The organism is Streptomyces sp. VTCC 41912 (assembly GCF_045799175.1).
Classification (GTDB): domain Bacteria; phylum Actinomycetota; class Actinomycetes; order Streptomycetales; family Streptomycetaceae; genus Streptomyces; species Streptomyces albulus_C.
The window spans coordinates 336,910-394,580 of sequence record NZ_JBJMAB010000002.1 but is presented as its reverse complement, the minus strand read 5'-3'; the positions used below and the strand labels follow the sequence as shown (position 1 = coordinate 394,580).

Below are 57,671 nucleotides of genomic sequence, written 5' to 3'. Positions count from 1 at the left end.
CGTGGTGAGGCCGGCGTGCAGCAGGTCCTGCAACCGCTGCTCCAACTCCGCGGCGCCGGCCCCGATCCGCTGCGAGCGGCGCTCCGCGCGCCGCCGGGCCGCCGCCGGATCGGCCGGTGCGCGGGAGGGCGCACCGGTCGCCGGTCCACCGGCCCCCGCCTCCTCCGTCCGGCCGCCGCCGGGCCGCTCCCGACGCTCCGCCAGCCACTCGGCCGCCCACGACGGCGGCGGGCCCGCCGGCTGATCCCCGTGCGCGGCCCCCTCGGTGACGGGGGCGGCGGGAGCGGCGGGGGCGGCCCACCGCAGCAGCAGCCCGAGCGCGTGCTTGCAGGGGGACTTCCGGCTCGGGCAACTGCACTCGAACGCCGGGCCGTTGAGGTCGACGACGGTCTGGTACTGCTGTGCTTCGTGCGCGGTGGCGCCGCTGGCCCCGCACGCCCCCCACACGGCGCCCCCGGCCGCGCCGACGGCCGACCAGCGGCCGGTGCGGGCGAGCCGTGCGGCCGCCGCGTGCGACGCCGCGTCGGGCGCCAGGGCGCGCACCCGGTCCGTCGTCCAGCGTTCCCCTCGCGGATTCATCCGACCCCCCTGCGGATCCCCGTCGAACCCCTGCGGATTCGTCGCCTTCGACGCTACGGCGCACCACTGACAATCGCCCCGAACCTCGGCAACTCCGCAGGTGAGAGGCGGTTTTCGGGGCATTGTCAGTGGTCTGGTGCAGGCTGGGAACCGCAAGCGGCCGGCGGGTTTTCCGCGGGGTGCCGGCCGCGCATCGTGCGACGAGGGGGAAGCATGTCCGAGAACGCCATCACGACGGCGGGCGAGGCCCGCGGCGCGGCCGGGGAAGCACTGCGGCCGCACGTCGAAGTCGCCTTCGCACAGGAGCTGTCGGCGCTCGCCGCGGCCGACGACCGGCCCCGTCCCGAGCGCTGGCGGCTCTCCCCGTGGGCGGTCGCCACGTACCTGCTCGGCGGCACGCTCGGCGACGGCACGGACATCACGCCGAAGTACGTCGGCCCACGGCGCATCGTCGAGGTCGCCGTGACGACCCTCGCCACCGATCGCGCGCTGCTGCTGCTCGGCGTGCCCGGCACCGCCAAGACCTGGGTGTCGGAGCATCTCGCGGCGGCGGTCAGCGGCGACTCCACCCTGCTGGTGCAGGGCACGGCCGGCACGCCGGAGGAAGCACTCCGCTACGGCTGGAACTACGCCCAGCTGCTCGCCAACGGGCCCAGTCGGGACGCCTTGGTGCCCAGCCCCGTGATGCGGGCCATGGCGCAGGGCATGACCGCGCGGATCGAGGAACTGACCCGGATGCCGGCCGACGTCCAGGACGCCCTCATCACCATCCTGTCCGAGAAGACCCTGCCCGTACCGGAGCTGGGGCAGGAGGTGCAGGCCGTCCGCGGCTTCAACCTGATCGCCACCGCCAACGACCGCGACCGCGGGGTGAACGACCTCTCCAGCGCCCTGCGCCGCCGCTTCAACACCGTCGTCCTGCCGCTGCCCGCCACTCCCGAGGACGAGGTGGACATCGTCGCGCGGCGCGTCGCGCAGATCGGCCGACCGCTGCAACTCCCGCCCGTGCCCGAGGGGACGGACGAGATCCGTCGGGTGGTGACGGTCTTCCGTGAGCTGCGTGCCGGTGTCACCGCCGACGGCCGCACCAAGCTGAAGTCACCGACCGGGACGCTCTCGACGGCCGAGGCCATCTCGGTGGTGACCAACGGCCTCGCCCTGGCAACCCACTTCGGCGACGGTGTGCTGCGCGCCGGTGACCTGGCCGCCGGCGTCCTCGGCGCGGTGATCCGCGATCCGGCGACCGACCGCGTGGTGTGGCAGGAGTACCTGGAGACCGTGGTGCGCGAGCGCGAGGGCTGGCAGGACTTCTACCGCGCCTGCCGGGAGGTGGGCGCATGACCGGCGGGAGCGGGAGCGGGGGCGGGCCGGTGCTGCTGGGGGTGCGGCACCACGGCCCGGGGTCGGCGCGGGCGGTGCGGGCCGCGCTGGAGCAGTGCGCGCCCCGCGCGGTGCTGATCGAGGGGCCGCCCGAGGCCGACGACCTGGTGGCGCTGGCCGCCCACCCGGAGATGCGGCCCCCGGTCGCCCTGCTCGCCCACGCGGTGGACGACCCCGGGCGCGCGGCGTTCTGGCCGCTGGCCGCCTTCTCCCCGGAGTGGGTGGCGTTGCGTTGGGCGCTCACGCGCGGTGTTCCGGTGCGCTTCGTCGACCTGCCGGCGGCGCACGCCCTGGCCCTGCCGGACGAGGAGCCGGACGAGGAGCCGGACGAGGAGTCGGGTGAGGACCCGGACGAGGACCCGGGCGCGGGGGCGGGCGGGTCGGACGGGGAGCCGGCGGGGGCGGCCGCGGCGGACGCCGTGCGGCTGGACCCGCTCCGGGCGCTCGCCGAGGCCGCCGGCCACGACGACCCCGAACGGTGGTGGGAGGACGTCGTCGAGCACCGTCGGGCGGCCCACGGCGGGACGGACGCGCTGGCCCCGTTCGCGGCGCTCGCGGAGGCCATGGCGGAGCTGCGCACCGCGTACGGCGCCGGCGGCCACCCCCGCGACCTGCTGCGGGAGGCCCATATGCGACTCCGACTGCGGGCGGCGCGAAAGGAGTTCGGGGACCCGGTCGCCGTCGTCTGCGGGGCCTGGCACGTCCCCGCGCTGGACCTCCCGCGCACCCGCTCCCGTACGGGCACGCACCCCACCGCGGCCGCCGACCGACGGCTCCTCACGGGCCTTCCGAAGGTGAAGACCGCGCTGACCTGGGTGCCGTGGACCCACCGGCGGCTGGCCCGGCACAGCGGCTACGGCGCCGGCATCGCCTCGCCCGGTTGGTACGGCCACCTCTTCGAGGCCCCCGACCGCCCCGTCGAGCGCTGGCTGACCAAGGCCGCCCGGCTGCTCCGCGAGGCGGACTACCCGGTCTCGTCCGCGCACGTCATCGAGGCGGTGCGGCTCGCCGAAGGGCTCGCCGCGGTCCGCGGTCGCCCGCTGGCCGGCCTCGCCGAACTCGACGACGCGGTGCGGGCCGTGATGGCCGAAGGCTCCGACGTGCCGGCCGCCCTGATCCGCGACCGGTTGGTGGTCGGCGAGGTGCTGGGCCGGGTGCCCGAGGACGCCCCGGCCGTCCCGCTCCAACGCGACCTCGCCCGCTGCCAGCGGGCGTTGCGGCTCAAGCCCGAGCCGGCGGAGCGGGACGTGGAGCTGGACCTGCGCAAGGAGACCGACGCCGGTCGCAGCCGGCTGCTGCACCGGCTGCGGCTGCTCGGCGTCCCCTGGGGCGAGCCCGTCCGCTCCCGGGGCGGCACCGGCACCTTCCGGGAGACCTGGCGGCTGCGGTGGGAACCCGAGCTGTCGGTGCGGGTCGCGGAGGCCGGCGTCTGGGGCACCACGGTGCTCGCCGCGGCCACCGCCAAGGCCCGCGCGGACGCCGCGGAGGCCACCGTGCTCGCCGAGGTCACCGCGCTCGCCGAGCGCTGCCTGCTCGCCGCGCTGCCCGAGGCCCTCCCGGTGGTGCTGCGGGCGCTCGCGGACCGCGCCGCCCTTGACGCGGACGTCGGCCACCTTGCCCGGGCCCTGCCCGCCCTCGTCCGGTCGGTGCGCTACGGGGACGTCCGCGGCACCGACGCCGGGGCGCTGCACGACGTGGCGCTGGGCCTGGCCGGGCGGATCTTCGTCGGGTTGCCGCCGGCCTGCACGGGCCTGGGCGCGGACGGCGCGGCCGAGATGCGCGGCCACCTCGACGCCACCCACCGGGCCGTCGGCCTCCTCGGGCAAATACCGGCCGGAACCGGCACGCCGGCCGGAACCGGCACGCCGGCCGGAACCGGCACGCCGGCCGGAACCGGCACGCCGGCCGGTGGGGCCGCTAGGGCCGGTGGGCCTGATGGGTCCGGTGGGGCCGCGACGGTGTCCCTGCGGGTGCGCTGGTCGGCGGTCCTGCGGACCCTCACCGAACGGGACGCCGTCCCCGGGGTGCTCCGCGGCCGGGCCGCCCGGCTGCTGCTGGACGACGGGCGGCTGCCCGACGACGGGGCGGAGCGGCTGATGGCGCTCGCCCTCTCGCCCGGTACCCCGCCCGCCGACGCCGCCGGCTGGATCGAGGGCTTCGTCGGCGGCCGGGACGGCGGCCTGCTGCTGCTCCACGACGCACGGCTGTGGGCGCTGGTGGACGGCTGGTTGACGCGGGTGCCGGACGCCGCGTTCACCGACGTCCTGCCGCTGCTGCGGCGCACCTTCGCCGGATACGACACCGGGGTCCGCCGCACCCTCGGCGAACTCGTCCGCCGCGGCCCCGCCGACGGCCCGGGCCGTGCGTCCTTCGGCGCGGGCGACGCGGCGGCGCCCGGCTTCGGCCCCGGCCTGGACCGCGACCGCGCCGCCGCCGTCCTGCCCACCCTCCGGCTCCTGCTCGGCGCACCCCGGCACGGCACCGCGGACGACGGGGACGGCCCCGCGGACGACGGGGACGGCGCCGGCGACGGGGGCGCGGACGGCGCCGGTGAAGGCGCCGGTCGGGGTGAGCGGGGTGAGCGGGGTGCGGGGCGCGCGGGCGGGGCCGGAGCGGCCTGGCGGCGGGCCAACGAGCTGACGGGGGCGGGCAGATGACGACGGTGAACGATCCGGCCGCGGAGCGGTTGCGTCGCTGGCGGCTGGTCCTGGGCGGCGGTGACGCGGACGGCACCGGCCACGCGCTGCACGGCCAGGACGCCGCGATGGACGGGGCGTTGGAGTCGCTCTACGGACAGCGGCAGCACCCGCGGCAGCACCAGCGATCCGGCCACGGGGGGCGCGACGGCGGCGGCCCGCGGGCGGCCGGGCTCGGCGCCTCGGCACCTCAGGTGGCCCGCTGGTTGGGCGATGTCCGGCGGTACTTCCCGTCCTCCGTGGTGCAGGTGATGCAGCGCGACGCCATCGACCGACTGGGCCTGTCGGCGCTGCTGCTGGAGCCCGAGATGCTGGCGGCCGTCGAGCCCGACGTCCACCTGGTCGGCACGCTGCTGTCGTTGAACAAGGTGCTGCCCGAGACGACCAAGGAGACCGCCCGCCGGGTCGTCCGCGCGGTCGTCGAGGAGTTGGAGGAGCGGCTGGCCACCCGCACCCGGGCCGCGTTGACCGGCGCGCTGGACCGCGCCGCCCGCACCAGCCGCCCGCGGCACCGCGCCATCGACTGGAACCGCACCCTCCGCGCCAACCTCCAGCACTACCTCCCGGAGCACGGCACCGTCGTCCCCGAGCGGCTGATCGGGTACGGCCGGGCGGCGCGGGCGGCCACGAAGGACGTGGTGCTCTGCGTCGACCAGTCCGGTTCGATGGCCGCGTCCGTGGTGTACGCCTCGGTGTTCGGGGCGGTGCTCGCCTCGATGCGGGCCCTCGACACCCGGCTGGTCGTCTTCGACACCGCCGTGGTGGACCTGACGGACCACCTGGACGACCCGGTGGAGCTGCTGTTCGGCACCCAGCTCGGCGGCGGCACGGACATCAACCGCGCCCTGGCCTACTGCCAGTCGCGGATCCGGCGGCCCGCCGACACCGTGGTCGTCCTCATCAGCGACCTCTACGAGGGCGGCATCCGCGACGAGATGCTCCGGCGGGTCGCCGCGATGAAGGCGTCCGGCGTGCAGTTCGTGACCCTCCTCGCGCTCTCCGACGAGGGGGCGCCCGCCTACGACCGGGCGCACGCGGCGGCCCTGGCGGCCCTGGGCGCCCCCGCGTTCGCCTGCACGCCCGAGCTGTTCCCGGAGGTGATGGCCGCCGCACTGGAGAAAAGACCGCTGCCCATACCGGACATGGCGGAGCAACGGTGACAGGAATCCCGGGGGGACTTGCGTGCCACCTGGCGTGTCGTGCAAGGATCAGGGCATCGCTCGATCACCCGTGACGGGTGCGACACCGAGGCGCTGCGCCCGGCTGTCCCCGTCCGTTTGGGAAGGTCCCCTCCTTGTCTGCTGTGTTCGTCACGCCTGCCGCCGTGCGCCTGCCGCGCACGGTGGCCGTGCGGCGCGCACTGCTGGCGGGGCTCTTCCTGATCGGGTTCGTCCTCCTCGGCGTCGCCTACGGTTCCGGCGCACACGCCGCCGACCGCACGCCCGCCGACGGCTCTTTGGCCGCGGCGGCCCTGTCCGGGGCCCCGGCCCCGGACCACGTCACCGCCTCCCGGCGCACCGGCCGACTGCCCGATTCCGGGCCGGCGTTGGCGCACCAGGGCACGGCGGACGGCACCGCGCTCGCCCGCCGTACGGACACCGCGACGGCCGCGGTCGAGGGCGCGGTGCGCCCCGCCGAGCAGGCCGCCGCACCGGTCGCCGACCGGCTCGACGGCCCGGTGACGGGCGCGGTCGAGGGGATCGGCGGGATCGGGGAGCGGGTCGGCGGTGCGCTGCCCGTCCACCTGCCCGTCGGCACTGGTCCGGGACGGTCCGGCGACGGCGGTGGCCCCGCGCACGGCGGGGCGCCCGGTGGCGCCGCGACCGGTCAGGGTGCCGCGCACGCCGGCCACGGCCCGTCCGCGCCGCACCTGTTCCGCCCGGCGCACTGCGCCTACGCGGCGCCCCACCCGGCCGCCGACCGGTCCCGTTCCGCCGCCCCTGAGCAGCGGGACGCCGGCCACCACGGCCTGCCGGGCCAGGGCCAGCAGGGCCCGGCCGCACCGCCCGCACACAGCGCGGGTGACGGCCACGGTCCTCGTGGTGGGGACCAGCACGCCGCCGTTCCGGCGGACTCCCCGCGCTTCCGGCTGCTGCCGGGTGGCGTCCGTACGGCCGACGGCGCCCCGACGCGCCGACGGGCCGAAGACATCCTCGAATTCCCCGGCTAGGGCAGACCCGCTCCGCGTCTGAAAAGACCTGCCGCGCGGGGGCGGCACAGGTCTGCCCGTTGAACCCCCTGAATTCGAAGGACATCACCACCATGCGCTCCAACATCCGCCGTTCCATCGCCGTCGCCGCCACCGCCACCGGCCTGTGGGCCCTGGGCACCGTCGCCGCCAACGCCGCCGAACTGCCCGCCACCGGAGACCTGCCGGCCGTCGGTTCGGTCACCGGTGCCGCGGGGCAGCTGCCCACCGGCGCCGTCACCGGCACCGTCCAGAAGGCCGCCGGCACCGCCACCAAGACCGTGCGCGGCGCGGCCGACAAGGCGACCGGGGTCCTCGGCGGCGGCGTGTCCGCCAACGAGCTGCCCACCGGTCGGCTGCCGCAGACCGGCGGCGTGGTGGACGGCGTCCGTCGGCTCGTCGGCGGTGGGCTGCCCGCGCTGAACACCGGTGGCGTCCAGAAGGCCGTCGACGTCCAGCGGGTCGCCAAGGTCGCCGACGCCGGCAAGCAGCTCGGCAAGGTCACCGACGGCGTCAAGGCCGCCGACCTGGGCAAGGCCGGTTCGCTGGTGAACGGCAAGCTGCCGGCCGTTCCGGGCGTGCCCGCCGCCGAGCTGCCGGGCGGCCTGCCCAAGGGCCTGCCCGGCGTGCCGGCGCTGCCCACGACCCCTGCCCTGCCCAAGGCCCCCGCGCTGCCCAAGGCGCCGGGCTCGGCCGACAACCTGCTGGCCGGTCTCGCGGGCGCCGGGCTGCGTCCCGAGCAGCTGACCAAGCAGGCCCAGGGCGCCCTGGCCACCGCGCGTCCGGTCGTGGACCGCACCTCCGCCGACGTGCTGCCGCCGGTCGCCGGCCGGGCGGTCGCCAAGGTCCTCCCGGTCGCCCAGGGCGCGGTCGGCAACGTCGGTGCGCTCGCCGGTGACGCCGCGGGCCAGGCCACCCCGTTCGCGACCGCCGTCGGCGGCCGCGCGCAGGTCTTCGCGCAGCACGTGCAGGGCGCGGCGGTGCCGTTCGCGCAGGGCGTCGGCGGCGAGGCCACCGTGCTGGCCCAGGGCGTCGGCAGCGACGCCGTGCCGTTCGCCCGGGGCCTGGTGACCGTCGTGGTGACGGACGCCAAGGGCACCGCGACCACCACCGTCGCCGGCGCCAAGGGCCTGACCCCGGCCGTGCCCGCCAACCTGGCCGACCTGACCAACGCCGCCAACGTGCCGGCGCTGCCCGCACTCCCCGTGCAGGGCCTCTGACCGTCCGGCGGACCGCGAGGGGTGCACCGGTGGACCGGCCGCGGCGGCGGTCGGGAAGCCGGGGCCCCGGAGCGCCGGATGAGGCGGACGGGGTGATGGCGACATCACCCCGCCCCGCCGTGTGAAAGACGCCGGGTGGCCCTCTGTGGGGGAGGGCCACTCGGCCTTTTTCATGCCGTGAGCTGGGTATGCGTCCGCGACATGGTGACTCAATCAGGTTTGTCCGCAGGGCAGTTGGGGCCCTCGGGGCGGCTGTTGCGGTTCGCCGCCGCACCGTATTAGTCGTCCGTTAGCGGAACGCCAACTCGCTCTTCGAAGCTGGTTGTCGTCCGGGAGCGAGACGACAGAACCACAGCAACGGGAGTACCGATGAACACCGCCACCGTCACCAACCGACTCCGCGGCCGCGCCGGCCGCCGCGTCGCCGCCGCCCTCGTCGCCGCCGCGGCACTGGGCCTCGGGGCCACGGCCTGCGGGCCGGAGGACGGGTCGACGGGTGCCGCCGGCCCCTCCGCCTCCTCGCCCGCCGCCGACGGCCAGGGCGCCTCGGGCCAGTCCCCGGCCGGCAACTCCGATGCGCAGGGCCAGAACGGCGGCGCGTCCGCGGGGCACTCCACCGGCGGCGGCGCGGGCACCGGCACGCACTCCGCGACCGGCGGTTCCGGCTCGACCGGCGGTTCCGGCTCCACCGGCGCTTCCGAGGGCACCGGGGGCGGCTCCGCCCACGCGGGCAACGAGGAACTGATCGTCGGCAAGATGACGTACGTCGCGCCCGGCAAGCTGATGGTCAAGCCCGAGGGCGGCGGCAAGGGTCAGCAGTTCCTGGTCGCCAACGCCACGAGGATCCTCGGCGCGGCCGCGATCTGCGGCGACGCCTCGGGCCACGTCACGATCGGCAAGGACGGCTACGGCACCAAGAAGTGCTCCGTGGACCAGCTGGAGCAGGCCGCGAAGACCGGCGCCGTGACCGTCCGCGTCTCCATGGACCGCGTGTCCCAGGGCGCCGACACCGTCGAGGAGAAGTACCACCCGTAAGTCACCGCATCCCGGCGCGCGCCCGGTGGGCTTCCTGCCCCCGGGCGCGCCGGCGTTCTCGGCCGCGGGCCGGCTACGCGTCGCCCGCCGCCCGGGTGTTGGGGACGTGGAGGCGGTCCCAGGTCACGCGGCCCGGGACGCCGTCGGCGTCCTTGCCGTGGAAGCCGAGCTTGCGCTGCCAGGAGGCGTAGGACTTGCGGTGGGCCTCGTTCCATTCCGGGGCGGGGCCGTGGCGGTAGTGGTCGCAGCCCTCGGCGACGAGGCGTTGCGCCATCGCCGCGAGCACCGGGCTGCGGGCGCCGGAGCGGAAGAACTGGGCGCCGGGGAAGGGCTCGTAGGGCGGGTGCTGCGGCATGGGCGGGGCGGGTGGGGTCCGGGCGTCGTCGCCACCGGCACCGCCACCGGCACCGCCACCGGCACCGGCACCGGCATCGCCACCGGCACTGTCGCCCGGCGGGCCGGTCCCGTCTCCGGTGCCGTCGGGCCGCCCCTGGGCGTCCGGGGACGCCGGGCCCTCCGGGGGGGCGGGACAGCCGGGCCGCGATGCGGGCGCGCAATGCGTCCATCGTGAAGCCGCGCGGGTCGATCTTCCCCGGCTGCCACTCCAGGTGCCCGATCACCGACCGCTCGCCCCAGCCGTGTGCCCGGCAGATCGCCGCCGAGGCCCGCTCCACCGCCAGCAGCTGCGGCTCGGGCCAGGGGTCTTGGCCGTCGCCGAGGTTGATGCACTCGAAGCCGTAGAAGTGGCGGTTGCCGTCGGTGTCGGCGAGCTCGTCCTTCGGGAGCTCCTCCTCGTCGATGACCGCCTGGAGGACGTTGCGGTCGCCGAGCCCGGCGTGGTTGGCGCGGCCGTTGCCGACCAGGTGCACCTCGCCGGCCTTGTCGATCACGCCGTGGCAGAGCGGCCCCGGCAGGTCCGGGCGCCCGTCGTAGCAGACGTCCACCGAGGCGTCGGTGCCCTCGGTGGCGGTGTGGTGCACGACCACGCCGTGCATCGGGCCCCAGGGGCCCTTGGTGTTGCGGTTGTGCCGGCGCCAGTCGCGGATCTCGTGGACGACCAGCCCCTCCGCGCGCAGCGCCGCCAGCAGCTGGCTTCCGGTCAGGGGGGTCGCCATCAGCCCGCCTCCCCGGCCTCGTCCACCTGCGCCTCGGCCTCCGCGGTGGTCTGCGACCGGGACCGCGCCGGGCCGGCGCCGCCGTCGCTCGTGGTCGACAGCGTCCCGGGAGCGTCCGCGCCGGCGGTGTCCGCGGCGCCCGCCGCGTTCGGGGCCGCGTCGCCCGCCGCCGGGATGTCGGCCGCCAGCGGGCGGAACGCCAACCGCAGGTCGGGAACCGCCTGTTCGCCGTGCACCCAGGCCAGCGGCGCGTAGTGCACGACGACGCCCAACGGGTGCTGGAGCAGCGGACGGCGTGCCGGGTCGGTGGGCCACTCGACGCCGCCGGTGGCGGTGCGGGCCGGGACCAGCCAGAAGTCGCCGGTGCGGTAGGTGCCGCCGGCCTCGAAGTACACCTCGACGCCGTCCTCCAGCGGCAGCCAGCCGCCCTCCTCGACCGGCACCGCGCCGTGCCGCAGCCGCCCCGGGCGGTCGCCGCGCCGCACCGTCTTCCGCCCGCCCTCCTGGTGGTCCCAGCGGCGCAGGAACGGATGGAGCTCGGGCCGCCGGCCCACGCCGGGCGCCGGTTCGTCGGAGAGCCGCACCCGGCGGCCGGGCAGGTCGACCTCCTCCACCCGCAGCAGCGGGGCCGCCTCGCCCCGGCTGGCGTAGCCGGTGTCCACGCACTCGACCAGGTCGCCGACCTGGAGCGACAGCGCGTCGTCGCCGCCCAGGGAGGCCAACTCCGCCCAGGTGCCGTCGAGGTCGTCGATCGCGAAGGTGACCGAGCCGTTCTCCCGGGACCACTTGAACGTGGCGTCCTTCGCGGCGCCGCCGTCGTGCACCTCGACGCGGTACAGCTGGTTCTCGGGGCCGCGGTAGCGGGCGTCGGGGGCGACCAGGCAGGGGTCGTCGTCGGCGTGGTCGGGGCGCTCGCTGCGCGCCGCCAGCCGGCAGGCCGGGGCGGCGGCCTGCTGCGCCCACCGGCCGAACGCGGTGCGGATCTCGTCGGCCGGCGGGTTGTCGCCGTCCAGGCCCAGCGCGGACGCCGGCAGCGGCAGCACCTGCCACACCACCTTCGTGCGGGCCGCGGTGTCCGGCAGCGCGGCGCCCAGCGCCACCTCGCGCAGCGCCGGGTCCTCGGCGGCGGTGACCAGCCGCTCCCACACCTTCAGGTAGACCAGGTAGGGGAACTGGGAGGGCAGCCGGTCGCCGGGGCGTTCCGGGTCGCGGAAGGCGTCCGGCTGGTCCCAGTACGTCCACGTCCCGGCGGCGGGCCCGGCCGGGGCGTCCGCGGCGTCCGGGTCGGCCGGCTCCGCGCCCTCCTTGTGGCCGGCGGCCGGTACCGGTGTGCCGGGTTGCGGGCGGGTGGCGTCGCACCCGATCCCGTCGACGTAGTAGCGGCCGCCGCCGATGACCAGGTCGTCCAACTCGTGCGGACCGCCGCGCAGTTCGATCTTGAATCCGGTGGCGCCGTGCGGTCCGCCGTGCGGCCCGATCAGGTCGGCGGCCAGGGTGCGGGCCTGGAACAGCTGGATCGCGGCCTGCTCGTTGGCGTCGGCGTCCAGCTGGACCCGGCCCTGCTGCGCCACCACGGCGGAGTAGTGGCGCTCCGGCCGGTAGGTGATGCGGGAGAGGTCAGCGTGCATGGAAGGGGTCCCCCTCGTACGGAAGCTCGGGCGGTCGGTGGTGGGCGGTGGTGGTGCGCGACGGGCGCGCCCCGGGCGGGCGGCCGGACGGCGGGCTGGCTGGTCGGCGGCTCACGTCACGCACACGATCCCCGCGTCGGTGCCCGCCGGGGTGTACTCCGCGAGCCGGGCCCGCAGGCTGTCGGTGCGCTGCGGCAGGTAGCGGTCGTGGTACGCGCCCAGTTCCGCGCCGTCCTCCGCGCCGCGGACCAGCTCCGCGGCGCAGCCCGCCGCCAACTGCCCGTACCACGGCGTCCCGTAGCGCTCGCCGCGCAGCAGGGGCCGCACCCGGGCGGCGTCGGCGGGGCCCACCAGGTCCGGTTGGCAGCGGTACCGGCGCGGGGTCCGCGACCCGGGCGGCAGGTAGCTGAACCGCACGCAGCCCACCCCGCGCCGGGCCACCCGCACCCGCCCGGTGAAGAGGCTGTTCTCGGCGAGCCGCACCGCGTGCACGTGCACCTCGCCGAGGACGGTGGTGCGGTGCACGGACAGCTCCGCGTGCGCGTGGCGGCAGTCGGGCGCCGACAGGGCGGCGCGGTCGGGGCCGGTGGCGTCCAGGATGCTGTCGCGCAGGTGGATCGCCAGCGGGTCGGTGCCGACCTCGTCGCCGATCACCTCGATGGTGCCGAGGATCGTCCGGTCGATCTCCACGCAGGCCGTGGTGCGGTCCAGGACCAGGCTGGGTTCCTCGGGGGAGGCCGGATGGCACTCCGGCTCCAGCGACCAGCCCGGTACGAGGGTGCAGTGCCGCAGCACCAGGGAGCCGAGCGGGCCGCTGACGTTGAGGCCGCGGCCGGCGACCAGCAGCCCGTCCAGCACCATGCGCGGCCGCTCGCCCGGTGCGCACTCCGCCTCCACGGCCCGGACGTTGAGGGCGTCCGGCCGGTTGCTGTACCAGTCCAGCAGCCGGATGACCGGACGGGTGCCCTCGGCGGCGCGCAGTTGGAGCCGGTCGCCCGGCTCCAGGTCGAAGTCCAACTGCTCCTGGTAGGCGCCGCTGTGGACGATCTCGATGACGCCGTCGGGCCCGCACCGGCCGGCCCGCCGGTCGTGCCGCCAGGCCGTGTAGGCGTCCATGATCCGCCGGTACGGGCCGTCGGGGCCGACCCGGTAGACGGCGGCGTCCGGTGGGGTGTCCCGCGCCCCGCCGTCGGCCGGGGGGCGGCCCGGTTCGCTGCGTTCGCGGACGTACTCGCCGCCGCCCAGGTCGTCCCCGAAGCCGTAGTGGTAGTCCACCCACACGCCCTGCCGCGGCGCGGACCGGGCGCCGAACGCGATCCGTCCCCGCTCCGGGTCGACGGCGACCTGCCCGCGCCTGGGCCGGTAGCGCCACTCGCCCAGGTCGGCGACGACGACGTCGGCGAGCGGGACCGGACGGTCCGCGCCGTCCGTGCGGATCACGAAGCTCTTGCCCGGCCCGTAGTAGTCCGCGAGGCGGTCGTGCAGCTGCCGGCGGGTGATCAGCGCGGGGACGTTGTCGACCGTGGCGAGGTGGGTCGCCGACGGCTCCGGCTCCGGGCGGGTCAGCAGCGGGGTGTCGTTGCCCAGGATGGAGAAGGTGTAGAGGTTGCGGGCCCGGTCGACGCAGTACGCCGGCGCCCGGGTCACGGAGTACGGCTTGAGTCGCCAGACGAACAGGCCCACCCCGGCCGGCGCGCAGCCGCCCTGCGCGCGGCGGGAGGCGGCCCGGCGCACGTCGACCGAGCGGGCGAGGGTGCCGAACGGCCCGCCGGCCAGGTCCAGCGCCGCGCCGTCCCGGACGTCCACCAGCCGGCCGCGCCCGCGCCGCACCGCGTCGGCGGCCTCGGTGGCCGCCCCGTAGAGCCGCACCGGCTGGTGGTGCGCGACCAGCCGGGAGAGCTCCACCGCCCGCGCCGGCCAGCCCGCCACGCCCTCGGACAGCTCCTCCAGCAGCGCCAGGGTGCCCTTGCGCCGCCGGTTGGCGACGGTGGCGGCCACGTCGCGGCGCGGCGCCAGCGCCTCGGCCAGCCGCCGCCGCGAGGAGTCCGGCAGTCCGCCGTCGCGCAGGCCGGTGGCGAGCACCCGCTCGTACCCCGGCAGCGGCCGGTAGCCCACCAGGTCGCCCAGGTAGGGCAGGACCCATGCGTCGGCGGTCTCCACGAACCAGTCGTCGTACTGCTGGGCGACGCCGTCCCGGACCCGGTCCACCTGCTCGGCGATCACCGCCAGCAGTGCCCGCAGGGGCTCGCCGCGCGCGGGGTCCTCGGCGTCCCGCAGCCGGTGCCAGTGCGGGAGCAGCTCCGCGAGCCCGTCCGGCTCCCTGTTGGTGGTCATCGGATCTCCTCGGTCAGGATCAGCGTGTCCGCGACCCGCGGCGAGAACAGCGCGAGCTGGGCCGGCCGGATGCCGCGGAAGACGCAGACCGCGCGGCCCTCGGGCAGCGGCCGGGTGTCGGTGAGGTCGGGGTTGAGGCGCAGGAGTTCGGCCAGCGGGATGCCGTACCGGGCGGCGACGGCGGTCAGGGTCTCGCCGCCGTGCGTGGTGACCTCGTGGATCCGCTCGTCGAAACGGGCGAGCCGGGCCGGCACCGACGTGCGCGGGTAGTCGGTCAACTCCTTTGTGAGATCGGCGAGTTCGGTGGTGGTGACGGAGGCCGGGACGCCGGTGAAGGCGTCCACGTCCACGTAGTCCACGCCGGGCACCGCCTGCGCGGCGGCCAGCACCTCCGACAACCGGGCCGGCTGGCCCAGTTCCCGCCCGTCGTAGCCGAGGCGGGCCAGCAGCGCCTGCCGGACCCGCGGCTCCACCAGCGACCAGGCGTGGTCCGGGGCGACCTTCACCTTCGCCGCGCACAGCAGCAGCACCGGCTCCCGGACGTCCACCCGCACCGGCAGCCGGCCGTCCCCGTACTCCGCCAGCGACGCCCGCAGCGCCCGCAGCACCTCCGCGTCCGGTGCGAGGGGGATGTCGTCGACGCCGGCGACCGTCACGTGCAGCACCTGCCGCCGCCCGTCGAACACCTCGCGGGCCGCGGCCCGGCCGATGCCCGCCCGGGAGCGCGCGAAGTCCTCGTAGTCGGCCAGGGACACCAGCCGGTCCAGCGCGGAGACCGCCAGCGGGACGGTGCGCCGGGTCAGTGCCGGGCCGTCCGCGTCGGCGCCGCCGGTGGCCGGCTGCGGGTTGGTGACGCCGGTGACGCCGAGCGGGCGGGTGACGGCCTGGGTGATCCGGTCCGCCGCGACGTTGGCGGCCCGGCCGGTCCCGAAGCGGTAGCGGGCCCGCACGTTGTCGTGACCGGTCGGCAGCCGGGCGCCGTGCACCCCGTCGCCGAAGGTCACCGTCGTGCGGCCGCCGCCGGCGCCGCTCGAACCGGTGACGTAGACCCGCTCGTCGGGGCCGCGGCCGGCCAGGCTGTCCACCGGGTGCCAGCGCAGCCCGTCCACCCGGACCTCCAACTGCGCCACGGCCCCCAGGGGGTTGTCGGACGGCAGCCAGGTCAGCGGCGACTGCCAGAGCGCGAACGTCTGGTTGGCGCGCGCCGCGTCGCCGCTGCCGATCGCCTCGTCGCGGCTCTCGCCGTGCGACGCCGGGACGACGTTGCCCTGCACCCGCACCGCGTCCCGCCGGTAGCGGTGCGTCAGTGCGCGGGTCAGGGTCAGTGTGGTGTGCACCCGGTCGCCGGGCAGCGCCGGGTCCAACGTCTGCTCCACGCCCGCGATGACGGCCAGTTCGGTGCCCCGCACCCCCTCCACCCCGGGGATGTCGGTGCGTTCGCCGGAGACGACCAGGTAGCGGCCCGGCCGCAACCCGTCGTACAGCGCGGCGAGTTCCAGCCGGTCGCCGTGCACGTCCTCGCCGACCGGGTCGTCCGCCTGCACCAGGTCCTGGCCGGCGGCGTGCACGGTGGTGTCCCGGATCGCGTCCAGGGTGACGTCGTGCTCGTCCAGCCACGGGTCGGCGAGGGTGAGGACGGTGCCCCGGCCGGTGATGCCGTACTGGGTGTGCACCGCGGTGCGGACCGCGGTGACCCGGGTGGTGACGAACGCCAGCTTCTTGTCGCCGGGGATGCCGTCCGGGCCGTCCGCGCCCTTGCGGGGCCGCTCGACGGCGACCCAACTGCCCACCGTGATCCCGTCGTACACCGCGTCCAGCGCCAGCACCCGCCGGTCGGCCGGCTTCGGGACCGTCGCGATCCCGATCTCCACGCCCGGCGGTTCGCCGCCGGCCGCCACCCGCACCCGCACCTCGTAGCCGTCCTGCGTGACCTGCCGGTGCTCGCCGGGCGCCAACTGCCAGGACTGCGCGGTGCCGTCGTCGACCGAGACGTGGACCCGGCCGTCCTCCGCCGGACGCGAGACGAACACCGTCCGCTCCGGCAGTCCGGCCAGGAGCCGGGCGGTGACCCCCGGCTCCTGCGAGTCCACCGGGCGGCGACCCAGCCAGCTCAGGTCGTGGTCCTGGCCGGTGCGGGTGTGCAGTTCGACCCGGCCGGGGCCGAGCGCGAAGGCGGTGTCGGCGGGCAGGTTCTCCGCCCGCTGGTCCGTGCTGCCGGTCTCGGCGTGCTGGAACTCCGCCCGCACCGGGGCCTTCCCCGCGGTGTCGAACACCACCCGCACCGTGGTCAGCGCGGCCCCCGTCAGCGGCCAGTCCGCGGTCCGGATGACCCGCCCCCGGTCGTCCTGCACCGACTTCAGCGGCGCCGTCGCACCGAACGGGGTGGCGGTGACCCGCATGGTGAGGACGGCGCGCAGCACCGGCTGGGCGGGAACGGCGGAGCCGTCGCCGCCGGCCGGGGCGGCCGCCCGCCGCCACGCCGGGTAGAGGCCGTCGCCGACCCGCGGGTCCAGGGCGGCCAGCAGCCGCGCGCCCAGGTCCGCACCGGCACCGAACGCCCGCTGCGGGTCGCCGGCCGCGTCCCGGTCGGCGGTCGGCGGGCGGACCACCCGGGTGCGCAGCGCCGGCAGCACGGCGGCGAGGGCCGAGAGGGCGGTGGGCACCGCGGTGCCCTGGCCGGTGGCCGCCGGGTCCTCGGCGGCGGCCGGCGGCGCGGCGGGCGCCGGCTCTCCCGGTGCCGGTTCTTCGGGCGGCTCCCCGCCCAGCTGGTCGGCCCGTCGCGCCAGTTCACCGACGACCGCCTGGAGCTCCTCGAACCACGCGACGACCTCCGGATAGCCGGCCGCCACCGCCTGCGCCTCCGCCAGCCGCTCGTGCGGGCCGGCCAGCCGCGCGGTGAACGCGGCCGGGTCGGCGATGCCGTCCAGGTCCTTGCGCAGCGGCGCCAGCACCTGCGCGTCGAAGTCGGCGACGAACCGGCTGACCGGGCGGGGGTTGGGAGCCTGCGGGGTGGCCGGCGGCGGGTAGTCCGGATCGTCCGGGTCCACCGACGCGGGGGGTTCGGTGATCCACGCCCGCAGTTCGGTGACCAGCTCCGGCAGCGACGCCGGTGCCGCCTTGGGCAGCCCCAGCGCGGTGACGTCCCGGGTGCGGTCCGGCCGCACCGACGCCACCGGCAGCAGCACCCGCTGCGCACCGAAGTCGAACAGCAGCCGGTCGCCGACGGCCACCCCGGTGGACGTGCCCGCGACCAGCAGTTCCGGGCGGGTCCGCAGGGCGTCCGCGGTCAGCAGCGCCGGCCGGCGGTGCCGCACCGCGAGTTCGTTCCACGCCGACCGCGCGGTCAGGTCCTCGTCGGTCTCGAAGGTCTGCGACTCCTCGTCCGAGCCGGCCGGCACGCTGTGGCTGCGCGCCCCGCGCGGGATGACCACCGGCAGGTCGCCGGCGCGCGGGTCGCGGTCCAGGGTGTAGGCGAGGTGGGTGTCGGCGGCGACCCCCGGCCGCGGCTGGTGCCCCACCAGCCGGCCCAGCAGCGCCAGCGAACGGTGCTCGTTGGCGGTTCGCAGGTACCCCTCGTCGGCGATCCGCTCGCCGTGGAACGTCAGCAGGTCGCCGAGGACCGCCCAGGCGTCCAGCAGCCCGACGGACGGGTCGTCGGGGGTGCGGACGGTCAGCCCGCGCAGCGCCGGGTAGGCCGGTGAGGCCAGCCGGTCCAGCATCGCCGCCAGGAACGAACCGTGGTCGCCGACCCGGTAGTCGAGGGCGCGGCGGCCCGGCGGGTTGTAGGGCGCGGGGTCGGCGCGGCGCTCGTCGTGCCCGCCGCCCGCCGCCTCCGTCCCCGTGCAGCCGCAGCCGCAGCCCGTCGTCTGGTGCTCCGTCATCGCCCACCCCCGAGCTCGATGACCAGCCGGCCGTTCTCGGGCCGGTCCGGGTCGTTGTCGCAGCGGGCGATCTCCAGCGGCCCCAGCCGCAGCACCCCCGCCTGTCGTTCCCCCCGGTCCGCGTGGAACATCCGCTGCAACCGGGTCACCGCCACACTGCGGACGCCCGGCACCGCCGCGGCCAGGGCCACCAGCCGGCTCAGCCGGACCGGCTCCCCGAACGTCAGCGCGTCCGGGTGGAAGAAGCCCAGCCGGCCGCCGGACAGCGCCCGGTCGCCCAGCACCCGGTACAACTCGGCCAGGATCTGCCCGTGTTGGTGACCGGGCTCGGCGCAGACCTCCAGCGCCACGTCCAGCGGCACCCGGCGCGCCGGCCGCACCACCAGGTCGTGCCCGATCCGGCGGTAGACCTCCAGCGCGTGGCCGACCGCGTCCAGCAGGGCCGGCGACGGATCCTCGGTGCCGTACGCGTCGACGGCGACGTGCGCCTCCTGGACGCTGCCGGTCCAACGGATCTCCGCCGCCGCCCGCTGCACGCCCGGCAGCCCGCCGGCCAGCGCCGCGTAGTCCTCCGCGGTGACCGCCCGCAGCCGACTCCGCCGCAGGTCCAACGGCGCCAACTGCCGTACCTGCTCCAGCGGTTCGGGCTCCACCCCGCCCACCGCTGGCAGCGGGTTGCGGACCCCGGCCACCGGCAGCGGCGCCCCGGCCTCCGACTCCTGCGGGTCGCGTCGCAGCACCAGGTGGCCGATCGCCTCGGCACCGACGTTCCCGGCCGTGCCGCCGCCGATCCGGTAGTGGACGGCGAGCCGGCTGCCCGGCGTCGGCCGGGCCCCGTGGTGCCCGTCGCCGAACCGCAGCGCCAGCCGCCCGTCGTCCTCCAGCTCCCCCACGACGTGCCGGTCGCGGGCGCCGCTGCCCAACAGGTCACGGCGCGGGCGCCAAAGGGCGCCGGACTCCGCGCCGGCGCCGTCGGGGCCGCCGTCGGCGCCGGTGAGCTCCCGGAGGCGGAGCGCCGGCAGGGCCTCGCGGGGGTCCTGGAGGACGGCGGCGGCCGGGCCGTGCAGCACCGGCTCGTCCGGGTGCAGCCCGGTCGCGTACGCCGGCCCCCAGGTCTGCGCGACCTCCCACGCCGTCCGCCCGTCCAGCACCGTCCCGGCCCGGGCACGCGCCGTGAGCACCGCCAGCCGGCGCAGCTTGCCGTCCAGCAGGCGCGGGCTGCGGTGCAGCAGCTCCCGCAGCGCCCGCACCGGATGCCGGGCCAGCTCCAGCCGTTCCAGCACGTCGAGTCCGAACAGCACGGTCAGTTCGGCGGTCTCCGCCTCACTCAGCCCGTCCCGGTCCCGGGCGCTGCGCCACAGCTCCACCAGTCGCTCCCGCGCCCGCCCCGGGATCGCCGCGAGCCGCTCCGCCTGCCCGGCCGCGACGTGCCGCGGCTGCGGGAACGGCACCGCCTGGACGACCGGCGCGCGGCCCACCACCGGCCGGAAGCGCGGCACGATCCCCGGGTACACCGACTGCGCGAGCAGCGTCCGCAACGCCGCGGCCTGCGCGTACGCGGTCCCCGGCAGCACCCTTTCGGCGCGCAGCCCGGCGGACTCCAGCCCGATGCCGGCCCGCTCGGCGGCCTCCGCGCCGACCGCGGTGCACAGCCGCCGGACGTCGTCGGGGGACAGCTCCCGGCCGCCCTGGGCCCGATCGATCAGGTCGTCGAGGAGCTGCGCGACCTCGTTGCCGCCGTGTCCGCCGTCCCAGCAGCCGAACGCCGGCGGGTCGCAGGACGCCAGCACGGCGGGCACGGGCGGCACGGTGACGGTCTCCGGCACGTGCCCGTCACCCCCCGCCCCGTCCCCGTCCCCGTCGCCGTTGCCGCCCCCGTCCCCGTCGCCGTCGCCGTCGCCGTCCCCGTCCAGGGTCTGCCCGTGGTCCACCAGCACCACGTTGCCGCGCGCCACGCTCACGTCCGCCACGGGTGCGCAGTGGCGCCCGCCCCGCGTCGTCAGCCGCAACGGGAACGCCAGCGCGTCCTCGTCGGCCCAGGTGACCTCCAGGACCGGTTGCCCGACGAGCTCGTCGACGGCCGGGGTGACGGACGCCAGCCGCACCACCTGCCGGTGCGTGGGGTCCTGATCGCCGGGCGTCCCGGTCCGCGGCCCCTTGACCTCTTCGAGGAGCAGCAGGTCACCGGGGGCCAGCGCCAACTCCCGCCGTCCGCACTCCTCGTCGGCCCAGGCGTCGGTGAGGGTGGCGGCGGTGGCCCCCGCCGGCAGCCCGCAGACCTCCCCGCCCCACGTCCACAGCCGGATCGCGTGGTGCTGGGGGAGCAGTTCCAGCGGCGCCCGGCGCACCACCGGCTCGAACACCTCCAGCGACCCGCGCTCGGCCAGCACCGCCAGCTCCCGGTCGTCGATCACCGACCCGAGCTCCGGCCGTTCCCGCGGACCGTACGAGCGGTAGTCGACGGCGGCGAACCGGAAGGTCCCCGGCAGCAGCGTCAGCGGCGCCACCACCTGGACCGTCACGAACGCCCGGGCCGTGCAGCCGTCGTGCATCGGGTAGTCGATCAGCCGCACGTGGCGCCGGACCGACACCCGGCGCCGCGCGGTGTCCAGGTACGCCTCGGTGGCCACCGCGTCCTGCTGGTAGCTGATCTGGTCGGCGGTGTGGGCGAGCAACTCGACCAGCGTCGTGCCGAGGTCCGCCGGATTGCGCTCCACCCACTGGGGCGTCGTCAGCCGCAGCCGGTCCAGGACGACCTGCCGCAGGGTGTCGTAGTCCCGGGCCGTGTAGTCGATGACGGGCGCGGCGGCGCGGAAGGCGTCCGGCAGCCGCCCCCCGTCGCCCGCTCCGGCACCGTCGTCGTCCACGCAGTCGAACGGCGTCGGGCAGTTCGGCCGGAACGAGAACTCCGCCGAGAAGTACCGCTGGTCGAACCCGGGGAACGGCTCGGTGCCCGGCCGCCCGTAGGGGTCGGTCTCCACCACCGACAACCGGTAGGACGAGAAGTCACCGGCCCGGTCCAGCAGCACCACCAGCCGGTCGTCCAGCTCGGGGTCCTCCTCCCGCTCGACCGTGGTCTCCAGCGCCTCGATGCCGGTGATCCGCCGCCCGCCGTCGATCCGGACGTTCTCCGGACGCAGCCCGTGCGGCGCCTTCCCCAGGAAGGTGACGGTCAGCGTCCGCCCGTCCTCGCCGACCTCCACCGCGTCCACGCCGTTGCGCCGCGCCTGCCGGATCCGCTCCCGCCGTCCGGTCCCGAACGTGCCGCCGACCGTCATTCCGCCCCCCGCCCCTCGAACACCTCGTCGCGGCGGCTGGCGGTGGCGCGCACCACGTACTGCAGCGACACCCGCACCACGTTCTCCTCGCTCGTCACGTCCAGCGACTCCACCTCGATCAACTCGCCCAGCCAGCGCTGCAACGCCGCCTGCACGGAGAGCTCGATGGCGGAGGCCAACTCCGGGCTGTTCGGCGTGAAGACCAGGTCCAGCAGCCCGCAGCCGAAGTCGGGCCGCATCACCCGCTCGCCGGGACTGGTGAACAGCAACTGCTCGACCAGGTCCCGCACGTGCGCGTCGTACCGGGCGTGCGCGGTCCGCCCGCGCCGGTCCACGCGGTACGGAAAGGCGAGGTCCGTGCGCGACACGTGCCCGGTCCGCCCCGGTTGCGCCCTCATCGGCTCGTCACCCCCTCGGAGCCGCCCGGCCGACCCCCGCCGGCGGACGTCACCACCGGCGGCCCCTGCGGCACCACCGCGGCGCTGAAGCACAGCGCCGCGGTGGTGTCCAGCAGCACCGGCACCCCGTCGACGCACACGCCGCCGCCCCCGCCGTCCGGCGTCCACCGCACACTGGTGCACGGCTGCGGGCGGCCCGCCACGACGTGCGCGCACCCGCTCACCACGAACAGGTCCGCGGCCGTCGCCACCGGCGCGCCGTCGATCAGCACGCCCGCCCCACCGCCGGCCGCGGCCGGCACCACCCGCCCGCCGTGCGGACAGCCGATGGTCATGCCACCGTGCACGAGATTCCCGCTCGCCATCTGCCCTGCCTCCCCCGCTCTCGTCAGCGCTTCTTCTGCACGGTCAACCGACCGTCGTTCAGGTCGACTTGCTCCCCGGTGAGGGAGACGGACGCCCCGAGCCCGTTGTTGAGGTGGACCCCCGTGGCGTCGATCCGCACGTACGCCCCGCCCGGGGCCTGGAGGAGGATGCCCTCGGTCGGCACGTCGGACAGCACGATCTTGTGCTTGCCCGGCGTCTGGATCACCACCGGATGCGCGATCGCCGGATCCCGCTGGGCGTCCTCCGGCAGCTCCTCCCGCCGCCCGTACCAACACCCCACCCACACCGGGAAGCTGGGGTCCCCCTGCTCGAACTCCACCCACACGCCGGCCCCGACCGACGGCACCACCACCTGCCCCGCCTGCTCGCCGCTGAACGGGAAGCACGGCAGGGCCCAGGTCGACACCTCGTCGCCCAGCACGTCCGGGACCTGGACGCGCAACCGGCCCACTCCCATCGGATCGTCGTTCGCCGCCACCCGGCCCCGGAACTTGCCGAGGAAGCGGTTGTTCGGTGCAGCAGCCATGTGCGGCTTCTCTCCTTACGGTCCCCACGTACGGGCATCGGGTGATGGTGCTGGTGCGGGTGATCGGGTGCCGGTGCGGCTAGGGCCGCACGGTGCCGCTGCGGGCGATCAGCCCCTCCCGCGACAGCGTGAAGTTCTGCAGGTACGAGCCGATCCGCAGGTTGTGCGTCACGGACTTCACGTAGTAGTCGCCGTCATAGGTGACCCCGGCACCGCGCACGCCCACCAACTCACGGGGACGCAGCAGGTATCCGTGCCGGGTGACGTCCAACGACCCCGACCCCGAGATCGCGTCGGCACTGGTCGCGGCCCGCCCCAACGCCTCCGCCTTGGCCAGGCCCTCGTCCATCTTCGCCGTCCCGCTCAACGTCTTCCGCTTGAGCGCCGGCGACCCCCGCAGCCCCAACGGCGGCCGCAACGGGCTGATGTCCGGCTGCGCCAACAACGGCGCCCGCCGCGTCACGGGATCCTGGACCCGGGCCTGCGGCTCCTCCCGCGCGGTCCCGTCGTACGCGAACGTCAACTGGTCCACGGTCGAATTGGCGTCCATGTTCACGTTCAGGGCGTGCTGCCGCTGCCCGAGGCGCTGCTCCGGACCCCAGAACGCCGTCGACCGCCCCGGCACCGGCCCCGGCTCCAGGTAGAACGTGTACCCGTTTGCCCGCGCCAGGTCGTTGACGTAGCTCAGGTCCGTGCCCGTCTGGTAGTCGACCCGCACCTGCTCCCGCGGCGGCTGCGGAATCTGCTCCCGGATGATCCGCGCGTCGATCCCGTAATCGGCGTACTGGGACAGGATCCGCTCGACGCGCTGCGAGGGCGCCAGATTCGGATAGCGGTCGGTCCGCTCCTCCAGATCCATCAACAGCGTCAGGTCCTCGCCCGTCACCGTCAGAGTGCTCTGGCCGGGGTGGTTGCTGCTCCCCACCTCCTGCCGCACGATCACCCCGTCCAGCAGCACCACCGGCGTCCCCTTGACCGTCACGGTGACGATCACCCGCGTCTTCGGATCGAAGAACCCCTCCGGCAGCAACCGCTGGACGATCGCGCCCTTCTTCGTCAGGTCGAACGCCAACTGGAAGCCGCTGCGCTCGCCCGCCGTACTGGTGATCTGCGCGGAGAGCAGTGCTTCCACCACCTCCTGAGGGACCAGCCGCGCCAACTTCGGCCCCATGTACAGCGACACGTGCAGGGGACCCCGCCCGATCGGCTCGTCCCCGTCAGCCATGCCGCACCCCCGGCCCACCCAGCCCACCACTGAACCCACCGGGCAACGGCACGGCGATCTCCACCCCCGCCTCCGCAGTCAACTCCCGCGGCTCCAGCACCGGATTGGCATCCGCGATCCGCCACCACTGCCCCGGATCCCCGAAATACCGCTGCCCGAGCTGATCGACCCGCTCCCCACTGCCCACCACATGCGGCACGGCATCGTCGGCCGCCTCCGCGAGCGACGGCAACAACCGCCGCTTCGCATACCGCACTTCGCTCCCGTCGGCCCGCACGTGCACGCCGATCTCGACCCCCGCGTACCGACTGCTCCGCGGATACGGATGCGCCCCCGGCACATCGTCCAACGCACTCTCATACGGCTCGATGCCCACGCCTCAGATCCCCCTCCCCAACCCCAACTGCGCGAACGTCCCGCCCCGCGCCCGCCGTGCCAACTGCTCCTTCTGCGCCAGATGCGCGAGGTACAACGCCGCCCCGGGGTGCCCGGCCGGCAGATCGCTCACCGTCAACACCTTCAACCCGATGCTCAGCGACGCCCGAATCGGATTGAGATTCACATCGAACGCCGACTCGTTGACCGACAACTCCGTCAACCGCACCGGCATCACGCGCTTGCTGCCCCACGTGAACAACGTCAACGGCGTCTCGATGGGACTGATCTCGATCGTCCCCTTCTTGGTCAACTTCGACGCCGCCAACAACTGCGCGGTCGTCGGCTGCACCAACATCTCCAACACCGCCAACTCCGGATGAATCCCCTCCGGCGCCGCCACGTCCAACTGATCCGTGGCATCGATCTCCGCAGTGAACTTCCACGTCTCCTGCGCGGGGCCCTTGAGCCTGAGGGCTTCGTTACGGTCCCCTCCACTCCCGCCTCCGCCGCCCCCGCTGTCGGCCTCACCGCCCGCAGCCTGCGGCGCCACCTGCCGCTCCAACGTGTCCGGATTGAACTGCAACACAATGATCCGCTGCGGAATCCCAAGCTCAGGATCGACCACGACAATTCCGGAACGGATGGGTTTGGGGATGTCGGCGTAGCGGGTCATGTTTCCCCTCCGGTTAGACGACTAGGAACTGCTACGGATTGACACATTTCGAGAATCGAAATCTTCATCCATCGTGTGCGCCCCATGAAATTTCTTGCGGCGGGATGCCGCTTGAAAGGTCTAGGAGAATCTTGTCGATCGCATCACGAATTGTGTACTGATTTGCATCTTCGATGGTGAATGCGACATTGTCCCAGTTACCGTGGAGGACGGACAATCGGTAAACTCCGGTGCGCCCGGGTGGTGCGTACCAGCCGAGATCCAGAACGATAGATTCGGGTGTTGTTCCCCAGTGGTTTTCGAGGAACTCGACGGAGCGCATCGCGAGAATATCTTCCGAGAGGTACGCATCCTTATCCTCGGCTGACAAGTCATCCATCTCTGGAAGTTCCATGAACTTGTTGAATACTGTGCACCATCCGGGTGGGATGCGGAGTGGCATTAGCTGCATCATTTCAGTCCATTTCTAGTCGCGGATGCGAGTGGATCGACGGTTTAACTGCCGTGGTCATTTCTGCCCGGAGCGTGAACGCGGGCTTTCCATTCGCCCACCCTATCTGGCGATCGAAGCGTTTCCAGCCGTAAGTGACTCCCGCTTTCGTGACCCGCTTTCCGGTCAGTAAGGCGTCGCGCTCAAGCCTCTTCACCTCTGCCTCCGTCATGGACGCCATGAACTGGCCAGGTCCGCCGTTCATGCTCGCATTCTTGCGTTCCGATTCGGTCTTTCCCTTCCAGTGCTTCGAATCATACTCACGTGGCGGGATATGCGTGGCATTATCGAGCCTCTTGCGGAATTCCTCTTCGTTTGTTTTGTTTTTCCGGTCCTCGTTCTCTTCTCGTTCCCTCTTCGGGTCGAGCTCGGACCTCTTGTGGCCGGATCCTTCGTACGCATCAAGGAGTCCGTCTAGGGCTTTCCTCTCCTCTTCCCGCAGCTCGGCTAGTTCGGCGTCCTTGTCGGCGTGCGCGGTTTCTCTCGCCTGGCGGGCTATTTGTTCGAGTAGGGATTTCTTTGCCGGATCGTGAACCCCCTCTCGTTCCAGGCGCTCAAGGGCTTGGGTTGCTCTCCTGTGCACCTCTTCTGGGTCGGTCCTGTCAGGGGCCTTCTTGGGGGCGCTCGGACTGTAGGCGTTGCCGTCTGAATTTTCGCCCTTCGGGCCTTTTGCCTTCGGGTTTAGTGTTCCGACTACTTCGAATTTCGGCGAGCCCTCAGATGCCAGACTAGATAGTCGGTACCACATCTTCATGGCGCCAAGGGCCGCCCGGAAGGCGAATTGTGGTATGCCTTTCTTGAGTGGTGCTTCGAGCGCCTTCGTTACGCGCGACATGGCATTATTCACGCGCTTCTGCTTTGATTCCTTGGGTTCTTCTTTCTTTTTTCGGGTATCGCGCTGACTCTTCTTCTGTTCGATTCTTCGTGTCTTGCTTTTATGCAGCTGCTCCCGCTTCTTCCTGAAGAAGTCGCGGGCCTTCTTGGCGCTGTTCTTCAGGGCCTTGCCCAGCTTGGACTTGCGGAGTTTCTTGCCCAGGGACTTGCCGGCGTTGCGGACCTTCTTGAGGGCGGACTTGACCTTGCCCTTGATCTTTTTGAGGGCGCGGCCCAGCGGGGAAGTGGGTTTGCGGGGCCTGGTGCGCTTGGGGGCCTCGGTTTCCTTTTTCTTCTTGGGGGTTTCGGGCTTCTTGTCGGGCTTGGGTTCGGGCTTGTGCTCCGGGGGCTTCTCCTCGTGGTCCTTCTTGGGGGTCTTGGCGCCCGGTTCCTCCTGGGTGGGCTTCTTCGGGGTGGGGGTGTGCTCGTTCTCCGGCTTCTTGGGGTCCGGGTGCTTCTTCGGGTCCTCGGCGTCGCGTTCGCGTTTGGCGGCGTCTTCTTCGCGGCGGCGGTCGCGTTCCTTGTCGGGGGTGCGGCTGGTGGGGCGGTCGTGGGAGGTGGCGGGGCCCTTGGAGCCGGGGTGGGTGGTGGGGTGGTGTTCGGTGGAGGCGCCGGGGCGGGTGGGGACCTTGGGGCCCTTCGGCTTGGTGGGGCCGGTGGGTTTGCGGAGGGCCTGGGTGGCCTTGCGGACGGCGCCGCGGGCGCGGTTGACGGCGTTGCCGGCGGCCTTGCGGGCGCCCTTGCCGGTCTTCTTCAGGCCCTTCATGATCTTTTGGGCGATGCCCTTGAGGCGGTTGCCGACGCCCTTCGCGGCCCGGCCGAGGCGGGCCAGGAGGAGGTTGATGATGAGTTCGAGGAGGGCGACGACGCCGGCGGCGACGGCTTCGGCGAAGAGGCAGGCGGCCGGGCCGGACTTCACGGCCTTGAGGAAGGCGAAGAACTTGCCGAAGGCGGAGAGGATCGCGCTGATCGACTGCCACGCGGCCATCAGGCCCTGAACGATGGTGAGGATCGCGCCGGCCGCCGGGATGATCATCGAGACGACCTTCTCGATGACGAGTTGGGCGATCATCATCGGGAGGGCGGCGATCACCGCGTCCCAGGCCATCTTGCCGATCTGCTTCAAGGACATGCAGCCCTTGATCAGGACGTTGATGACGGCCTTGCCGAGGCCGAGGATGCCTTCGACCTTGGTGTCGAACCACTGCGCTACCGCGGTCTTGATGGCGCCCCAGAGGTGTTCCTGGATGCCGGTCTTGGCGGCGCTGCCGGCCTTGGAGAGCCAGCCGCCGGGGTCCGGGGCGATGTCCGCGACGAGGGCGGCGAACTGGCCGAGGGCCTGGATCGCGGCCTCGGCGAACTTGAGGGCGCCGACGATGGCGTCGCGGAAGATCTTGATGGCCGCTTTGAGGCCCGCCTCCAGGACGTTGAGGAGCGCGTTGAGGCCGGCGGCGAGTGCGTCGAGGAGGTCGTTGACGGCCTTCTTGAGGCCGTCGGCGAGCTTGTTGACGGTGGCGATCGCCTTGTCACGCAGGTCGTTGATGGCCTTGCGGAACCTGTCGCGGAGTTCCGGGAACGCGGCCAGCAGCACGTCGCCGATGGCGATGAGCGCGTCCGCGACCGCGTTGATGGCCTTGACGGCGAAGTCGCGGACCGCGTCGATCGCCTTGTTCGCCCACTCCTTGAAGGTGTCGATGACACTGTTGATCGCCTTGCGGGCCTCGTCGAAGATCTTGGTGACGGCGTCCAGGAGGTCCTTGAAGAAGTCGGCGACGGCATCGACGATCTTGCCGAAGAGGCTGTCGGAATCCTTCTTCTTCTCGTCCTTCTTCTTCTTGGCGTCCTTGTCCGCCTCATCGGCCTTGGTGTTGATGTCCTTGTTGTCGCTGTTCTTTCGGTCGTCCACCTCCTTGTCCTTGGTGTCGCGTTCCTTGGTGATCTTGTCGTTGCCGTCCTTGTGCTCCTTCTCGGTGTCCTTGTCGGCGTCCTCGATCTTCTTGTCCTGCTCGTCGCGCCAGTTCTGACGCTCCGTCTTGGACTGATCGGCCACCCGGCCGCGCTCCGCCGTCTGCTGCTCGGTGTTGCGCGCGACCTCGTTGTCGATCTGCTGCTGCTTCTCCTGCTTGGCCTTCTGCTCGCCCTGTTGCTGTTCCTTCTCCTTGGTGGCCACCTGAGTGCCGGCCTGGCCGGTGGCGCTCTTGATCTCGCCGCCACGCTCCTGCTTGGCCACCGCCCCGGCGCCGGGCTTCGGTGCACCACCGGCCGCCGCGCCCGCGCCGCCCCCCGCACCGGCCCGACCGCCCTGGGCCTTCCCCTGGAGTTCCTCCTGGGGCGCATCGGGGTAGATCTTGTCCTCACCCAGCGACTTGGACGCGTCCGACCGCCCGGTGTCCTGGATCTTGCCCTGCTTCTCCTTGAGCTTCTCCGCCTGCTTGTCCGTGCGCTGCGGGTCGCTGTCCCCCTCCAGCTTGATCTTGGGGGCCGGACCGACGGTCTTGTTGTGCAGCTCGGGGTCGCTGGTCGGAACCTGGTCCGCGGCCGCCGCCACGCTCTTGGCGTCGTCCGACGTGAGCTTGCCGTCCTTCGAGGGCGGCACGTGCGGCGTCGGGATGTTGTCGGTCGGCTTGGCACCCTCGGCCTTCTCGCTGCCCTTGGCCCGTTGCTTCTCGCCCTGCTCCTCCGGGCCGAGCCGCTCCAACTGGCCGGTGACCGGGGTCTCCGGGGCCTGTTCCTCCGGCTTCCCGTGCAGGGTCTGCGGTGCCCCCGAAGGCCGTTCCCGCTTCGGCGGATTGGCGTCGAGCCGCTGCTGCTCGTCGTTGACCTTCTTGTCCGCCGCGCCGTCCAGCCCGGGCAGTGCCTCCTGCGCCTGGTCCGGAGCGAGCTGACCGACGGTGTTCAGCGCCGCCTTGGGGTCCTGCGCCGAGACGTCCGGAGCCTTCTCCTTCTTCTCCTCGGCGGCCTTCGCACCCCCGCCGCCCCCGCCGCAACCCCCGCCGCCGTCCTCCTTCTCGGCGGCCGGTGCCGGCGGCGCGCAGCCCCCGCCGTCCTTCTCCAGCGAGGCGTCCGGTTGGGCCTTCGCCCCCTCGGGCGCGGGCGCGCCCATCTTGCCGGGACTGTCGGCCTGTTGGGACGCCGGACCGACCGCGGCCTGGGCGACGGAGGGTGCGCCGCCGGGGCCGGCGGCGGCTGACGGCGCCGGGGCCGGCTCGGTGCCGCCCACCGCGCCGCCGGGCGCCGCACCGGGCCCCGACTCCTTCGGTACCGCGCTCTTGGCGCCCGGCGCGTCCCGTTCGGCCCGCACGGGCTCGGCACCCCGGCGCGCAGCGGGGGACGGACGCCGGTCCTCGGCCGGCGTCCGGTCGGTGTGCGCACCGGCGGGTGGGGCCGAAGCGGAGGCCGATGACGCGGACGAGTCCCCGCCCGCGCTCGCCGAGCCGTCCGACGGGACCCCGGCCGGCTTCCCGGCCGCCGCGCCCTCCGGTTGCTCCTGCGCCTGACGCTTCTCCTCCTGGGCGTCCTGCTCCTTCTTCTCCGTCTGCTCGTCCTGGGCCTCCTTGGCGTCCGGCGCCTCCTCGCCGGTGCCGCCCTCCGCGTCGCGGTCCGCGTCCTTGTCGTCGGCGTCCTGCTTGGCCTGGCGGGCGCCGTCCTCGTCCTGGTCCTGGGTCTGGTCCGGATCCCGTTTCTCCTCGGCCTCCGGCTCCTGGGCCTGCCGGTCCTCGGCCTCCGGGTCCGGCCCGACCTCCTGCTCGACCGGCATCGAGGGCTGGAGGTCCTTCTCGGTGCGGTCCCCGGCCTCCGCGGCCGGCCCGTGCTCCGGCTGCGGCGCCTCGCCCTCGACCGGGCCCAGCTCCGCACCCGGCGGCTTGGTCTCGGCCTCCGGCTCGTCCTCGTGCTCCTCGTCGTCCGCCGCGTTCTCGCGCTCCTGCTGGACCTGCTCGGCCTTGGTGGGCGGGGGAGTGGGGAACGTCGGCAGCGCGGCGTCGGGATGCTCGGCGGTCGGTACGGACGAGACGTCCAGGTCGGCGTCGGGGAGGAAGTCCTCCGGTTTCAGCGCGGCCTCGCCCGGGCCCGCGCCGCCCTTGGCCGCTGCGCCGGCGTCCCCGCTCGCGCTGATGTCCTTGTCGGCGCCCGCCTCCAGCCCGATCGGCTGTTCCTCCTCGCGGGGCGGGCCGTCCTCCTCGTCCTGTTCGTTCAGCCCGTGCTCGGACAGCGCGCTGTCCCGTTGGTCGGCTCGCTCGTCGACCTTCTCCGGACGGACCGGCCCGGGCTGTTCCCGCTTCTTCTTCTCCAGCTCCTCCTGCTTCGAGCCGTCCGCGGGTTTCTTCGCGTCGTCGTTCCGTTTGCGTTTGTCGGCGCCGGGGCGGTTGGCCTGTTCCGGGTCGGCCTCCTCACGCTCGCGCTGAGCCTTGCGCTCCTCGTTGGTGCGCTCGGCACCGTCCTTGGCCCGGTCCGCCTTGGTGGCATCGGCCTGATCGGCCTCCTGACGCTCCTGGCCCTGCTGTTCGTCGGCCTGCTGCTGCTCCTGCTTGGCGTCCGCGCCCTCGACGGCCCGTTCGTCCTCGTGCGCCTTGCGCTCGCCGGCCTCCTGGTCCTCCGCCGCCGCGTCGCGCTGCGCCCTGCTCTGGTCCTGGTCCTGCTTCGCCGCGCGGCCCTTGGCGTCCTTCTTCTCCTCGGTGACGTCCTCGGCGCGCTGCTTCTCCGCCCGTGCGGCGCCCTGACCCCGCTGCTCCTGGCCCGCCCGCTCGTCGCGCACCTGGTCGAGGGCGTCGGGCACCGGCTCGGGGGTGGACGACGGCTGGAAGCCGGTCGGCAACACCTCGGACTCCGTCACCAGTTCCAGCAGCCGGTCGAAGTCGGAACTGAGCAGCCGCACCTCCAGCCGGTCCAGCACCGACTCCTGCAATTCGGGTGCCATCCGGGCGATTTCGAGACGCACCCGCCCCGACCGATCCTCCGGATCCCCCCGTAACGACCGCAGCACCCCGTTCGCCAGGCGGTCCACCAGGGTTGCCGGGTCGATCAGTTCGCTGCGGTGGCGGTCGGCGTCCACCGTGGCGTAGCGGAGCCAGCCGGGTGTGTGTTGTCCCGGCTCGACGGTCGGGGCCGGGTGGTCCGGTCGGGTGGTGCCGAGCATGGCGGCGCGGACGGACTCCTGGGCCGCGCCCTCCGCCTCGCGTTCGATGGCCTCCTGGGGGAGGCTGACCGCGCCCAGGTCGCGGCCGGCGCGCAGGGCGCCGGGGCCGTGCGGGTCCTGGACGGTGTGCAGGAGTTCGTGGGCGAGGAGGCGTCGGCCGTCGGCGGTGCCGGGGCGGTAGGCGCCCTCGCGGAAGAAGACGTCCCGGCCGACGGCGAACGCGTCGGCGCCCATGAGGTCCGCGAGCCGCCCGGAGTCGCGGTCGGTGTGCAGGCGGACCTGGCTGAAGTCGTGGCCGAGCTGTTCCTCCAGTTCGCGGCGGACGCTGAGGTCGAGGGGCTGGCCGGCGCCGCTGACGATGTTCTTGGGCTCGGGGGCGGCGGACTTGGCGGACCGCTCCTTGCGCTTGCGGCGCCGTGCGTCGCGGGCGGACCGGTCGTCCTGGGTGGCCGGGCGGTTCGCGCTGCTCATCGCGTTTCCCCCCGCCCGGTGAGGCCCGCGTGCACCGCGCGGGCCAGCGCCTCGCCCAGCCGTACGGGGTGGGTGGTGGCCGGCAGCGGCGGCAGGCCGGCGAGCCCGTCGAGCGCGAGGTCCGTGCCGCCGTCCGCCGCCAGCGGCACGCCCCGCTCGCGCACCAGGCGGCTCAACTCGGCCCGGAACGCGGCCGACACCCGGCTCGGGTCGATGCGGGCGTCGAAGCCGTCCAGCACCAGTTCGTCGATGTCGATGCGGAACGTGCCGGGGGAGCGGGACGCCCGCGGGTCCTCGTGCGCCGGCGCGGGTGCCGGCGTGCGGTGCGCGGCATACGACGCCGGTGCCGGTGCCGGTGCCGGTGCCGACGCCGGTGCCGGAGTCGCGGGGACGGGGCGGGCCGTCCGTGTGGCGTTCCTGCCGACCTCGTGCTTCAGACCCATCCGTGGACCTCCGACGGCGCCAGAGAACGTTCCAGCTTCAGGTACTCGGTGCGGGCCGCGGCCAGCATGTGGCGCATCTGGAGGCGGTCGCCCTCCTCCGCGGCGAGGAACGCGCCGGAGAGTGCGATGTTGCGGATCGAGCCGCCGGCGACGGTGAGTTGGGCCAGCAGCGCCGGGTCGACGCCCTTCGTCGGGGCCTCGGCCGGCAGCACCCGGCGCCAGATCTCGGCCCGCTCCCGTTCGGTGGGGAAGGGGAAGTCGACGACGAACCGGATCCGCCGCATGAAGGCCGAGTCCAGGGCCTTCTTCATGTTGGTGGTGAGGACGGCCAGGCCGCGGTACGCCTCCATGCGCATCAGCAGGTAGCTGACTTCCAGGTTGGCGTAGCGGTCGTGGCTGTCCTTGACCTCGCTGCGCTTGCCGAACAGCGCGTCCGCCTCGTCGAAGAGGAGCAGCGCGCCGCCGCGCTCGGCCGCGTCGAAGACCCGGCTGAGGTTCTTCTCGGTCTCGCCGATGTACTTGCTGACGACCTGGGAGAGGTCGACGACGAAGAGGTCCAGGCCGAGTTCCCTGGCCATCACCTCGGCGGCCAGCGTCTTGCCGGTGCCGGAACCGCCGGCGAAGAGCGCGGTGACGCCCAGGCCGCTGCGCAGCGACTTCGCGAAGCCCCAGTCCCGGTAGACGGTGCCGCGCTGGCGGACGTGCGCGACGACCTCCTGGAGGATGCGCAGCTGCCGGTCGGCGAGCACCAGGTCGTCCCAGCCGGCCCGTGGTTCGATCCGGCGGCCCAGCTCGTCCAGGCCCATCCGCGCCTCGGCGAGCCCGGCCCGCCAGGCCAGCTCGACGGCATCGACGGCATCGACGGTGCCGGAGGGCGGCAGGTCGCGGCGCACGCTGGCCGCCGTGGACCGCACCACGTGCGCGGGAAGCTGGAACTGGGCCACGAGGGACGCCAGATGGCGCTCCGTCACCTGGGGGAGGTCGGCGAAGGCGTCGCGCCAGAGGCCGAGTTGCTCCTCGTCGGAGAGTGCGGGGACGGTGACGCGGGCGCCGCGCGGGTGGCCGGTCGGCCGAGGCTCCTGGCTGGCGACGACCAGCGGGACGGCGCTGCCGGCGACGAAGGCGTCCGCGGCGGCCTGCTGCTCCCGGTCCAGCTCGCCGACCTCGACCAGCAGCGCGGCCGGCAGCAGGATCGCCTCCCGCTGCCAGAGCCGGGCCAGCCGGTCCCGTTCCGCGGGGTCGCTCGGGACGTCGGCGGCGCTCATCGCGTAGAGGCCGAGGCCGGAGCGGCGGGCCGCGGCGGCCGCGATCTCCCCCCGGGTCCGCAGGTCACCGCCGACCAGCTCGACCCGCAACGGGACGTCGGGCCCGGCAACCGTCCAGCCCGCCGCCACCTGCCGGGCGGCCGTCTCGTGGGCGGGCGGCAGGGTCTCGGGCGGGACGGTGCGGCGCAGTTGGCCGTGCAGCCGGGCGTCCAGGTAGGGGGCGCCGGCGAGGAAGTGCAGGATGCGTTCGTCGAGCCGCAGGCGACTGGCGGTCAGCCGGGTCTCGTCCTCCAGCTCGACCAGTCGCCAGCGGCGCAGCGGGGCGACCGGTGTCAGGGCGCTCCAGTGGGGTGCGTCGAGCGCGGCCAGTGCGAGCGAGAACGTGGGGTGCGGGCGGGACGGGTCGCCGCAGGCGGCGGCGCAGCGGGCGCCGGTGGTCGGGTCCAGCTCGGCGGCCGCGGCGAGCAGGACGACCGCCCGCTCGAAGGGGGTCAGCCCGAAGCAGGCGGTGAGGGTGTCGAGGGCTTGGGGGGAGGGGGCGCCGGGCTCCGCCGCGTCCTCCTGGCCGTCGGGGGTGACGGCCGGGCCCGCCGTCCCGGCTGCGGTTGCGTCCCCGCCGGCGCCCGTGCGGGCGTTGCCGCGGGCCCGGGCGGCGTGTGCGTCCAGGCGCGCGAGCACGGCCCGGACGGCGCCGGCCAGCGCTGCGCCGTCCTCCCCGGTGTCCGCCTCGCCGGGCGCCGCCGCCCCGGGGCTGTTCCCGCCGTTGCCCGCCATGTCGCCCGCGTCCTCCTCCGCCCCCGTTCCCCGCACCGCGCCTCAGTCCTCCCCGCCGTCGTCGCTCCGGCCCGCGTCGTCGGCGCGGGCCGCCTGCCGCGGGCCGTCGCCGGGTGTCTTGCGGGGGCGGGGGCGCGAGCCGGTCCCCGCGCGGCCTCCGCCCGAACTCCCGCTCTGCACAACTGACTTGGCGGCCTTCCGGGGCCCGCCCGTCGTCTTCTTCGCGGGCCGTTTCGTCGGGGCGGGCGCCTCGGGTGCGCCCGTCGGCACGTCGTCCGCCGACCGGCCGTCCGCCGCCGGGCTTTCCGCCGGGCTGCTCGCCGACCGGCCGTCCGCCGCCGGGCCGTCCGCCGCACCGGGGACCGGGGCCGCGTCCCCCAGCGGCACCGTCGGGTCCCCCAACGGCGCCTCCGGCGGCACCTCCGGCACCACCGTCACCTCCGGACGCTTGACCGGCCGGGCCGGCGCCGGCTTCTGGTGGCCGTCCAGCAGCACCAACGACGCCTGGTAGGCCACCGACAGGGAGTACGGCGTGTTGTTGAGCATTCCCCAGAGCTTGGAGGTCTCGTCCACGTCCATCTGGGTCGGCGTGAACCGGACCTTCTGCAGGGACTCGGCGAGGTCACTGCCCGCCAGGTAGGGGCGTTCGGCCGCCTCCTCGATCAACTCCCGCGGCAGCACCGGGATCTCGTGCAGGGTCCGCACCACGCTGCCGATCAGCCGCTGTCCGACCAGCTCCTGCTCCTCGCCGTACGCGCTGATCAGGAAGTGCAGGTCGATCGCGGCGGCGGGGCGCTTGAGCAGGGTGCCGTCGGAGGCCCGGGTGACCAGGTCGGAGTTGCGCATCGAGGGGTTGTGCGAGACCTGGTACAGGAACACGGTGATCGTCGGGTCGGCCGGGGGGTCGGCCGGCGGCTTGCGGGTCTCCACCGAGACGGCCAGGTCGATCTCCGGATGCAGGTTGTGCTCGATCAGCAGCGCAAGGGCCTGGGTGACCGTCGCGAGGGCGAGTGCGTTGCTCATGTGGACCGTCCCCCTGAAGTCCGTTGCTGGGTGGCCAGGTAGTCCGCGAGGCTCAGCGCGGGCGCCCGCCGCTCGGGGCGCGCCGGACCGGTGCCGGCCGCGGACCGTTCGGCGCCGGCCGCACTGACCTCCAGCCGGCCGATCTGCACGTGCACCACCCGCTCGGCCGGGCCGCGCGGGCCCCGCCGGCCGGTCGCGGCACCGGCGCGGGGCGGCACCGGACGGCGCGGTGCCGGCAGGTCGTCGAGGCGCGGGCGCAGCACGCCGGTGTGCGCCCGGCCCACCGCCTCGGGTCCGCCCGGCGACGCCCCGCGGCTCGGCGCCGTCTCCTCGGTGCCGGCCGCCGCCCGTCCCCGGGGCCGTGCGCCCTCGGCGGCGGCCCGGGCCCCCGGCGCGGCCGTGGTGGCGGGTCGCAGCAACGCGCCCGGCCCCGGCTCCCGTTCGGCCGCGGCGCGGTCGGCCGCGCGGTCCGGCGCCGCCTCGGTGCGCACCACGGTTTCCCGCGCGTGCTCCGTCCGGACCTCCGTCCACCGCTCGGTGCGCGGGCCGGCCGAGGCGAACGGTGCCGCGGCGGGGCGCCCGGTCGACCACGGGGACGACGGACCGTCGTCGTCCGGATCGTCGGCGGCCGGGCCGCGCACCGCCTCCACCCGCTCGAACGGGCCGGGCAGCCGCGGCCGGACGAGCGTGCGCGCCGCCGGGGCGTCGGCGACGCCGGGCGCGCCGAAGGGGTCGGGTGGCGGCGGCGCGTGCCGGGCCAGCAGCCGGCCGAGGTAGTCGCCGGACGCGGCGGGCGTCCGCTCGGGCATCTCAGGCATCCGCGCACAGCTCCAGGTAGTAGCGGCGCCGCAGCGGGCTGAGCGCCAGGATCTCGGGCTCGCTCCAGCCGTAGGCAGAGGCGAGCAGGTGGACGTCGAGGAGCAGGTCCCGGGCCCAGGCGTCCAGTTCGGTCCACAGGTACGCGGCGATGTCCAGCTCCGCCGGGGTGGCCGCGCCGCACTCCGGGCAGGCGATCTCCAGGGTCAGTTCCGCGCCGGGGTCGGCGTCCTCGGCGGCCGCGGCGAACCGCTTGAGCACCGGGTCGGGCAGGGCGGCGACCTCCTCGGCGGTGGCCGGCCGGCCGGCTCGCCGGGCGGCGAGGGCGCAGCGGGCCGCGAGCAGCCGCCGGGCGGTGGTGCCGTCGGGCGCTCGGGCGGCGGCCACGGCGGCGAGGTCCGCGGGGGTGGGCAGCCGGAACCGGACCGTCCACTCGCCCTCGTCCACCCGCAGCCCGTCCTCCGGCGGTCGCGGTCGCGCGGCCGCCAACTCCCCGGCGTCCAGCTCGCATTCCAGCGCGGCGCCGCAGCCGGGCACCGTGCAGGAGAGCGTGATCTCCATGCGGTCGCCGAACAGGGCCCGGCGCAGCGCGAAGAGGTCGGCCGCGCGCTCCCCGAGCGGCGCCGACGCAAGGGCGTTGGGCGCCGCGTCGGGCCGGGCCGCCCGGTGCAGCAGAAGGGCCCGGGCGGCGCCCCGCTCGGCCAGCCCGGCCTCCCAGGTGGCCAGCAGTTCCGCCGGCCCGGTGACCGTCATCCGTTGTCCCGTCGCCCCACCACCCCCGGTGCCGCGGCTCAGGCCGGGTGGGTGAACGAGGGCTCCTCCGGCTCGGGCACCTCGTAGTCGCGTTCCCAGCCCTCGCATTCGAGCTTGAGGCTCTGGATGGCCACCGCGTTGGCGTTGGCGTCCATCTCGCCCAGGACCTGGTACTCGCTGGGCCAGGACCGGTAGATCTTGTGCGAGACGGCGACCTGCCCGGCCTCGTTGAGGACCTGGATGACGATGTCCTTGCGGAAGTCGGCGAGCGACACCTCCGAGCCGAGGCCGGCGCCGACCTGCCAGACCTTGTTGGCCCAGCGGTCGAACTCCGGGTCGTGGGTGACCCCGCGCTCCAGGGTGATGCCCTCGAACTCGGAGCGGCCCGGGGACTTCCGCGGGGAGCTGGGGTCGCCGCCGTTGCGGTGCTTGACGACCTCCGTGGTGCGCTTGAGCGGACTGATCTTGCTGACCCCGGCGACCGTCCGGCCGTCCCACAGGACCAGGAACTTGAAGTTCTTGTACGGGTCGAAGCGATGGGCGTTGATCTTGAACTCAGCCATCGGATTCCTTCACGTCGGATTCCTTGAACGTCGGCGTCGTGGGGCGCACGGGGGCCGGCCCGTCGGCCGGACCCGGCGCCCCGCGCCCTACAGGTCGAACTGGCCGGCCAGCTGCTGGATCTTGACGATCACGAACTCGGCCGGTTTGACGGGCGCGATGCCGACCACGACGTTCACGATCCCGTTCTCGATGTCCGCCTCGGTCGTGGTGTCCTTGTCGCACTTGACGAAGTACGCCTGCCGCGGGGTGCCGCCCTGGAAGGCGCCCTTCTCGAAGAGGGAGTGCAGGTAGGCGGAGGCGTTGAGGCGGATCTGCTGCCACAGCTGCTCGTTGTTGGGTTCGAAGACCACCCACTGCAGACCGCGCAGCAGGCTCTCCTCGACGTGCAGGGCCAGCCGGCGCACCGGGACGTACTTCCACTCGCTGTCCAGGGCGTCCGAGCCCTGGAGCGTGCGGGCGCCCCACACCAGCGGGCCGACCATCGGGAAGGTCCGCAGGCAGTTGATGCCGAGCGGGTTGAGCAGGCCGTTCTCGCGGTCGGTGAGCTTGACGGTCAGCCCGTGCACGCCGGCCAGCCGCGCCTCGGTGCCCGCCGGCGCCTTCCACACCCCGCGCTCGCCGTCGGTGCGGGCGATCACGCCGGCCAGCGCGCCGGACGGCGGGAAGGACCGCAGCCGGCCGGTGAGCGGGTCGGTGAGTTGAAGGTGCGGGAAGTACAGGGCCGCGTGGTCGTCGCGGACCGTGTCGAAGGCGCCGATCCCGGCCCGGGCGGCGTCCACGCTGCCCCACGCCGCGGGCGCGTCCACCAGGAGGAAGATCCGCCGCTCCCGGCACAGCCGCTGGGCCGCCGAGACCACCGTGAGCGCGTCGTCGACCGACGCGTACGAGGCCAGCTCGGGCAGCGCGAGCAGGTTGACGTCGGGGATGTCGCGCAGCGCCTGCAGGCCGCTCTTGCGGGCCTCGCTGCCGATGAGGTCGCGCGGTCCGGGCGGGTCGCCGTCCTCGCCGCCGCACAGCGGGAAGACCGGCGGATTGACCGACGCCTCCAGCCCCAGGTCGTTGGCGCACTCGCCGAGGAAGCGGACCACGTCGCCGGGGTCGGTGGAGCCGGCCACCACCTGGATGCGGCGTCCGAAGGAGATCACCTGGGCGCCCGCGAACGCGTGCCTGCCGGGCGCGTCCGGCAGGGAGCGCAGCTTGTGCTCCAGCAGCAGCGCCAACTCGGTGACGTCGCACGGCGGCTCGCCGTCGCAGTCCGGGTCGTAGAGCGTGAACTCCCGCTCCACCTCGCCGATCTTCACCGTCAACTCCACGGTCAGGTCCGGGAGTTCGTGGTGGAACGGCTTGGAGACGGTGCCGGAGGGGTCCGGGCGGCCCTCGCCCACGGCCGCCACGCGGATCAGCGACGAGCCGGCGTTGACGAGCGTCTCGACGAACCGGCCGCTGCCGGGGTTCATGGACAGCCCGGTGAAGGACTCGCGGGCGGTGCCGTGCGCGTCGAGGACCTGGAGGTTGAAGGTCTCTTCCGGGCACGGGGTGTCGTGGTCCACGGCGATGCGCAGGCCGTCGCCCCAGATGCCCGGCTCCTTGGCGTGCACCTCCAGGACCGGGCACTGGCTGCGGCCCTCGGTGGACTCCAGGGTGACCTGGGCCTCCTTGCCGCTGCCGGCCTTGGCGACCCGGACGATCACCGCGACGGCGCCGCCGTTGCCGAAGAACTGGTGGACGGCGTAGGAGACCGGGCTGCGCGAGGTCAGGCCGCCGAAGCGGCGCTCGAAGTCGGCGAAGCTGGTGATCCGGACGGGCTGGTTGAGCGGCCCGCGCCGGGTGTGGCCGACGAACGCGGTCACCGAGGTCGTCACGGTGGTGATGCTGCGGATGCTGCTGGGAAGTTCTTCGACATAGACGCCGGGATAGGTCGTATGTGTCGGCATTCCCCCTCCAATCCCTTCAGGCACCGAGTGTGAGGACACCAAGAAATCGAGAAAACCGGGAGGGGTGGGCGGGGAGAAGGGGGAGGGACGGCAGGCGCGGAAGAGTCCGCGACCGCATCCAGCGGTGAGCGCGGTCGGGCATCCCCCCACTACCCATCAAGTTCCCCCGTCTGCATCCGGCGCGAGGCGGTCCGTGTTCCGCGGTCCGACCCGCACCGGACCAAGCCCGGAAGTGCGCGACTCCGGCCTGTGACTCCTGATGCGTAAGTGCTCAACGCAGTTTCTTTCAGCGGGAGTTGACGGGCAAGGGCCTTTCCGGACACCGCCTGCGGAGGTCTTGTGCGGGCCCGTTGCGGAGTCTTCCCGAAGGGCTTCCCGCTTCCCCGCAACCGGAACCGAACGGGCCGGGTGCGCACGGGTGCACGGGGGCGCCGGCACCCGCCGCCCGAACGGCGCACGACGCCGGAGTGCACGGCGGACGGCGGCCCGGTCGCCCGCACGCCCGGTCGGCCCTGCGAAATACCTCCGGCGCGCCGAGGTGCCCCTGCGGAAAAGGGGCGGCGGAGTACGTTGGCCAAAAGATCTGTGACCGTAATCACCGCCGGAGTGTGATCTCTGATTTAGGGACGCATGTCCAGCGGAGATACCCTGCGAGACGGACATGCCGCGTATCCGGACACCGTGCATACGCCTCCCCAGTGACAGCGCCGTCACGTTGCCCTTCGCGGCACGCCCATCGCAGACGAACGAACCGCGATCACTACGGCGATTCTGAGAAGACAAGGGACGGACGCGCGTGGACCTGTTCGAGTACCAGGCGAGGGACCTCTTCGCCAAGCACGGTGTACCGGTGCTGGCCGGTGAAGTCATCGACACGCCTGAGGCGGCGCGCGCGGCGACCGAGCGCCTTGGCGGCAAGTCCGTCGTCAAGGCGCAGGTGAAGGTCGGCGGCCGCGGCAAGGCCGGTGGCGTGAAGCTGGCCGCCACGCCGGACGAGGCCGTCGCCCGGGCGACGGACATCCTCGGCATGGACATCAAGGGCCACACGGTCCACAAGGTGATGATCGCCGAGACGGCTCCGGAGATCGCCGAGGAGTACTACGTCTCCTACCTCCTGGACCGCACCAACCGCACCTTCCTGGCCATGGCCTCGGTCGCGGGCGGCATGGACATCGAGGAGGTCGCCGCGACGACCCCCGAGAAGCTCGCCAAGGTCCCGGTCGACGCCAACGAGGGCGTCTCCATCGAGAAGGCCCGCGAGATCGTCGCCTTGGCGCAGTTCCCGGCCGAGGTCGCCGAGAAGGTCGCCGAGGTGCTGGTCACGCTGTGGCAGACCTTCATCAAGGAGGACGCCCTCCTCGTCGAGGTCAACCCGCTGGCCAAGGTCGCCTCCGGTGAGGTCATCGCCCTGGACGGCAAGGTCTCCCTGGACGCCAACGCCGAGTTCCGCCAGCCGGAGCACGAGGCCCTGGAGGACAAGGCCGCGGCTAACCCGCTCGAAGCCGCGGCCAAGGCCAAGGGTCTGAACTACGTCAAGCTCGACGGCCAGGTCGGCATCATCGGCAACGGCGCGGGTCTCGTCATGAGCACCCTGGACGTCGTCGCCTACGCCGGTGAGAACCACGGTGGCGTCAAGCCCGCCAACTTCCTCGACATCGGCGGCGGCGCCTCCGCCGAGGTCATGGCGAACGGCCTGGAGATCATCCTGGGCGACCCGGACGTCAAGTCCGTGTTCGTCAACGTCTTCGGCGGCATCACCGCCTGCGACGAGGTCGCCAACGGCATCGTGCAGGCCCTGGAGCTCCTCAAGTCCAAGGGCGAGAACGTCAGCAAGCCGCTGGTCGTCCGCCTCGACGGCAACAACGCCGAGCTGGGTCGCAAGATCCTCTCGGACGCCAACCACCCGCTGGTGCAGCGCGTGGACACGATGGACGGTGCGGCCGACAAGGCCGCCGAGCTGGCCGCGGCCAAGTAAGGGACGAGGACTCCAAACACCATGGCTATCTTCCTCACCAAGGACAGCAAGGTCATCGTCCAGGGGATGACCGGCGCCACCGGCATGAAGCACACCAAGCTTATGCTCGGTGACGGCACCAACATCGTCGGTGGTGTCAACCCGCGCAAGGCCGGCACCAGCGTCGACTTCGACGGCACCGAGGTCCCGGTCTTCGGCTCCGTCAAGGAAGCGATGGAGAAGACGGGCGCCAACGTCTCCGTCCTCTTCGTCCCGCCGGCCTTCGCCAAGGCCGCCGTCGTCGAGGCCATCGACGCCGAGATCCCGCTGGCCGTCGTCATCACCGAGGGCATCGCGGTGCACGACTCCGCCGCCTTCTGGGCGTACGCCAAGGCCAAGGGCAACAAGACCCGGATCATCGGCCCGAACTGCCCCGGCCTGATCACCCCCGGCCAGTCCAACGCCGGCATCATCCCGGGCGACATCACCAAGCCGGGCCGCATCGGCCTGGTGTCGAAGTCCGGCACGCTGACCTACCAGATGATGTACGAGCTGCGGGACATCGGCTTCTCCTCGGCCGTCGGCATCGGTGGCGACCCGGTCATCGGCACCACCCACATCGACGCCCTGGAGGCGTTCGAGGCCGACCCCGACACCGACCTGATCGTGATGATCGGTGAGATCGGCGGCGACGCCGAGGAGCGGGCGGCCGACTTCATCAAGGCGAACGTCACCAAGCCGGTCGTCGGCTACGTGGCGGGCTTCACCGCGCCCGAGGGCAAGACGATGGGCCACGCCGGCGCCATCGTGTCCGGCTCGTCCGGCACCGCCCAGGCCAAGAAGGAGGCCCTTGAGGCCGCGGGCGTGAAGGTCGGCAAGACGCCGTCCGAGACCGCGCTCCTGGCCCGCGAGATCCTGGGCGGCTGACCCCGCCCCGTGCCTGACGGCCGTGGGCCCGTACCCCTCCCGGGTGCGGGCCCACGGCCTGTCTGCGGGCACCCCGGCACCCGCCGGGCTCACCGGACGTCGGGGGAGAGCCGGGCACTCGGCGGCAGCGCCCGGTGCGCCGCCGCCCGGTGGTGCGGCGGGTGGTGCGACGCCCGGTGGTGCGGGCCCCGGTGCGCCTGTTGGGCCACCGGTGGCGCGGCCGCCCGCGCGGGCGGCGGCACCACCGGGCCGGACGCCGCCACGACCGGCCGCGGCGGCCGGTAGCCGTCCGGCGCGGTGAACGACACCGCCAGCGCCGTCACCGCCAGCAGCCCGGCCGCCCCGAACCCCGCACGGGTCGTCAGCCGGGTCCAGCGCTCGGCGTCCGCCCGGACCTCCGGCGCGGGCGGCGGCACCACCGGGCGGGACGCCGCCAGCGCGGTCAGCCGGGACCGCAGCACCGCGCCCTGCGCGTCCGGCGACAGCTCGTGAAGACCCAGCTCCGGCAGCCGCTCGGCCAGGCACTCCCGGGCGTGCGTCAGCCGCCCGGTCGCCGCCGGCGTGCTCGCCTCCACCTCCAGCGCGGTCTCGTGCAGCCCCAGCCCGAGTCCGTCGTGCAGCAGCAGCGCCCGGCGGTACGGAACGGGCAGCGCCCGCACCGCCACCAGCAGCGCATGGTCCTGCGGGGCGGCCGGCGGCGGCGCGGGCGTGCCCGGCCCGGGGCGTTCGGCCGGCCGCAGCCCGGGGAGCGGCCGCCGCCACGGCGCCAGCGCGTAGTCGTGGGCGGCCGCCCGCACCCACCCCACCGGGTCCGGTGCCCCAGCCACCTCCGGCCAGCGCTGCCAGGCCGTCCGGAACGCCCGCTGCACGGCCCGCCGGGCGAGCCGGGCCCGTCCGGTGAGCACCAGCGCCTGCTGGATCAGCGGCCCGGCGTGCGCCCCGTACAGCGCGTCGAAGCGGGCCGACGGGGTGTCGTGGGGGTCGTTGCCAGCGGTTTCTGATGCCGCGTCGGAACTCTGGTCGGGGTGTCGCCGGTCGTGCTCGCTCATACCGGAAGTCTGGAAACGTCCGGCGGGGGAACGCGCGCGACACGTCGGACGCATGCCCGTTACGTGGCGGAATCGGGGGTTATTGGCAGCATGGCCGCGTGAGCCAGTCGACCGAACGCGGCACCACGTTGTCCTCCCACGGCCGGACCGCCGCGCGGCGGTCCTCCGCGATCGGCACCGCCGTGATCAGCGGGGTGACCGCCGCCGGCCTCGGCCTCGGCGCCCTCGCGGTCGCCGTCCTGCTCCTCTGGGTGGCCTCCCCGTACCCGGACGCCGGTCCCTCCCGGGCGCTGCACCTGGCCGCCGGACTCTGGTTCGCCGCGCACGGCGGCGGCCTGGTCCGCGAGGTGACGTCGACCGGCAGCCCGGCGCCGGTCGGCACCGTCCCGCTGCTGCTCGCCGCGCTGCCCCTCTGGCTGCTGCACCGCGCCGCCCGGGACACCCTGGCCACCGCCGCCCTCCCGGAGCCCGACGCCGATCCCGAGGCCCCCGCCGCCGGCCCGGAGGTCGCCCCGCGCACCCTGCTCGGCGCCCTGCTCACCGGATACCTGCTGGTCGCCGCCGGCGCCCTGCTCTACACCTCGACCGGCCGGCTGACCGCCGCCCCGCTCGCCGCGTTGCTCGCCGTCCCCGGCACCGCGCTCGCCACCGTCACCGCCACCGCCTGGCACACCCTCGGACCGGACGCCGCGGCCCTGTTGCCGGACCGCGTCACCCGGGCCCTGGACACCCTGCCGGCCGCCCTGCGCACCGCGCTCACCGGCCCGCGCCTCGGCACCGCCGTCAAGGCCGGCGCCGCCGCCACCCTCGCGCTGCTCGCCGCCGGCGCCGCGCTCGCCCTGATCGGGCTGCTCCTGCACGCGGGCCGGTTCGGGGACGACCTGGGCCAGCTCGCCCCCGACTGGGCCGGCCTCAGCACGGTGCTGCTGCTCTGCCTCGCCCTGCTCCCCAACGCGGCCGTCTGGGGCGCCGCCTACGGACTGGGGCCCGGCTTCACCGTCGGCACGGGGACCGCGGTCGGCCCGCTGGGCACCTCGCCGCGTCCCGCCCTGCCGCACTTCCCGCTGCTCAGCGGCCTGCCGGAACCGGGCCCCGGGGCCTGGCCGGTGGTGCTGCTGGCGCTGGCGGTGCCGGCGGCCGCGGTGGTGCAGCTGGCCCGGTACGCGGCCGGGGACGGCCACCGGTCGTGGCGGCGGACCGCCGGCACGGCGGCGTTGGCGGCGGGCCTGTGCGCCCTGGCGATGACGGTGCTCGCGGGACTGGCCGGCGGCGCGCTGGGGGAGCGGGCACTGGCCTCGTTCGGCCCCAGTTGGTGGCTGACCGGCCTGGTGACGGCCGGCTGGACGGGCGTGGTCGCGGTGCCCGCGACGCTGGCGCTGCGCGCCTGGCGCCGGTCGTCCGTACGCCGGGCGGCACAGGGCCGCGCCCCCGGCCGTCACCTGCCCGACCTGCCGTTCCGCCGCCGGGCCCCGCACCGCACGCCGAAGGGCGCGGCCCCACCGGAGCCGCGCCCCGCTGCCGGCCGGGCGCCGGGCCCGGAGGAGGGCGGGGACCGGGGGAGCCGCGAGGGGCGGGAGACCCGGGAGCCCGCCGCCTGAGGGTCCGCGCGCAGGCGCCCGAGCGCCGCCCGTCGGCCCTTCCCGGACCGCTACGGCTGCTGCTGCTCCTGCTGGCTGAGCAGCGGTCGCAGCTGCGGCGGCAGGAGCTTCTCGCAGGACTTGCCCGCCGCCTGGGTCAGCGCGTCGTTCACGCAGCTGAAGTAGGAGCGGTAGACGATCTGGACGGTGAAGGTCGCGGCCACCATCATCAGCGCCAGCGACGCGGTCACCACACCGGCGATCGCGGCGGTGGTCTGCGGCCGGGTCCCCGGGCCCGCGGCGCCGCCAGGCCGACCCGGCGGGGGCGGGGTGGCGGCGGTGGCCGCGGGCCCCTCCAGGGCCGCGGTGGTGTCCTTCTTCGGAGTGGCCTTGCCGCGCAGCGCGCTGATGCCCCAGTAGAGGGAGAGCGCCCCCAGCAGCAGCGCCACCTCGGGCAGGCTGAAGAGCACGAAGAAGAACGCCCACATGCCGGCGAGGAGGGCGTACCGGGCACGCCGCTGCATCGGGTCGGTGGGGTCCCAGCGCAGCCCGCCGGGGCCGCTGCCGGAGCCGCCCGAGCCGCCCGGTCCACCGGAACCGCCCTGGCCTCCGCCCTGACCGCCGCCTTGGCCACCGCCCCGGCCCGGCCGGCTGCCGAAGTCGCCGCCCTGCCGGCCCGGCTGCCGGCTGCTCCACTGACTGCCCCACGCCGGGGGCTGCTCCTGCGGCTGCTGCTCGTCGTCGCCGTCGCCGTCGCCGTCACCCGTGGCGCGCCCGTTGGACTGGGCCCGCGGGCGCCACTCCTGGTCGGGGGCGCCGGCCGGCGGCGGCGCGAACGGGTTGTCGTCCCGGCCCGGGCTGCCGGCGGACGGGGAATCCGGGGCGGACGACGACGTGCGCTCGCGCGGCAGGAGGACCGCCCCGGGGGAGGTGACGGGCGCGAGGCCCCACCCCGTGGTGGCTGGGATCGGGCGGAGGAGAGCCGCGCGGCGGCGTCGGTCCGGCATCTGGAGTGCGTCTTCCCCTTGTCGTGGGCGTTCGGCCGGCGGGTGGGCCGGGCGGACGGTGACCATGAACTGCGTGCGTTCTCCCGCCTGACGCTACCTCCCGTGCTCGCCCCCGTCCCGTGGGGGCCGCAGGGTGTGCCGGTATCGTTGCTGACGGTCGGCGCGTTCGTAGGGTTCCCCGGATTCGTGAAACCCCTCGCTTTGTACGACCGCACAAAATATCGACACAGCCCCCAGCCCCGCACGACCCGGCGAGAAAGACCCCACCGTGGCCTCCTCTTCTCCTCCCGCCCGCTCCGCCCCGGCCCGCATCGTGGTACTCGTCTCCGGCTCGGGCACCAACCTCCAGGCGCTCCTCGACGCCATCGCCGACGAGGGCGCCGCGGCCTACGGGGCCGAGATCGTGGCCGTGGGCGCCGACCGCGCGGGGACCGTCGGCCTGGAGCGCGCCGAGCGGGTCGGACTGCCGACGTTCGTGTGCCGGGTCAAGGACCACGAGGACCGGGCGGCCTGGGACGCGGCGCTCACCGAGGCGACCGCCGCGCACGCCCCCGACCTGGTGGTCTCCGCCGGTTTCATGAAGATCCTCGGCAAGGAGTTCCTGGCCCGGTTCGGCGGCCGGACGATCAACACCCACCCGGCGCTGCTGCCCAGTTTCCCCGGTGCCCACGGCGTCCGCGACGCGCTCGCGTACGGCGCGAAGGTCACCGGCTGCACCGTCCACTTCGTCGACGACGGCGTCGACACCGGCCCGATCATCGCCCAGGGCGTGGTCGAGGTCCGGGAGGAGGACGACGAATCCGCGCTGCATGAGCGCATCAAGGAAGTCGAGCGATCGCTGCTCGTCGAGGTCGTGGGGCGTCTGGCCCGTCACGGCTACCGCATAGAGGGACGAAAGGTACGTATCTCGTGACCGCCACCGAAGGTACGCAGCGGCCCATCCGCCGCGCGCTGGTCAGCGTCTACGACAAGTCCGGGCTGGAGGAGCTGGCCCAGGGGCTGCACGCGGCGGGCGTCCAGCTGGTCTCGACCGGGTCGACGGCCGGGAAGATCGCCGCGGCCGGGGTGCCGGTCACCAAGGTCGAGGAGCTCACCGGCTTCCCGGAGTGCCTCGACGGCCGGGTCAAGACCCTGCACCCCAAGGTGCACGCCGGCATCCTCGCCGACCTGCGCCTCGCGGACCACCAGCAGCAGCTCGCCGACCTCGGCGTCGAGCCGTTCGACCTGGTGGTCGTCAACCTCTACCCGTTCCGGGAGACCGTCGCCTCCGGCGCCACCCCCGACGAGTGCGTCGAGCAGATCGACATCGGCGGCCCCTCGATGGTCCGCGCCGCCGCCAAGAACCACCCCTCGGTCGCCGTGGTCACCAGCCCCGAGCGCTACGCCGACGTCCTCGCCGCGGTCAACGGCGGCGGCTTCGACCTGACCGCCCGCAAGCGGCTGGCCGCCGAGGCGTTCCAGCACACCGCCGCCTACGACGTGGCCGTCGCCTCCTGGATGACCAACGTCTACGCGCCGGAGGCCGACGGGGCCGCGCTGCCCGAGTTCCTCGGCGAGACCTGGGAGCGCCGCAGCACCCTGCGCTACGGCGAGAACCCGCACCAGGCCGCGGCCCTCTACGTCGACGGCCAGCCGGGCGGCATCGCCAACGCCGAGCAGCTGCACGGCAAGGAGATGTCCTTCAACAACTACGTGGACACCGAGGCCGCCCGCCGCGCCGCCCACGACCACGACGAGCCCTGCGTCGCGATCATCAAGCACGCCAACCCGTGCGGCATCGCGATCGGCGCGGACGTCGCCGAGGCACACCGCAAGGCGCACGCCTGCGACCCGCTGTCCGCGTTCGGCGGCGTGATCGCGGTCAACCGCCCGGTGACCGTCGCGCTCGCCGAGCAGGTCGCGGAGATCTTCACCGAGGTCATCGCCGCCCCCGCCTACGAGGACGGCGCGGTCGAGATCCTCGCCCGCAAGAAGAACATCCGCGTCCTGAAGGTCGAGGGCACCCCGCACCAGCCCGGTGACCTCAAGCTGCTCTCGGGCGGCGCGGTGCTCCAGCACACCGACGCCTTCCAGGCCGAGGGCGACGACCCGGCCACCTGGACGCTGGCCACCGGCGAGGCGCTGTCCGCGGACGAGTTGGCCGAGCTCGCGTTCGCCTGGAAGGCGTGCCGCGCGGTGAAGTCCAACGCGATCCTGCTCGCCAAGGACGGTGCGTCGGTGGGCGTCGGCATGGGCCAGGTCAACCGCGTCGACTCCTGCAAGCTCGCCGTGGAGCGGGCGGGCGAGGAGCGGGCGCGCGGCTCCTACGCCGCGTCGGATGCCTTCTTCCCGTTCCCCGACGGCCCGGAGATCCTGATCGCCGCCGGCGTCAAGGCGATCGTCCAGCCCGGCGGTTCGATCCGCGACGAACTGGTCGTCGAGGCCGCGAAGAAGGCCGGCGTGACGATGTACCTCACCGGTACCCGGCACTTCTTCCACTGAGGTCCGCGCAAGCGCCGGAGGGCCGCACCCCTTGCCCGGGGTGCGGCCCTCCGCCGTTTCGTGCGCCGCGTTGTCAGTAACGCGGCCGGTTGAACCAGGCGTTGCCCTCGTCCTTGGAGACGAGGACCAGCACCAGGATGCCAAGCACGGTATGGACCAGGCCCACCGGGAAGGTGAACAGGCTCAGGATCATGCCGACGACGCAGGAGACGATGGTGGCGATGCGGACGCCCTTGCCACCGTTACCGAATTGGGCGGCCAGCGTGATCGCGGTCACCGTGAAGATCACGATGAGGACGATCACCGCGATCAGCACGCCCTTGCCGACGTTGAACGCCGACATGTCCGCGTACGGCGAGGACGAGGCTTCGTGCGACGCCTTGGTGACGCCTCCCAGTCCCATCACCGCCAGCACCAGGCCGATGATGTTCAGGCCGGCGAGAACGTACAGCATCGCCCGGGCCGCCTTGACGCCGCCCGGCATCACCGTCGGGTACGGCATCTGCGCCGCGGGCATCGGACCGCCCGGGTACGGGCCGTACGAGGCCATCGGCTGCTGCGGTTGCGGTGGCTGCATGGGCTGTTGGGGATAGCCGTAGCCGGGCTGCTGGCCCGGCGGGGGGTCGTAGGGGCCGGGGTGGGGGTAGCTCACGAGCGGTGCCCTTTCAGGCGAGGCGAAGCGGTATCGGCGAGTGCAACGAAGGCCCCCGGTCGCTGCTGCGAGGGGGCCTTCGTCGGCTGTTATGGGCGTCCGAGGGCCCGTTACGGCATTACTTGGGGGCCTGGATGACCACAGTGCCGACGATCTTGTCCGCGAACGTCTGGTTCTTCTCGTCCCAGAGCGGCCACAGCCAGCCGATGCCGCACAGCAGGCCGTTGAGGTAGCGGCAGAGGTAGCGCACGAAGGTCATACCGAAGCCCATGGGCTGGCCGGTGGCCTCCTTGATGACCCTGATACCGAGCGCCTTCTTGCCCGGGGTCTGGCCGGTGCTGCCTTCCTTGGCGATGAGGAAGAACATTCCGGCCACGGCGATCAGCCACGCGAACGCGACGAGGACGAAGAAGATGGCCGGCGTGCTGGACGACGAGGCCGAGTTGTAGGCGTTCGAGACGCAGTTGTAGTCGCCCGTCGGGCAACTCGCGGCGGCCGAGCTGGCCGAGCTGCTGGCCGAGCTGGCCGAGCCGGCCGCCACGATGATGGCGATGACGTAGAGGATGCCCGGGAGCACGCCGATGATGAGGCCGTCGACCAGGAAGGCACCGAACCGCGCACCCCAGCTCGCGTAACCCGTCGGCATCCCCATGCCCGGCATCCCCGGCTGACCGTAGGGAGCCTGCGGCTGCTGCGGGTAGCCGCCGTACTGCGGCGCGCCCTGCTGCGGCGGGACCTGGCCCTGCTGGGGGTAGCCGTACGGCTGCTGGGGCTGCTGCGGGGCGCCCTGCTGCGGGTAGCCGTAGCCCGGCTGGCCGCCCTGCGGCGGGACCGGCGGCTGCTGGCCGTACGGGCCTTGGGGGGCCTGCGGCGGCTGCTGGCCGTACGGGTTGTTCGGGTCACCAAAGCTCATGGTGCTGCTTTCCTCCGTTGGTGTCAGTGGGGGACGACGCGGCGTGACTCGGAGGAAAAACAGGTTGTTTCATGGCCCGCCCCCGACGATGCCTGCGGCACTGCGGCGTCAATCCTTCTAGGTGAGGATTCGCTCTGTCCAGTCAAGGCGGTCAGCCTTTGTGCAACCGCAATGATCATTTCCGGACAACTGCCGCCCGCGCGCCCTGATTGGAACACAGGACCCCCCATCCGGGAGGATGGGGGGTATGACTGCCCAGATTCTGGATGGCAAGGCCACCGCCGCCGCGATCAAGTCCGAGCTCACCGCCCGCGTGGAGGCGCTGAAGGCCAAGGGGGTCACCCCCGGCCTGGGCACCCTGCTGGTCGGCGACGACCCCGGCAGCCGCTGGTACGTCAACGGCAAGCACCGGGACTGCGCCCAGGTGGGCATCGCGTCCCTCCAGCGCGAACTGCCGGAGACCGCCACCCAGGAGGAGATCGAGGACGTCGTCCGGGAGCTCAACGAGAACCCGGAGTGCACCGGCTACATCGTCCAACTCCCGCTCCCCAAGGGCATCGACGCCAACCGCGTCCTGGAGCTGATGGATCCGGCCAAGGACGCCGACGGACTGCACCCGATGAGCCTGGGCCGCCTGGTCCTCGGCATCGACGGGCCGCTGCCCTGCACCCCGTACGGCATCGTCCAGTTGCTGCGCCGGCACGAGGTCGAGATCAAGGGCGCGCACGTGGTGGTCGTCGGCCGCGGCATCACCATCGGCCGCCCGATGCCGCTGGTGCTGACCCGCAAGTCGGAGAACGCCACGGTCACCCAGTGCCACACCGGCACCCGCGACCTGTCCGCGCACCTGAAGCAGGCCGACATCATCGTCGCCGCGGCCGGCGTGCCGCACATCATCAAGCCCGAGGACGTCAAGCCCGGCGCGGCCGTCCTGGACGTCGGCGTCAGCCGCGACGAGAACGGCAAGATCGTCGGCGATGTGCACCCGGGCGTCGCCGAGGTCGCCGGCTGGGTCGCCCCCAACCCGGGCGGCGTCGGCCCGATGACCCGCGCCCAGCTGCTGGTGAACGTCGTCGAGGCGGCCGAGCGCGCCGCCGGGATCACCGCCCCGCGCTAGCCGGGGGCGGGCCCGCGCCCGCCCACCCACCGGCCGGGGCGTGCGAGCCTGGAAGGGGCCGCACGGCCCGCCGGTCGCCGTCCCGCACGGCCGACGCCACACCGCACCGACCTCGCCACCGTCGGGGGCACCGTCCTTGACGGCGAACTCGACGACGAACTCGACCCGGAAGGGGCTGACCGCCAGACATGGCCGCCGAAGCGCACTCGGAGGGTGCGTCCGAGCCGCAGCGCACCTCGCGCCGCTTTCCGCAGCTGACCCGCGACACCGCCCGCCCCGAGGGCGGCGGCCGGGCCGCTTCGGGCGACCATCCGGCGCCGGCCCGGCAGTGGCCGCTGCTCACCGTGCTGGGCGGGGTCGCCCTCGGGTTGCTGCTGGTCGCGCTGGACGCGTTCCGGATCGGCTCGATCGTGATCGGGCTGTCGCTGTTGGCCGGCGCGGCGCTGCGGTGGGCGCTGCCCTCGGTGGGGATGCTCGCCGTCCGCTCCCGCTTCACCGACATGCTCACGTACGGCGGACTGGGCTTCGTGATCGTGATCCTGGCGATGATGGTGCAGCCCAAGCCGTGGATCCACCTGCCGTTGCTGGACGACATCGTCCACTTCACGGTCCGCTAGGACCGCCTCCCCGAGGCCGTTCCGGGGCCCTTGCGGCGGCGCGGCACACCGCGTGCCGCGCCGCCGCGCGCCGCTCGGCGACGTCCAGGGGCCCCGACCGCGAGCGGGCCGGCCGCTTCGGGGGCCCTTCCGGGAGGTCTTCGGGGAAGGGCTGCGACGGCGAGTTCCGGACCGCTTTCGCGGGCCGCGACCGACCCGCGCGCGCCGGCTCGCCGGCGCGGCGGTGACCGCCGTCCCGACGCCGTCCGGCGGCCGCGCCGGTGCCCGCGCCGCTGCCCTGGCCTGCGAGAACTCCGACGGCGCCGGGCGGCATCGGGACGCCGGGTCGCAGGACGCGACGGCGCCGGCCCGGGACCGCCACCGGACGGCCCGGCGACTGGCCGGGATTCACCCCCGGCGGGAGGCCGCCGGGGAGGAGGGGGGATTGCCCTTGCGGATCGCGGGCATGCGGACCACACCCCCCACGGGTGTGGCACAACCGCCGGCCGCCCGCGCTCCCCCTCCAGGCGCGGGCGGCCGGCGGCCCGACCGGACCGCTCCGCCCGGCCACCCACGCGAGGCGGTCCCCCAGGCGGTCCGGCCGGGGCCCCGTGAGCGCCGGTGAGGTGTCCCACACCGGCCCGTCACGTGGGTCGGGCGGGGGTCCGATAGCCTGACGGCCGGGTCTCTCGATACCAAGAGACCTCGATAGATGGGCAGGGACACCCACCGCCACCCAAGGTGGTCCAGGGGCTTGCCCCCGGAATACCGCGCAGGAGATCGCCATGACCCGCACTCCCGTCAACGTCACCGTCACCGGCGCCGCCGGCCAGATCGGTTACGCCCTCCTCTTCCGCATCGCCTCCGGTCAGCTGCTCGGCGCGGACGTGCCGGTCAAGCTGCGCCTCCTGGAGATCCCGCAGGGCCTCAAGGCCGCCGAGGGCACCGCGATGGAGCTGGACGACTGCGCCTTCCCGCTGCTCCAGGGCATCGACATCACCGACGACCCGAACGTGGCCTTCGCCGGCGCCAACGTCGCCCTGCTCGTGGGCGCCCGCCCCCGCACCAAGGGCATGGAGCGCGGCGACCTGCTGGAGGCCAACGGCGGCATCTTCAAGCCGCAGGGCAAGGCCATCAACGACCACGCCGCGGACGACATCAAGGTCCTGGTCGTCGGCAACCCCGCCAACACCAACGCGCTGATCGCCCAGGCCGCCGCCCCGGACGTGCCGCGCGAGCGCTTCACCGCGATGACCCGCCTGGACCACAACCGCGCGCTGACCCAGCTCGCCAAGAAGACCGGCACCCCGGTGTCCGAGATCAGCCGCCTGACCATCTGGGGCAACCACTCGGCCACCCAGTACCCGGACGTCTTCCACGCCACGGTCGCCGGCAAGAACGCCGCCGAGGTCGTGAACGACGAGAAGTGGCTGGCCGACACCTTCATCCCGACCGTCGCCAAGCGCGGCGCGGCGATCATCGAGGCCCGCGGCGCGTCCTCCGCCGCCTCGGCCGCCAACGCCGCCATCGACCACGTCCACACCTGGGTCAACGGCACCGCCGACGGCGACTGGACCTCCATGGGCATCCCCTCGGACGGCTCCTACGGCGTCCCGGAGGGCCTGATCTCCTCCTTCCCCGTCACCACCAAGGACGGCACGTACGAGATCGTCCAGGGCCTGGAGATCAACGAGTTCTCCCGCACGCGCATCGACGCCTCCGTCCAGGAGCTGGTCGAGGAGCGCGACGCGGTCCGCGCGCTCGGCCTGATCTGAGGCCGGCGCCGGCACCTGCCGCCCCACCCCGTCGAGCCCGTACGGTCCAACGACCGTGCGGGCTCGCCCCGTTGAGGGCCCGAGCAGGTGCGGCAACGCGCTGACAGCGCGGTCCCCGCTCCTCTATGCTGCGGTCCTTTCACACGTCCGGGTGACGGTGCGCGCCGGTGGAACAGCGGCGCCGCGCCGGTGCGTTGTGACGAACACGCACTGGCACGGGCGGCAGGTACGGGGGAGGCCGATGACCAGTAACGAGGTGCCCGCGCAGCCGGGGGAGCAGGCCGCACGGCCACGGCTGCACAAGGAATCCGCGGGCGCACCGGCGCCCGCACCGCTCCCCGCCGTCCCGCCCGGGGCCAGTGAGGCCACGCGCCTGCTGTGCGCCGGCACCTACCTCGACGACGCCTTCCGCGACGCCGTCATCGACGAACTCTACGTCCACGAGGAGCGGTTCGCCGCGCCGTCCCTGGGCATCGACGCGGCCCGGGTGCTGGCCCACGCCCTGCGCGCCCGCCGGCTCGAACGGGGCTGGTCGGCGGCGATCCTGCTGACCTGGATGGTGGGCGCCGTGCTGTCCCGGGGCATGGCGTGGGGCTATGTGTTCCCGGTGCTCGCGCTGGGCCTGGGGCGTTTCGTCCACGGGCTGTCGACCGCGTGGCCGGCCCGGTTCGGCTCCTTCCTCCTGCGCTGGTACGGCCGGCTCTCGTTGGTCTTCTCCGTGCTGGCGCTGGCGGTGATCGCCTTCACCGCGTCCCTGCCCGGCTTCCTGTCGGTGCTGTCGCCGGTCGGCCTGGTCGAGTCGCTGCTTTCGGACGCCGGCCTGACCGGCTCGTCCTCCGGTGCGGCGTGGAGCGACCCGATCGGCGGCGCCGACAGCCCGGACATGGGCTTGGCCTCGCTCTTCGCGGTCTGGGCGGCGCTGCTGGTGCCGGTGGCGGTGGCGGTGCTCGTCATGCTCCAGCGGGGCCAGTTCGCCCGGGTGCTCGCCCACGAGCTGTCCCGGGAGGACTTCCCCGACGTGGTGTCCGACCCGGCCGAGCGGGCCGAGGGCCTCCGCTTCCAGCGGCTGCGCGACCGGGTGCGCATCGAGCAGCACGGGCCGCTGGTGATGTACCGCCCCGGCGACCCGTTCTGCGGTGCGGGGGAGCCGTTCAAGCCCTGGTCGCTGTCGGTGGAGTTGGTCCCGCGGGCCGACGGCACCGCGGTGCCGTTGGACAACGGCGAGATCCTCGCCCGGATCGTCCCGCTGGTCGAGGCGCTGCGGGTGCCGTCCGGTTCGCCGGCGGCGGCCGGCACGGTCCGCGACCGGCTGCGCGCCCTCGAAGTCGACCAGTGCGTCTTCCTGCCCGTCGACGGCCTGGCGACCCGGGCCGCCGCGCCGTACGACCCCGCCGCCTTCGAGGCGCACCGGGCCGCCGCCCTGGAGGAGGGCGGCGAGACCCGCCGGCACTTCCTGCGGATCAGGGTCGGCGGGTGGCACGAGGGCGTGGTCACCACCGTCTTCGTCCGGGTCCACACCCAGGGCGGCATGCTGATGATGGAGGTCGCCCCGCACGTGCTGTGGCCGCTGCGGTCGCGCTTCCAGGACGCCGACCGCATCGCCCACCAGTACCGGCACCACCACCACTTCGGCAAGGCCGTGTGGGCGCTGACCCACAGCCCCCGCGCCGCGGTCGAGGCGCTGCTGACCCTGGGGCGCGCCGTGGGCGGCGGCTGGGGTTCGGCCACCGAGGGCCACCGCGCCGCCCTCCCGGAGGGTCCCGCCGCCGCGGTCCGGGAGCTGGGCTCCGACGACGAGGCGTCGCTGTTCCAGCACATGGACGTGGCCCGCTACCTCAAGACCGTCCAACAGCGGGTGGCGGCCGGCGTGAAGAGCGCCCTGCACGAAGCGGGTTACCAGACCGCCGAGTTCGAGCAGCGGATCGTGCACGTCGCGGACGGCGGGGTCTACGTCGAGTCCGCGCAGGGCGCCGTCGGCATCGGCGACCACAACACCCTCACCCACAACGGCGATCCCGCTCCCAAGAGCGACTCCGCATCCCCGAAGGGCAGGTCCTGACGTGACGTCACATGACCCATCCGGCAAGGGCATCCACATCGGCAGCGTCCAGGGCGCCTTCGCCATCGGCGACCACAACACCGTCACCCACAACGCCGGCGGGCAGGGCGCACCCGCCGTCGACCCGGCGCACGAGGAACTCCTCCGGGCGGTCCGCACCCTGCGCGAGGACCTCGCCCGGGCCGTGGAGACCCCCGAGGTCCAAGCGCTGACCACCGAACTCGCCGACACCGAGGAGGAGATCACCGGCACCGGCGCCGCCGCCCCCGGCCGGCTGGCCCGGCTGCGCGGCGCGCTGTCGGACGCCGGTGCGGTGGTGGGCCTGCTGGCGTCCGGTGCGGCCGTGGTCCAGGCGGTCGCCGCGCTCGTGGGGGGCTGACCCGCAGTGCCCGAAAGCCCGCGCTGGAACCCGGACACCCAGTCCTGGGAGACCGGCCCCCCGCGTCCCGTCCGCGCCTACACCGGCCCGATGCCGCCCCGCCCCACCGCGCCCCCGCCGGCGGGCGCGGTGGGCCCGGACCCGGCCGGCCCGGCCGCGCCCGCGTACCCGCCCGAGCCGCCGCACGCACCCGGCGCGGACGACGTCGCGGGGGCGTCGGTGCCCGCCGGGGCCACCCCGCGCCGGACCCGGGTCCTGATCGCCGCCGCGGCGACCGCCGTCGTGGCGGCCGGTGCCGGCGGGGCGTACCTGCTGTGGGGGCGCGGTCCGGACGCCCCGCCCGCCGGCCGTCCGACGGCCGCGGCGAGCAGCGGCCCGTCCGCCGTCCCGACCGGCACCGGTGCGCCCACGGCGACGCCCACCGCCGATCCGTCCGCCACCGCGGCGGTTCCCGACGGCTACCGACTGGTCCACGACGACAAGGGCTTCACGCTGGCGGTCCCCGACGGCTGGCAGCGCGACGTCCGCTCCACCGGCGTCTTCTACACCTCGCCGGACACCCGCAGCCTGCTCCAGGTCTTCCAGATCACCGAGCCCGACCTCACGCCGCGGCAGGCGCTGGAGCAGGCGTCCCAAGGGCTCTCCGGCAATCCCGGCTACCAGGAACTCGGCATCGCACCGCGCCGGGGCCCCGGCGGCGCCGACGGTGCGGTCCTGACCTACGCCTACGACAGCGACCGGCTGGGCCTGCGCGTGCAGGCCGTCGACTGCGCCTTCACCGTCCCCGACGGCCGGCAGTTCGCGGTCCTGGTGCTGGGACCGGAGTCCGACTGGCCGCAGCAGGAGACGATCCAGCGGATCGCCCTGGAGTCGTTCGGCCCCAGCGCGTGAGAGGTGCGGCCCGGCCACCCCGGGCCGCACCGTCGCGGGCCCCGCTAGCCGGGGAGTTCGGTGCGCTCCCACCACTCGTACACGGGCAGTCGGCCGTCGGCGGTGTCCCACTCCCGTGGGGTCGGCCGGAAGTGCTCGAAGCCGCCGCGGTAGGGGACCTTCAGGTCGCCCCCGCTGGGATCGACGTCGACGATCCGCTCGGTGATCCCCTCGGGACCGCCCTGGAGAACTGCCTTGGGTGCCTTGCTCGCCATGGCGGCAGTGTCTCGCGCACCGTCCGACGGCCGGGGGCGGCTCGCCGGGCGACGCCGTCAGTCGCGGGGGAATTCGTCGGTGGGGAGGGTCATGCCGAGGACGGTGTCGGTGAGGTCGCGCTTGTATGCGCCGTCCTGCGGATGCGTGAAGACCCGGCTACGCCCGGCATAGGGGTCGGCGATGAAGTAGACGGGCACTTCAGCGGCGGCGTACGCCCACTGTGCGAGCGTCACGTGGGGGTGTCGGCGTTCACGCGGAGTGGACGCCGCCCTCCAGGACGGAGATGTCGGCGGTCTGGCCGGGCGGCGGGGTGTGCGCGGGGACCGGGTGGTCGTAGTCGCTGAGCAGGACGGTGCTGCTCTCGCCGTCGACCTGGGTGGTGAGCTTCAGCGGGTAGTGCGTGCCCTGGATCGCGACGTAGACGGTCTGGGTGGCGTCGCCGACCTTCTTCACGACGGGCAGTACCCGGGTGCCCTCGTGTGTGGTGGGGCGGCCCTTGCTCAGGGTGACGGAGGAGGTGGAGGGCGACGACGGGTCCTGGGGCGCGGGGGACTGCGGGGCGACCGACTTCTGGAAGG

43 protein-coding genes and 2 pseudogenes (2 of these 45 only partly in view) are annotated in these 57,671 nt (G+C 74.2%); 17 read left to right on the top strand and 28 right to left on the bottom strand.

What is annotated here, in order from left to right:
- Positions 1-579, bottom strand: the 5' portion of a protein-coding gene (locus ACJ6WD_RS05100) for an SWIM zinc finger family protein (RefSeq protein ID WP_407615193.1). 909 nt of this gene lie to the left of the window's left edge; 579 of the gene's 1,488 nt are visible here — the first part of the coding sequence; it begins with the start codon at positions 577-579; its stop codon lies beyond the left edge, outside the window.
- Between the two features lie 213 nt (positions 580-792).
- On the opposite strand from ACJ6WD_RS05100, the gene ACJ6WD_RS05095 reads away from it, so the two are divergent.
- The 6 genes from ACJ6WD_RS05095 (at position 793) to ACJ6WD_RS05070 (ending at position 9,098) form a co-directional block, all read left to right on the top strand.
- Positions 793-1,920: an AAA family ATPase gene (locus ACJ6WD_RS05095; RefSeq protein ID WP_407615192.1), complete on the top strand. Its 1,128-nt coding sequence runs from the start codon at positions 793-795 to the stop codon at positions 1,918-1,920.
- Complete coding sequence (locus ACJ6WD_RS05090) at positions 1,917-4,616, top strand: DUF5682 family protein (RefSeq protein ID WP_407615191.1); 2,700 nt, start codon at positions 1,917-1,919, stop codon at positions 4,614-4,616. The genes ACJ6WD_RS05095 and ACJ6WD_RS05090 overlap by 4 nt, the downstream gene beginning before the upstream one ends.
- Positions 4,613-5,815: a VWA domain-containing protein gene (locus ACJ6WD_RS05085; protein WP_233660800.1), complete on the top strand. Its 1,203-nt coding sequence runs from the start codon at positions 4,613-4,615 to the stop codon at positions 5,813-5,815. The genes ACJ6WD_RS05090 and ACJ6WD_RS05085 overlap by 4 nt, the downstream gene beginning before the upstream one ends.
- Before the next feature lie 134 nt (positions 5,816-5,949).
- Complete coding sequence (locus ACJ6WD_RS05080; protein WP_376445494.1) at positions 5,950-6,825, top strand: hypothetical protein; 876 nt, start codon at positions 5,950-5,952, stop codon at positions 6,823-6,825.
- Between the two features lie 59 nt (positions 6,826-6,884).
- A complete protein-coding gene (locus ACJ6WD_RS05075; protein ID WP_331247784.1) occupies positions 6,885-8,063 on the top strand; it encodes a hypothetical protein in 1,179 nt (392 codons plus the stop codon).
- A 369-nt stretch (positions 8,064-8,432) separates the two neighbouring features.
- Positions 8,433-9,098, top strand: a complete 666-nt coding sequence (locus ACJ6WD_RS05070; protein ID WP_331247783.1) for a hypothetical protein — start codon at positions 8,433-8,435, stop codon at positions 9,096-9,098.
- A gap of 73 nt (positions 9,099-9,171) precedes the next feature.
- Here ACJ6WD_RS05070 and ACJ6WD_RS05065 read toward each other — a convergent pair.
- The 20 genes and pseudogenes from ACJ6WD_RS05065 to ACJ6WD_RS04970 form a co-directional block, all read right to left on the bottom strand.
- Positions 9,172-10,213 (bottom strand): annotated as a pseudogene (locus tag ACJ6WD_RS05065) (peptidoglycan-binding protein).
- Positions 10,213-11,841, bottom strand: coding sequence for a DUF6519 domain-containing protein (locus tag ACJ6WD_RS05060; protein ID WP_407615190.1), 1,629 nt, complete (start codon positions 11,839-11,841; stop codon positions 10,213-10,215). The pseudogene ACJ6WD_RS05065 and the gene ACJ6WD_RS05060 overlap by 1 nt, the downstream one beginning before the upstream one ends.
- Before the next feature lie 111 nt (positions 11,842-11,952).
- The gene (locus ACJ6WD_RS05055; protein ID WP_407615189.1) at positions 11,953-14,175 is read right to left on the bottom strand and encodes a hypothetical protein; all 2,223 of its coding nucleotides are present in this window, start codon (positions 14,173-14,175) and stop codon (positions 11,953-11,955) included.
- Positions 14,172-18,056, bottom strand: coding sequence for a putative baseplate assembly protein (locus ACJ6WD_RS05050; RefSeq protein ID WP_407615188.1), 3,885 nt, complete (start codon positions 18,054-18,056; stop codon positions 14,172-14,174). Before ACJ6WD_RS05050 ends, ACJ6WD_RS05055 begins: the two co-directional genes overlap by 4 nt.
- Complete coding sequence (locus tag ACJ6WD_RS05045) at positions 18,053-21,334, bottom strand: putative baseplate assembly protein (RefSeq protein ID WP_407615187.1); 3,282 nt, start codon at positions 21,332-21,334, stop codon at positions 18,053-18,055. Before ACJ6WD_RS05045 ends, ACJ6WD_RS05050 begins: the two co-directional genes overlap by 4 nt.
- Positions 21,331-21,732, bottom strand: coding sequence for a GPW/gp25 family protein (locus ACJ6WD_RS05040; RefSeq protein WP_233660791.1), 402 nt, complete (start codon positions 21,730-21,732; stop codon positions 21,331-21,333). Before ACJ6WD_RS05040 ends, ACJ6WD_RS05045 begins: the two co-directional genes overlap by 4 nt.
- Complete coding sequence (locus ACJ6WD_RS05035; protein WP_037637294.1) at positions 21,729-22,097, bottom strand: hypothetical protein; 369 nt, start codon at positions 22,095-22,097, stop codon at positions 21,729-21,731. Before ACJ6WD_RS05035 ends, ACJ6WD_RS05040 begins: the two co-directional genes overlap by 4 nt.
- Positions 22,098-22,120: 23 nt before the next feature.
- The gene (locus ACJ6WD_RS05030; RefSeq protein WP_016575214.1) at positions 22,121-22,645 is read right to left on the bottom strand and encodes a phage baseplate assembly protein V; all 525 of its coding nucleotides are present in this window, start codon (positions 22,643-22,645) and stop codon (positions 22,121-22,123) included.
- Positions 22,646-22,724: 79 nt separating this feature from the next.
- The gene (locus ACJ6WD_RS05025) at positions 22,725-23,870 is read right to left on the bottom strand and encodes a hypothetical protein (protein WP_020963798.1); all 1,146 of its coding nucleotides are present in this window, start codon (positions 23,868-23,870) and stop codon (positions 22,725-22,727) included.
- Complete coding sequence (locus ACJ6WD_RS05020; RefSeq protein WP_331247775.1) at positions 23,863-24,246, bottom strand: hypothetical protein; 384 nt, start codon at positions 24,244-24,246, stop codon at positions 23,863-23,865. The genes ACJ6WD_RS05025 and ACJ6WD_RS05020 overlap by 8 nt, the downstream gene beginning before the upstream one ends.
- A gap of 3 nt (positions 24,247-24,249) precedes the next feature.
- The gene (locus ACJ6WD_RS05015; RefSeq protein ID WP_233660788.1) at positions 24,250-24,921 is read right to left on the bottom strand and encodes a hypothetical protein; all 672 of its coding nucleotides are present in this window, start codon (positions 24,919-24,921) and stop codon (positions 24,250-24,252) included.
- A gap of 64 nt (positions 24,922-24,985) precedes the next feature.
- The gene (locus tag ACJ6WD_RS05010; protein WP_331247774.1) at positions 24,986-25,315 is read right to left on the bottom strand and encodes a hypothetical protein; all 330 of its coding nucleotides are present in this window, start codon (positions 25,313-25,315) and stop codon (positions 24,986-24,988) included.
- 61 nt (positions 25,316-25,376) lie between these two features.
- On the bottom strand, positions 25,377-31,889 hold the full coding sequence (locus ACJ6WD_RS05005; protein WP_407615186.1) for a DUF4157 domain-containing protein: 6,513 nt from the start codon (positions 31,887-31,889) through the stop codon (positions 25,377-25,379).
- The gene (locus ACJ6WD_RS05000; RefSeq protein ID WP_331247772.1) at positions 31,886-32,332 is read right to left on the bottom strand and encodes a hypothetical protein; all 447 of its coding nucleotides are present in this window, start codon (positions 32,330-32,332) and stop codon (positions 31,886-31,888) included. The genes ACJ6WD_RS05005 and ACJ6WD_RS05000 overlap by 4 nt, the downstream gene beginning before the upstream one ends.
- Positions 32,323-34,371 (bottom strand): ATP-binding protein, encoded by a 2,049-nt coding sequence (locus tag ACJ6WD_RS04995; protein ID WP_407615213.1) that lies wholly within the window; start codon positions 34,369-34,371, stop codon positions 32,323-32,325. The genes ACJ6WD_RS05000 and ACJ6WD_RS04995 overlap by 10 nt, the downstream gene beginning before the upstream one ends.
- Before the next feature lie 42 nt (positions 34,372-34,413).
- Positions 34,414-35,394: a Pvc16 family protein gene (locus tag ACJ6WD_RS04990; RefSeq protein ID WP_407615185.1), complete on the bottom strand. Its 981-nt coding sequence runs from the start codon at positions 35,392-35,394 to the stop codon at positions 34,414-34,416.
- Positions 35,391-36,212 (bottom strand): hypothetical protein, encoded by an 822-nt coding sequence (locus tag ACJ6WD_RS04985; protein ID WP_407615184.1) that lies wholly within the window; start codon positions 36,210-36,212, stop codon positions 35,391-35,393. The genes ACJ6WD_RS04990 and ACJ6WD_RS04985 overlap by 4 nt, the downstream gene beginning before the upstream one ends.
- Positions 36,205-36,963: a hypothetical protein gene (locus ACJ6WD_RS04980; RefSeq protein ID WP_331247769.1), complete on the bottom strand. Its 759-nt coding sequence runs from the start codon at positions 36,961-36,963 to the stop codon at positions 36,205-36,207. The genes ACJ6WD_RS04985 and ACJ6WD_RS04980 overlap by 8 nt, the downstream gene beginning before the upstream one ends.
- A gap of 38 nt (positions 36,964-37,001) precedes the next feature.
- Positions 37,002-37,526, bottom strand: coding sequence for a phage tail protein (locus tag ACJ6WD_RS04975; protein ID WP_016574124.1), 525 nt, complete (start codon positions 37,524-37,526; stop codon positions 37,002-37,004).
- A gap of 87 nt (positions 37,527-37,613) precedes the next feature.
- Positions 37,614-39,461 carry a phage tail sheath family protein gene (locus tag ACJ6WD_RS04970; protein WP_407615183.1) on the bottom strand — a complete coding sequence of 616 codons (1,848 nt, stop codon included), beginning with the start codon at positions 39,459-39,461 and terminating at the stop codon, positions 37,614-37,616.
- Between the two features lie 796 nt (positions 39,462-40,257).
- Here ACJ6WD_RS04970 and sucC point away from each other — a divergent pair.
- Both sucC and sucD read left to right on the top strand, forming a co-directional pair.
- A complete protein-coding gene (gene sucC / locus ACJ6WD_RS04965) occupies positions 40,258-41,436 on the top strand; it encodes an ADP-forming succinate--CoA ligase subunit beta (protein WP_016570511.1) in 1,179 nt (392 codons plus the stop codon).
- Between the two features lie 21 nt (positions 41,437-41,457).
- Entirely contained in the window at positions 41,458-42,342 is an 885-nt protein-coding gene (gene sucD / locus ACJ6WD_RS04960; RefSeq protein ID WP_016570512.1) for a succinate--CoA ligase subunit alpha, read from the top strand.
- 89 nt (positions 42,343-42,431) lie between these two features.
- Here the strand turns inward: sucD and ACJ6WD_RS04955 are convergent, their stop codons facing one another.
- Positions 42,432-43,391, bottom strand: coding sequence for a hypothetical protein (locus ACJ6WD_RS04955; RefSeq protein WP_407615182.1), 960 nt, complete (start codon positions 43,389-43,391; stop codon positions 42,432-42,434).
- 98 nt (positions 43,392-43,489) lie between these two features.
- Here ACJ6WD_RS04955 and ACJ6WD_RS04950 point away from each other — a divergent pair, with 98 nt between their 5' ends.
- A complete protein-coding gene (locus ACJ6WD_RS04950; RefSeq protein WP_331247767.1) occupies positions 43,490-44,989 on the top strand; it encodes a DUF6350 family protein in 1,500 nt (499 codons plus the stop codon).
- A 50-nt stretch (positions 44,990-45,039) separates the two neighbouring features.
- Here ACJ6WD_RS04950 and ACJ6WD_RS04945 read toward each other — a convergent pair whose 3' ends face one another.
- On the bottom strand, positions 45,040-45,975 hold the full coding sequence (locus ACJ6WD_RS04945; RefSeq protein ID WP_376447704.1) for a hypothetical protein: 936 nt from the start codon (positions 45,973-45,975) through the stop codon (positions 45,040-45,042).
- A 268-nt stretch (positions 45,976-46,243) separates the two neighbouring features.
- Here ACJ6WD_RS04945 and purN point away from each other — a divergent pair, with 268 nt between their 5' ends.
- Positions 46,244-46,888 carry a phosphoribosylglycinamide formyltransferase gene (purN, locus tag ACJ6WD_RS04940; RefSeq protein ID WP_407615181.1) on the top strand — a complete coding sequence of 215 codons (645 nt, stop codon included), beginning with the start codon at positions 46,244-46,246 and terminating at the stop codon, positions 46,886-46,888.
- Positions 46,885-48,456: a bifunctional phosphoribosylaminoimidazolecarboxamide formyltransferase/IMP cyclohydrolase gene (gene purH, locus ACJ6WD_RS04935; protein WP_407615180.1), complete on the top strand. Its 1,572-nt coding sequence runs from the start codon at positions 46,885-46,887 to the stop codon at positions 48,454-48,456. Before purN ends, purH begins: the two co-directional genes overlap by 4 nt.
- Before the next feature lie 73 nt (positions 48,457-48,529).
- Here purH and ACJ6WD_RS04930 read toward each other — a convergent pair whose 3' ends face one another.
- Both ACJ6WD_RS04930 and ACJ6WD_RS04925 read right to left on the bottom strand, forming a co-directional pair.
- Positions 48,530-49,108, bottom strand: a complete 579-nt coding sequence (locus ACJ6WD_RS04930; protein WP_233657098.1) for a hypothetical protein — start codon at positions 49,106-49,108, stop codon at positions 48,530-48,532.
- A gap of 118 nt (positions 49,109-49,226) precedes the next feature.
- Positions 49,227-50,021, bottom strand: coding sequence for an RDD family protein (locus ACJ6WD_RS04925; protein ID WP_331247765.1), 795 nt, complete (start codon positions 50,019-50,021; stop codon positions 49,227-49,229).
- 247 nt (positions 50,022-50,268) lie between these two features.
- Here ACJ6WD_RS04925 and ACJ6WD_RS04920 point away from each other — a divergent pair, with 247 nt between their 5' ends.
- The 6 genes from ACJ6WD_RS04920 (at position 50,269) to ACJ6WD_RS04895 (ending at position 56,838) form a co-directional block, all read left to right on the top strand.
- Positions 50,269-51,138, top strand: coding sequence for a bifunctional methylenetetrahydrofolate dehydrogenase/methenyltetrahydrofolate cyclohydrolase (locus ACJ6WD_RS04920; RefSeq protein ID WP_233657096.1), 870 nt, complete (start codon positions 50,269-50,271; stop codon positions 51,136-51,138).
- Positions 51,139-51,326: 188 nt separating this feature from the next.
- On the top strand, positions 51,327-51,755 hold the full coding sequence (locus tag ACJ6WD_RS04915; RefSeq protein WP_233657095.1) for a DUF3017 domain-containing protein: 429 nt from the start codon (positions 51,327-51,329) through the stop codon (positions 51,753-51,755).
- Positions 51,756-52,519: 764 nt separating this feature from the next.
- On the top strand, positions 52,520-53,509 hold the full coding sequence (locus ACJ6WD_RS04910) for a malate dehydrogenase (RefSeq protein WP_016573275.1): 990 nt from the start codon (positions 52,520-52,522) through the stop codon (positions 53,507-53,509).
- A 241-nt stretch (positions 53,510-53,750) separates the two neighbouring features.
- Positions 53,751-55,568 carry a hypothetical protein gene (locus ACJ6WD_RS04905; RefSeq protein ID WP_331247763.1) on the top strand — a complete coding sequence of 606 codons (1,818 nt, stop codon included), beginning with the start codon at positions 53,751-53,753 and terminating at the stop codon, positions 55,566-55,568.
- A 1-nt stretch (position 55,569) separates the two neighbouring features.
- Entirely contained in the window at positions 55,570-55,947 is a 378-nt protein-coding gene (locus ACJ6WD_RS04900; RefSeq protein ID WP_407615179.1) for a hypothetical protein, read from the top strand.
- A 6-nt stretch (positions 55,948-55,953) separates the two neighbouring features.
- Complete coding sequence (locus ACJ6WD_RS04895; protein ID WP_407615178.1) at positions 55,954-56,838, top strand: hypothetical protein; 885 nt, start codon at positions 55,954-55,956, stop codon at positions 56,836-56,838.
- A 44-nt stretch (positions 56,839-56,882) separates the two neighbouring features.
- Here the strand turns inward: ACJ6WD_RS04895 and ACJ6WD_RS04890 are convergent, their stop codons facing one another.
- The 3 genes and pseudogenes from ACJ6WD_RS04890 to ACJ6WD_RS04880 all read right to left on the bottom strand — a co-directional run.
- Entirely contained in the window at positions 56,883-57,092 is a 210-nt protein-coding gene (locus tag ACJ6WD_RS04890; RefSeq protein WP_016576228.1) for a DUF5988 family protein, read from the bottom strand.
- Positions 57,093-57,149: 57 nt separating this feature from the next.
- Positions 57,150-57,308: pseudogene (locus tag ACJ6WD_RS04885) on the bottom strand (Uma2 family endonuclease); the annotation flags it as partial.
- Between the two features lie 34 nt (positions 57,309-57,342).
- On the bottom strand, positions 57,343-57,671 hold the end of the coding sequence (locus tag ACJ6WD_RS04880) for a hypothetical protein (RefSeq protein WP_233657092.1). It continues 463 nt past the right edge of the window; only the last 329 of its 792 coding nucleotides appear in the window; its start codon lies beyond the right edge, outside the window — the gene reads right to left on this strand; its stop codon occupies positions 57,343-57,345.

Excerpts from the sequence above, each read along its gene's own strand:
- ACJ6WD_RS05015 (WP_233660788.1), bottom strand. The coding sequence starts at position 24,921 with ATGACCCGCTACGCCGACATCCCCAAACCCATCCGTTCCGGAATTGTC.
- ACJ6WD_RS04920 (WP_233657096.1), top strand. The coding sequence starts at position 50,269 with ATGACTGCCCAGATTCTGGATGGCAAGGCCACCGCCGCCGCGATCAAG.
- ACJ6WD_RS05010 (WP_331247774.1), bottom strand. The coding sequence starts at position 25,315 with ATGGAACTTCCAGAGATGGATGACTTGTCAGCCGAGGATAAGGATGCG.
- ACJ6WD_RS05070 (WP_331247783.1), top strand. The coding sequence starts at position 8,433 with ATGAACACCGCCACCGTCACCAACCGACTCCGCGGCCGCGCCGGCCGC.
- ACJ6WD_RS05005 (WP_407615186.1), bottom strand. The coding sequence starts at position 31,889 with ATGAGCAGCGCGAACCGCCCGGCCACCCAGGACGACCGGTCCGCCCGC.
- ACJ6WD_RS05085 (WP_233660800.1), top strand. The coding sequence starts at position 4,613 with ATGACGACGGTGAACGATCCGGCCGCGGAGCGGTTGCGTCGCTGGCGG.
- sucD (WP_016570512.1), top strand. The coding sequence starts at position 41,458 with ATGGCTATCTTCCTCACCAAGGACAGCAAGGTCATCGTCCAGGGGATG.
- ACJ6WD_RS04925 (WP_331247765.1), bottom strand. The coding sequence starts at position 50,021 with ATGAGCTTTGGTGACCCGAACAACCCGTACGGCCAGCAGCCGCCGCAG.
- ACJ6WD_RS05040 (WP_233660791.1), bottom strand. The coding sequence starts at position 21,732 with ATGAGGGCGCAACCGGGGCGGACCGGGCACGTGTCGCGCACGGACCTC.
- ACJ6WD_RS04910 (WP_016573275.1), top strand. The coding sequence starts at position 52,520 with ATGACCCGCACTCCCGTCAACGTCACCGTCACCGGCGCCGCCGGCCAG.
- ACJ6WD_RS05095 (WP_407615192.1), top strand. The coding sequence starts at position 793 with ATGTCCGAGAACGCCATCACGACGGCGGGCGAGGCCCGCGGCGCGGCC.
- ACJ6WD_RS04905 (WP_331247763.1), top strand. The coding sequence starts at position 53,751 with ATGACCAGTAACGAGGTGCCCGCGCAGCCGGGGGAGCAGGCCGCACGG.
- ACJ6WD_RS04990 (WP_407615185.1), bottom strand. The coding sequence starts at position 35,394 with ATGAGCAACGCACTCGCCCTCGCGACGGTCACCCAGGCCCTTGCGCTG.
- ACJ6WD_RS04985 (WP_407615184.1), bottom strand. The coding sequence starts at position 36,212 with ATGCCTGAGATGCCCGAGCGGACGCCCGCCGCGTCCGGCGACTACCTC.
- ACJ6WD_RS05035 (WP_037637294.1), bottom strand. The coding sequence starts at position 22,097 with ATGGCGAGCGGGAATCTCGTGCACGGTGGCATGACCATCGGCTGTCCG.
- ACJ6WD_RS04945 (WP_376447704.1), bottom strand. The coding sequence starts at position 45,975 with ATGCCGGACCGACGCCGCCGCGCGGCTCTCCTCCGCCCGATCCCAGCC.
- ACJ6WD_RS05030 (WP_016575214.1), bottom strand. The coding sequence starts at position 22,645 with ATGGCTGCTGCACCGAACAACCGCTTCCTCGGCAAGTTCCGGGGCCGG.
- ACJ6WD_RS04980 (WP_331247769.1), bottom strand. The coding sequence starts at position 36,963 with ATGACGGTCACCGGGCCGGCGGAACTGCTGGCCACCTGGGAGGCCGGG.
- ACJ6WD_RS05045 (WP_407615187.1), bottom strand. The coding sequence starts at position 21,334 with ATGACGGTCGGCGGCACGTTCGGGACCGGACGGCGGGAGCGGATCCGG.
- ACJ6WD_RS05050 (WP_407615188.1), bottom strand. The coding sequence starts at position 18,056 with ATGACGGAGCACCAGACGACGGGCTGCGGCTGCGGCTGCACGGGGACG.
- ACJ6WD_RS04915 (WP_233657095.1), top strand. The coding sequence starts at position 51,327 with ATGGCCGCCGAAGCGCACTCGGAGGGTGCGTCCGAGCCGCAGCGCACC.
- ACJ6WD_RS05055 (WP_407615189.1), bottom strand. The coding sequence starts at position 14,175 with ATGACCACCAACAGGGAGCCGGACGGGCTCGCGGAGCTGCTCCCGCAC.
- ACJ6WD_RS04955 (WP_407615182.1), bottom strand. The coding sequence starts at position 43,391 with ATGAGCGAGCACGACCGGCGACACCCCGACCAGAGTTCCGACGCGGCA.
- ACJ6WD_RS05090 (WP_407615191.1), top strand. The coding sequence starts at position 1,917 with ATGACCGGCGGGAGCGGGAGCGGGGGCGGGCCGGTGCTGCTGGGGGTG.
- ACJ6WD_RS04975 (WP_016574124.1), bottom strand. The coding sequence starts at position 37,526 with ATGGCTGAGTTCAAGATCAACGCCCATCGCTTCGACCCGTACAAGAAC.
- ACJ6WD_RS05000 (WP_331247772.1), bottom strand. The coding sequence starts at position 32,332 with ATGGGTCTGAAGCACGAGGTCGGCAGGAACGCCACACGGACGGCCCGC.
- ACJ6WD_RS04890 (WP_016576228.1), bottom strand. The coding sequence starts at position 57,092 with ATGGCGAGCAAGGCACCCAAGGCAGTTCTCCAGGGCGGTCCCGAGGGG.
- ACJ6WD_RS05060 (WP_407615190.1), bottom strand. The coding sequence starts at position 11,841 with ATGCACGCTGACCTCTCCCGCATCACCTACCGGCCGGAGCGCCACTAC.
- ACJ6WD_RS05025 (WP_020963798.1), bottom strand. The coding sequence starts at position 23,870 with ATGGCTGACGGGGACGAGCCGATCGGGCGGGGTCCCCTGCACGTGTCG.
- ACJ6WD_RS04995 (WP_407615213.1), bottom strand. The coding sequence starts at position 34,371 with ATGGCGGGCAACGGCGGGAACAGCCCCGGGGCGGCGGCGCCCGGCGAG.
- ACJ6WD_RS04970 (WP_407615183.1), bottom strand. The coding sequence starts at position 39,461 with ATGCCGACACATACGACCTATCCCGGCGTCTATGTCGAAGAACTTCCC.